52 protein-coding genes, 2 tRNA genes and 2 pseudogenes (2 of these 56 running past the window's edge) are annotated in these 57,671 nt (G+C 37.4%); 11 read left to right on the top strand and 45 right to left on the bottom strand.

The annotated features are described in order from the left end of the window. Window positions 1-265, top strand: partial view of a hypothetical protein gene (locus V3564_RS03065; protein WP_455481346.1) — the 3' portion only. The gene continues 62 nt to the left of window position 1, outside the view; 265 of the gene's 327 nt are visible here — the last part of the coding sequence; its start codon lies off the left edge, out of view; the stop codon is at window positions 263-265. Between the two features lie 469 nt (window positions 266-734). Further along, on the top strand, window positions 735-1,259 hold the full coding sequence (gene sodC, locus V3564_RS03060; RefSeq protein WP_455481345.1) for a superoxide dismutase [Cu-Zn] SodC: 525 nt from the start codon (window positions 735-737) through the stop codon (window positions 1,257-1,259). A gap of 683 nt (window positions 1,260-1,942) precedes the next feature. On the opposite strand, the gene V3564_RS03055 is transcribed toward sodC, so the two are convergent. From V3564_RS03055 to V3564_RS03030, 6 genes are all read right to left on the bottom strand, one after another. Continuing rightward, window positions 1,943-2,344 carry an SUF system Fe-S cluster assembly protein gene (locus tag V3564_RS03055; protein WP_455481344.1) on the bottom strand — a complete coding sequence of 134 codons (402 nt, stop codon included), beginning with the start codon at window positions 2,342-2,344 and terminating at the stop codon, window positions 1,943-1,945. Continuing rightward, window positions 2,337-3,581, bottom strand: a complete 1,245-nt coding sequence (locus tag V3564_RS03050) for a cysteine desulfurase (RefSeq protein ID WP_455481343.1) — start codon at window positions 3,579-3,581, stop codon at window positions 2,337-2,339. Before V3564_RS03050 ends, V3564_RS03055 begins: the two co-directional genes overlap by 8 nt. A gap of 8 nt (window positions 3,582-3,589) precedes the next feature. Beyond that, the gene (gene sufD, locus V3564_RS03045) at window positions 3,590-4,852 is read right to left on the bottom strand and encodes a Fe-S cluster assembly protein SufD (RefSeq protein ID WP_455481342.1); all 1,263 of its coding nucleotides are present in this window, start codon (window positions 4,850-4,852) and stop codon (window positions 3,590-3,592) included. A gap of 11 nt (window positions 4,853-4,863) precedes the next feature. Further along, on the bottom strand, window positions 4,864-5,619 hold the full coding sequence (gene sufC, locus V3564_RS03040; RefSeq protein ID WP_455481341.1) for a Fe-S cluster assembly ATPase SufC: 756 nt from the start codon (window positions 5,617-5,619) through the stop codon (window positions 4,864-4,866). A 53-nt stretch (window positions 5,620-5,672) separates the two neighbouring features. Then, window positions 5,673-7,184: a Fe-S cluster assembly protein SufB gene (gene sufB, locus V3564_RS03035; protein WP_455481340.1), complete on the bottom strand. Its 1,512-nt coding sequence runs from the start codon at window positions 7,182-7,184 to the stop codon at window positions 5,673-5,675. Between the two features lie 168 nt (window positions 7,185-7,352). Further along, window positions 7,353-8,498 (bottom strand): cysteine desulfurase family protein, encoded by a 1,146-nt coding sequence (locus V3564_RS03030; protein WP_455481339.1) that lies wholly within the window; start codon window positions 8,496-8,498, stop codon window positions 7,353-7,355. 160 nt (window positions 8,499-8,658) lie between these two features. Here V3564_RS03030 and V3564_RS03025 point away from each other — a divergent pair, with 160 nt between their 5' ends. From V3564_RS03025 to V3564_RS03015, 3 genes are all read left to right on the top strand, one after another. Further along, the gene (locus V3564_RS03025; protein WP_455481338.1) at window positions 8,659-9,339 is read left to right on the top strand and encodes an alpha/beta hydrolase; all 681 of its coding nucleotides are present in this window, start codon (window positions 8,659-8,661) and stop codon (window positions 9,337-9,339) included. Window positions 9,340-9,638: 299 nt separating this feature from the next. Continuing rightward, window positions 9,639-10,892 carry a tyrosine--tRNA ligase gene (gene tyrS / locus V3564_RS03020; protein WP_455481337.1) on the top strand — a complete coding sequence of 418 codons (1,254 nt, stop codon included), beginning with the start codon at window positions 9,639-9,641 and terminating at the stop codon, window positions 10,890-10,892. Between the two features lie 219 nt (window positions 10,893-11,111). Next, window positions 11,112-11,594 carry a peroxiredoxin gene (locus V3564_RS03015; protein ID WP_455481336.1) on the top strand — a complete coding sequence of 161 codons (483 nt, stop codon included), beginning with the start codon at window positions 11,112-11,114 and terminating at the stop codon, window positions 11,592-11,594. Between the two features lie 125 nt (window positions 11,595-11,719). On the opposite strand, the gene prfB is transcribed toward V3564_RS03015, so the two are convergent. From prfB to V3564_RS03000, 3 genes are all read right to left on the bottom strand, one after another. Beyond that, a protein-coding gene (prfB, locus tag V3564_RS03010; protein WP_455481335.1) for a peptide chain release factor 2 occupies window positions 11,720-12,848 on the bottom strand; the annotation gives its coding sequence in 2 pieces (ribosomal slippage) (window positions 11,720-12,778 and window positions 12,780-12,848; 1,128 coding nt in all). 182 nt (window positions 12,849-13,030) lie between these two features. Beyond that, entirely contained in the window at window positions 13,031-15,496 is a 2,466-nt protein-coding gene (locus V3564_RS03005) for a penicillin-binding protein 1A (RefSeq protein ID WP_455481334.1), read from the bottom strand. Window positions 15,497-15,652: 156 nt separating this feature from the next. Beyond that, window positions 15,653-16,876, bottom strand: coding sequence for an N-acetylmuramoyl-L-alanine amidase (locus tag V3564_RS03000; protein ID WP_455481333.1), 1,224 nt, complete (start codon window positions 16,874-16,876; stop codon window positions 15,653-15,655). Window positions 16,877-17,479: 603 nt separating this feature from the next. Here V3564_RS03000 and V3564_RS02995 point away from each other — a divergent pair. Then, window positions 17,480-20,089 carry an Rne/Rng family ribonuclease gene (locus V3564_RS02995; protein WP_455481332.1) on the top strand — a complete coding sequence of 870 codons (2,610 nt, stop codon included), beginning with the start codon at window positions 17,480-17,482 and terminating at the stop codon, window positions 20,087-20,089. A gap of 74 nt (window positions 20,090-20,163) precedes the next feature. On the opposite strand, the gene V3564_RS02990 is transcribed toward V3564_RS02995, so the two are convergent. After that, window positions 20,164-20,775 carry an invasion associated locus B family protein gene (locus tag V3564_RS02990; protein ID WP_455481331.1) on the bottom strand — a complete coding sequence of 204 codons (612 nt, stop codon included), beginning with the start codon at window positions 20,773-20,775 and terminating at the stop codon, window positions 20,164-20,166. Window positions 20,776-21,096: 321 nt separating this feature from the next. Between V3564_RS02990 and V3564_RS02985 the strand changes: the two genes are divergently transcribed. Continuing rightward, on the top strand, window positions 21,097-22,908 hold the full coding sequence (locus tag V3564_RS02985) for an extracellular solute-binding protein (protein ID WP_455481330.1): 1,812 nt from the start codon (window positions 21,097-21,099) through the stop codon (window positions 22,906-22,908). Between the two features lie 837 nt (window positions 22,909-23,745). Here the strand turns inward: V3564_RS02985 and mfd are convergent. From mfd to V3564_RS02875, 22 genes are all read right to left on the bottom strand, one after another. After that, window positions 23,746-27,246, bottom strand: a complete 3,501-nt coding sequence (gene mfd / locus V3564_RS02980) for a transcription-repair coupling factor (RefSeq protein ID WP_455481329.1) — start codon at window positions 27,244-27,246, stop codon at window positions 23,746-23,748. 5 nt (window positions 27,247-27,251) lie between these two features. Next, window positions 27,252-27,542 (bottom strand): FAD assembly factor SdhE, encoded by a 291-nt coding sequence (locus V3564_RS02975; protein ID WP_455481328.1) that lies wholly within the window; start codon window positions 27,540-27,542, stop codon window positions 27,252-27,254. A 70-nt stretch (window positions 27,543-27,612) separates the two neighbouring features. After that, window positions 27,613-28,293 (bottom strand): ABC transporter ATP-binding protein, encoded by a 681-nt coding sequence (locus tag V3564_RS02970; protein ID WP_455481327.1) that lies wholly within the window; start codon window positions 28,291-28,293, stop codon window positions 27,613-27,615. Beyond that, window positions 28,293-29,561 carry a lipoprotein-releasing ABC transporter permease subunit gene (locus tag V3564_RS02965; RefSeq protein ID WP_455481326.1) on the bottom strand — a complete coding sequence of 423 codons (1,269 nt, stop codon included), beginning with the start codon at window positions 29,559-29,561 and terminating at the stop codon, window positions 28,293-28,295. Before V3564_RS02965 ends, V3564_RS02970 begins: the two co-directional genes overlap by 1 nt. An 8-nt stretch (window positions 29,562-29,569) precedes the next feature. Beyond that, the gene (proS, locus tag V3564_RS02960) at window positions 29,570-30,898 is read right to left on the bottom strand and encodes a proline--tRNA ligase (protein ID WP_455481325.1); all 1,329 of its coding nucleotides are present in this window, start codon (window positions 30,896-30,898) and stop codon (window positions 29,570-29,572) included. 213 nt (window positions 30,899-31,111) lie between these two features. After that, window positions 31,112-32,788 carry a ribonuclease J gene (locus tag V3564_RS02955; protein ID WP_455481324.1) on the bottom strand — a complete coding sequence of 559 codons (1,677 nt, stop codon included), beginning with the start codon at window positions 32,786-32,788 and terminating at the stop codon, window positions 31,112-31,114. Window positions 32,789-32,841: 53 nt separating this feature from the next. Continuing rightward, window positions 32,842-33,651 carry a biotin--[acetyl-CoA-carboxylase] ligase gene (locus V3564_RS02950; RefSeq protein ID WP_455481446.1) on the bottom strand — a complete coding sequence of 270 codons (810 nt, stop codon included), beginning with the start codon at window positions 33,649-33,651 and terminating at the stop codon, window positions 32,842-32,844. After that, entirely contained in the window at window positions 33,651-35,105 is a 1,455-nt protein-coding gene (gene nuoN / locus V3564_RS02945) for an NADH-quinone oxidoreductase subunit NuoN (RefSeq protein WP_455481323.1), read from the bottom strand. The genes V3564_RS02950 and nuoN overlap by 1 nt, the downstream gene beginning before the upstream one ends. A gap of 17 nt (window positions 35,106-35,122) precedes the next feature. Further along, window positions 35,123-36,592 (bottom strand): NADH-quinone oxidoreductase subunit M, encoded by a 1,470-nt coding sequence (locus V3564_RS02940; protein WP_455481445.1) that lies wholly within the window; start codon window positions 36,590-36,592, stop codon window positions 35,123-35,125. Continuing rightward, window positions 36,592-38,556 carry an NADH-quinone oxidoreductase subunit L gene (nuoL, locus tag V3564_RS02935; RefSeq protein WP_455481444.1) on the bottom strand — a complete coding sequence of 655 codons (1,965 nt, stop codon included), beginning with the start codon at window positions 38,554-38,556 and terminating at the stop codon, window positions 36,592-36,594. Before nuoL ends, V3564_RS02940 begins: the two co-directional genes overlap by 1 nt. Window positions 38,557-38,562: 6 nt before the next feature. Continuing rightward, a complete protein-coding gene (gene nuoK / locus V3564_RS02930) occupies window positions 38,563-38,871 on the bottom strand; it encodes an NADH-quinone oxidoreductase subunit NuoK (RefSeq protein ID WP_455481322.1) in 309 nt (102 codons plus the stop codon). A 9-nt stretch (window positions 38,872-38,880) separates the two neighbouring features. After that, complete coding sequence (locus V3564_RS02925; RefSeq protein ID WP_455481321.1) at window positions 38,881-39,501, bottom strand: NADH-quinone oxidoreductase subunit J; 621 nt, start codon at window positions 39,499-39,501, stop codon at window positions 38,881-38,883. Between the two features lie 94 nt (window positions 39,502-39,595). Further along, window positions 39,596-40,087, bottom strand: a complete 492-nt coding sequence (nuoI, locus tag V3564_RS02920) for an NADH-quinone oxidoreductase subunit NuoI (RefSeq protein ID WP_455481320.1) — start codon at window positions 40,085-40,087, stop codon at window positions 39,596-39,598. A gap of 14 nt (window positions 40,088-40,101) precedes the next feature. Then, entirely contained in the window at window positions 40,102-41,148 is a 1,047-nt protein-coding gene (nuoH, locus tag V3564_RS02915) for an NADH-quinone oxidoreductase subunit NuoH (protein WP_455481319.1), read from the bottom strand. Between the two features lie 23 nt (window positions 41,149-41,171). After that, window positions 41,172-43,241 carry an NADH-quinone oxidoreductase subunit NuoG gene (nuoG, locus tag V3564_RS02910; protein WP_455481318.1) on the bottom strand — a complete coding sequence of 690 codons (2,070 nt, stop codon included), beginning with the start codon at window positions 43,239-43,241 and terminating at the stop codon, window positions 41,172-41,174. A 62-nt stretch (window positions 43,242-43,303) separates the two neighbouring features. Beyond that, complete coding sequence (gene nuoF, locus V3564_RS02905; RefSeq protein WP_455481317.1) at window positions 43,304-44,611, bottom strand: NADH-quinone oxidoreductase subunit NuoF; 1,308 nt, start codon at window positions 44,609-44,611, stop codon at window positions 43,304-43,306. 138 nt (window positions 44,612-44,749) lie between these two features. Then, window positions 44,750-45,421, bottom strand: coding sequence for an NADH-quinone oxidoreductase subunit NuoE (nuoE, locus tag V3564_RS02900; RefSeq protein ID WP_455481316.1), 672 nt, complete (start codon window positions 45,419-45,421; stop codon window positions 44,750-44,752). Further along, a complete protein-coding gene (locus V3564_RS02895; protein ID WP_455481315.1) occupies window positions 45,421-46,611 on the bottom strand; it encodes an NADH-quinone oxidoreductase subunit D in 1,191 nt (396 codons plus the stop codon). Before V3564_RS02895 ends, nuoE begins: the two co-directional genes overlap by 1 nt. A 124-nt stretch (window positions 46,612-46,735) precedes the next feature. Beyond that, window positions 46,736-47,344 carry an NADH-quinone oxidoreductase subunit C gene (locus V3564_RS02890; protein ID WP_455481314.1) on the bottom strand — a complete coding sequence of 203 codons (609 nt, stop codon included), beginning with the start codon at window positions 47,342-47,344 and terminating at the stop codon, window positions 46,736-46,738. Between the two features lie 14 nt (window positions 47,345-47,358). Further along, window positions 47,359-47,940, bottom strand: coding sequence for a NuoB/complex I 20 kDa subunit family protein (locus V3564_RS02885; protein ID WP_455481313.1), 582 nt, complete (start codon window positions 47,938-47,940; stop codon window positions 47,359-47,361). Next, window positions 47,931-48,296, bottom strand: a complete 366-nt coding sequence (locus V3564_RS02880; RefSeq protein WP_455481312.1) for an NADH-quinone oxidoreductase subunit A — start codon at window positions 48,294-48,296, stop codon at window positions 47,931-47,933. Before V3564_RS02880 ends, V3564_RS02885 begins: the two co-directional genes overlap by 10 nt. 308 nt (window positions 48,297-48,604) lie before the next feature. Next, a tRNA-Asp gene (locus tag V3564_RS02875) sits at window positions 48,605-48,681 on the bottom strand. Between the two features lie 175 nt (window positions 48,682-48,856). On the opposite strand from V3564_RS02875, the gene V3564_RS02870 reads away from it, so the two are divergent. Next, window positions 48,857-48,932: transfer RNA gene (locus V3564_RS02870), tRNA-Val, on the top strand. 100 nt (window positions 48,933-49,032) lie between these two features. On the opposite strand, the pseudogene V3564_RS02865 reads toward V3564_RS02870, so the two are convergent. Then, window positions 49,033-49,325 (bottom strand): annotated as a pseudogene (locus tag V3564_RS02865) (helix-turn-helix domain-containing protein). 407 nt (window positions 49,326-49,732) lie between these two features. On the opposite strand from V3564_RS02865, the gene V3564_RS02860 reads away from it, so the two are divergent. After that, a complete protein-coding gene (locus tag V3564_RS02860) occupies window positions 49,733-50,665 on the top strand; it encodes a YopJ/AvrA family T3SS effector serine/threonine acetyltransferase (protein ID WP_455481311.1) in 933 nt (310 codons plus the stop codon). Window positions 50,666-50,803: 138 nt separating this feature from the next. Here V3564_RS02860 and V3564_RS02855 read toward each other — a convergent pair whose 3' ends face one another. The 3 genes from V3564_RS02855 to V3564_RS02845 all read right to left on the bottom strand — a co-directional run bounded on the left by V3564_RS02855 (window position 50,804) and on the right by V3564_RS02845 (window position 52,037). After that, window positions 50,804-51,022 carry a hypothetical protein gene (locus V3564_RS02855; RefSeq protein WP_455481310.1) on the bottom strand — a complete coding sequence of 73 codons (219 nt, stop codon included), beginning with the start codon at window positions 51,020-51,022 and terminating at the stop codon, window positions 50,804-50,806. A gap of 128 nt (window positions 51,023-51,150) precedes the next feature. After that, complete coding sequence (locus V3564_RS02850) at window positions 51,151-51,378, bottom strand: hypothetical protein (protein WP_455481443.1); 228 nt, start codon at window positions 51,376-51,378, stop codon at window positions 51,151-51,153. Continuing rightward, window positions 51,375-52,037, bottom strand: a complete 663-nt coding sequence (locus V3564_RS02845) for a lysozyme (RefSeq protein ID WP_455481309.1) — start codon at window positions 52,035-52,037, stop codon at window positions 51,375-51,377. Before V3564_RS02845 ends, V3564_RS02850 begins: the two co-directional genes overlap by 4 nt. A 212-nt stretch (window positions 52,038-52,249) precedes the next feature. Between V3564_RS02845 and V3564_RS02840 the strand changes: the two genes are divergently transcribed. Both V3564_RS02840 and V3564_RS02835 read left to right on the top strand, forming a co-directional pair. Then, on the top strand, window positions 52,250-52,552 hold the full coding sequence (locus tag V3564_RS02840; RefSeq protein WP_455481442.1) for a type II toxin-antitoxin system RelE/ParE family toxin: 303 nt from the start codon (window positions 52,250-52,252) through the stop codon (window positions 52,550-52,552). Next, entirely contained in the window at window positions 52,539-52,829 is a 291-nt protein-coding gene (locus V3564_RS02835) for an addiction module antidote protein (RefSeq protein ID WP_455481308.1), read from the top strand. The genes V3564_RS02840 and V3564_RS02835 overlap by 14 nt, the downstream gene beginning before the upstream one ends. Window positions 52,830-52,906: 77 nt before the next feature. On the opposite strand, the gene V3564_RS02830 is transcribed toward V3564_RS02835, so the two are convergent. From V3564_RS02830 to V3564_RS02790, 9 genes and pseudogenes are all read right to left on the bottom strand, one after another. Beyond that, complete coding sequence (locus V3564_RS02830) at window positions 52,907-53,182, bottom strand: hypothetical protein (protein WP_455481307.1); 276 nt, start codon at window positions 53,180-53,182, stop codon at window positions 52,907-52,909. Further along, window positions 53,179-53,919, bottom strand: a complete 741-nt coding sequence (locus V3564_RS02825; protein WP_455481306.1) for a phage antirepressor KilAC domain-containing protein — start codon at window positions 53,917-53,919, stop codon at window positions 53,179-53,181. The genes V3564_RS02830 and V3564_RS02825 overlap by 4 nt, the downstream gene beginning before the upstream one ends. 16 nt (window positions 53,920-53,935) lie before the next feature. Next, window positions 53,936-54,616: an antA/AntB antirepressor family protein gene (locus V3564_RS02820; RefSeq protein WP_455481305.1), complete on the bottom strand. Its 681-nt coding sequence runs from the start codon at window positions 54,614-54,616 to the stop codon at window positions 53,936-53,938. A gap of 16 nt (window positions 54,617-54,632) precedes the next feature. Further along, window positions 54,633-54,956: a hypothetical protein gene (locus tag V3564_RS02815; protein WP_455481304.1), complete on the bottom strand. Its 324-nt coding sequence runs from the start codon at window positions 54,954-54,956 to the stop codon at window positions 54,633-54,635. A gap of 58 nt (window positions 54,957-55,014) precedes the next feature. Further along, window positions 55,015-55,323, bottom strand: coding sequence for a HigA family addiction module antitoxin (locus tag V3564_RS02810; protein ID WP_455481303.1), 309 nt, complete (start codon window positions 55,321-55,323; stop codon window positions 55,015-55,017). Window positions 55,324-55,333: 10 nt separating this feature from the next. Further along, the gene (locus V3564_RS02805; protein ID WP_455480074.1) at window positions 55,334-55,612 is read right to left on the bottom strand and encodes a type II toxin-antitoxin system RelE/ParE family toxin; all 279 of its coding nucleotides are present in this window, start codon (window positions 55,610-55,612) and stop codon (window positions 55,334-55,336) included. Window positions 55,613-55,778: 166 nt separating this feature from the next. Continuing rightward, window positions 55,779-57,090, bottom strand: a pseudogene (locus V3564_RS02800) (phage late control D family protein). Then, entirely contained in the window at window positions 57,087-57,311 is a 225-nt protein-coding gene (locus V3564_RS02795; protein WP_455481302.1) for a tail protein X, read from the bottom strand. The pseudogene V3564_RS02800 and the gene V3564_RS02795 overlap by 4 nt, the downstream one beginning before the upstream one ends. After that, window positions 57,308-57,671, bottom strand: partial view of a phage tail protein gene (locus V3564_RS02790; protein ID WP_455481301.1) — the 3' portion only. It continues 17 nt past the right edge of the window; 364 of the gene's 381 nt are visible here — the last part of the coding sequence; its start codon lies off the right edge, out of view; the stop codon is at window positions 57,308-57,310. The genes V3564_RS02795 and V3564_RS02790 overlap by 4 nt, the downstream gene beginning before the upstream one ends.

Below are 57,671 nucleotides of genomic sequence, written 5' to 3'. Positions count from 1 at the left end.
GAGAACTTTTTTCAAAAAAATCTGTCATTCTATTAAAGAACCCGCTTTCATTGGGAGTTTAAATGGCAGTGTATCAGGAGCAATCGCGGCAATTCTTGCAGCTTATGGTCATATTGCTCTGCCGGGATTTGGTCCAATTATCGCAATGGGTATAGGTATAGCACTTTTCATAGGAATGATAATTGGTGCAATGATAGGATCAATAATAGGTATTTTTGTCGGTACACTTTGTGTTTTTATAGGAGATTTATACACATCACAATAATTATTGCTCTTCTAAATTTTGTCATGAATAGAAAGTTGGCGTCTATTATGGATGTTATGGATGAAGTACTGGCTAAATTATAAAAGTTCTTTATCTAAATTTTCACTACATCTTTTAAGAATCTGCTTTTTTAAAAGCATCTCTTGAAGAAGAGTAGTAGAAATATAAGTATATCTGTAAAAAAGCCGTATATTTAAGAGATAAGGGAGATCGTTCTAGATATGCCTCATCCTTCTAGATATGTTTAAATGTGTATAAAAAGAGTTATTTTTATCTTATAGATTTTTTCTGTTAATCATACTTTTCTAGGAAAGTATGATTTAGAAAATTTGAGGAAAACATAAAATTACGTGGAACATAAAAAACGTTTTGTGCTATATTTGGTATTGCTTTTTATATAATTAATTTTCAGAAAAAATTTTTTAAAAGTCCATAAAAATTATTTAAAGTTAATACAAAAAGGTGCTGTATGAATAAATTTTTCTTTCACTTCTTAGCTTTACTAACGTTTTCAACTGATGTTATGGCATTGGCAAATTCTATGCAGATAAATATTTATGAGCTAAAAAATAACAACACAAAAAAGCCTATTGGTACAATTGAAATTAAAGAAAATAAATATGGTTTGATTTTTACACCAAATTTATCCACCTTACCAGAAGGCTTGCACGGTTTTCATGTACATGTAAATCCTTCATGTGACGCGAAAAATGGTGTAATTGGTGGTGCCGCAGGTGGACATTATGACCCAGAGCATACTAATAAACACCTTGGACCTTATAATATTAATGGTCACTTTGGTGATTTACCTGCACTTTATGTCGATGATAAAGGGCGGTCAACAATGAGCATTCTCGCCCCACGAATTAAAAAACTTTCAGAGATAAAAGGACATTCATTAATAATTCATTTAGGAGGAGATAATCAATCAGATAAACCATTACCATTTGGTGGAGGTGGTGCGCGTTTGGCATGTGGTATTATTGAAGAATAAACCCATCATAAGTTAATTTAAAAGCTGTTAACATAGCTGCTTAACCCCTATCCGTTTGGAAGTATCATTCTGTACTCAGAAGGCATAATGATCCCATAAATATTTCTTCAAAGTTGCTCTTTTCACGGGTGAATTTCCAAATTTCCAAGAGCAACGTAGGTTGTTATCAGAATTTTTATAGCGCACATCCACATCAGCTGAAAGAAGGAAGAAAATGAGTTTGCAAAACAGTTTTATCTTTGACATAAGCCATCAAAAATCATGGTTATCTGAAAGGCACTTTGCATAATTTTATAGAGCATATTTTTCTAAATGATATTGTTCAAATTTTTTTTGGCAAAAAACTTCTTCTATTATTACTTTAAAAAAATATTCTTGCCCATCTTCATAATGTTCGAAAACATTGCCTGTATTATAAAAATGGATTGATACAGATACATTTTCGCACTTATATTCTTATTCAAGTATTTTGAACACGGAGAAAATTACCACCAGAATGAGCTTATTATCAAAATACCCTAAGAAGATATTTTAATGAAGCGTATAAAATATGAAGCTTAAGTTTTAGATGTTTCTCTTTTCTAGTTTAGGTGAATTCTAATTTTTTTTATTATGATTCATGTAATCATCTTTAAATAAAAGTTCTTACGAAAAGTAAACAATGCATTCATGATGCAATGCTTCTAGTACCATCCTACAGCAATTTGCGCTTCTTCTGACATGCAGTCAGGTGTCCATGGTGGATCAAAAGTCATGGTAACCTCAACGTGCAAAACACCTTCAACTGCACCTACGGCATTTTCTACCCACTTCGGCATTTCACCTGCAACGGGACACCCTGGTGCTGTAAGAGTCATTTCAATTTTTACCGAACGATCATCTTCAATATCAATACGATAAATCAATCCTAGCTCATAAATATCAGCAGGAATCTCCGGATCATAAACTGTTTTGAGAGCCGCAATAATATCATTCGTCATACGATCAATTTCATCTGATGGAATTGCTGAAATGTAAGATTTTTTATTTTCGCTTACAGTTTCAACAGATTCTGTAGAATAATTCTCTTCAATTGATTTAGCCATTAAAAAATGTCCTTGCTTTTTCTAATGCTTCCACTAGTTGATCAATATCTTCATGATTATTATACATGGCTAACGATGCACGACAAACAGATGTTAAACCAAAATGTTGTAATAAAGGTTGTGCACAATGCGTTCCTGCACGTATAGCAACACCCTGCCGATCAATAAACATAGCGATATCATGTGCGTGGATGCCTTCCATCTCAAAAGAAATAATAGCATCTTTATGAGGAGAACGGCCATAAATACGCAATGATTTAACCGTTTCAAGCCTTTCATGTGCATAGGATAAAAGCGATATTTCATGTGCATGAATAGCATTTCTATCTTTTTTCTCCAAATAATCAATAGCAGCAGCTAATCCAATAGCTTCAGCGATGGGAGGAGTACCTGCTTCAAAGCGGTAGGGGGGAGCATTATAAAAAACCTTATCAATAGTTACATCCTCAATCATTTCCCCTCCCCCCTGAAAAGGGTGCATTTCTTCTAGCCTACGTTCTTTACCATAGAGAACACCTATACCTGTTGGGCCATAAAGCTTATGACCCGTAAAGACATACCAGTCACAATCAAGGTCTTGCACATCAGCTGTTAAATGTACTGCTCCTTGAGAACCATCAACAAGAACAGGAATGGCATTTTGATGTGATAGCTTAATCACTTCTTTAACAGAAGGCACAGTTCCCAACACATTGGACATATGAGTAATAGCAACAAGCTTCGTTTTATCACTTAAAGCATTTTTAAAATCTTCAATATGTAAAATACCATTCTCATCAACTGGGACGAAAACGAGTTTAACGTCTTTGCGTTCACGAATAAAATGCCAAGGAATAATATTTGAGTGATGCTCCATAATAGTAAGAACAATTTCATCACCTTTATTCAATTTGAACATTCCCCAACCGTAAGCAACAGTATTAATAGCTTCTGTCGCACTTTTGGTAAAAACAATCTCTCTCGCTGTTTGAGCATTTAAAAAAGCTCGAACTGTTTCGCGAGCACTTTCATAAGATTGTGTGGCCGCATTCGATAAAAAATGCATCCCTCGATGTACATTTGCATAACGACATTGATAGAAATTATCCATCGCATTAAGTACATATTGAGGTTTTTGAGAAGATGCAGCACTGTCAAGATAAGCCAACCGTTTACCATAAACATTACAGTGTAAAATAGGGAAATCACAGCGAATTTCCTCTACATTATAACTCAATGTTTGTACGTCACTTTCCATTTTTTGCCTTAAACATTTTTTTCTAACCATTTGCAAATGATATTTTTCAAAACAGTTTGGATACTATCTTGCTTGATGTCATCAATTAACTCAGAAATAAATCCTTTAATTAAAAGTGCATAAGCAGTTTTAAAAGGGATACCACGCGCCATTAGATAAAAAAGATAATCATGATTAATATTGGCAACTGTCGCACCATGACCACATGCAACATCATCAGCAAAAATTTCTAGTTCAGGCTTTGCATCAAATTCCGCATCATCTGAAAGAATAAGGCTGTTACAGGCCATACGCGCATCTGTTTTTTGAGCTTTTTTAGCAACACGTATTATTCCTTGAAAAACACCAACTGCCTTATCCGTGACCACATTGCGTACAATTTCAGTTGAAGTTGATTTTTCTTCAACGTGACGAACAGTCATCGTAAGATCGTTATGCGTCTGTCCCGATAATAAATTTATGACTCGTAATTGAAAGTTAGATTCTTCTCCCTGTAATTCAACATCAATTTCCTGACGGTTAAGTTGACTACCTATATTAATTACATAAAGTGATAATTTTGCTCCTTGGCCAAGAACAGCACACAATCTGCTAAACTGGGTAGAATTAAAACCACGATTCCGAACAATGACCCATGTAACATCACTATAAGCGGCGACATCTAATGAAAATATTGAACTGACAAAGGTATCTTTATCATTGCCAATCTGGTGTTCAATAAAAACTGCTTGACTGTTTTTATTAATTTTTATGTCTGAAAAAGTATGGGATTGCCCACCCATTTGAATATTTTGTAACTCAATAGGAACATTTAATTTCGTATTTTCAGGAATATAAAAAAGCCAACCATCCGTAACAAAAGCTGTATTTAATTGTCCAATAAAATCTTCATCAGAAATGATTTGATCTATCTTTACAGAATTTTCTTTTAATTCATCTGCAAGACGTTTTGCCGTAATATTTTTCACGTTTGGCTGTGTAGATGTTTTTCCATTTATGATAGAAAAAACAGCGCTCTCTGAAAGCAATGTGTCAACAAATTGTCCATCACTTACTTCTGAAAAACTACTAACAGACTTCAGTAATGTGCGCAGATTAGTATAGTGCCAACTTTCGATTTTACGTGAAGGAAGTCGTGTAGTTTGAAACAATTCGATAGCTTTTTCACGGACTGCCTGCACATTTTTATCGCCAGGTAAATCGCTTATACATAAATTGAAATTATTGATAATATCTTTTTCAACTGTTAACAACTTTTGCTGTGGGTTCATATTCAATGACCTCAAGCCGCTTCACTGATAAGATCAGCATATCCATTTTGTTCCAAATAAAGTGCTAATGATTTATCACCACTTTTAATAATACGTCCTTTATAAAGAACATGTACCGTATCAGGAATAATATAATTAAGCAGGCGTTGATAATGAGTAATAACCAAAAATAAACGCTTTGAATCCCGAAGTTTATTAACACCATCTGCAACAATTTTCAGTGCATCAATATCTAAACCTGAATCCGTTTCATCTAAAATGCAAAGTTTGGGTTCAAGAAGCGCCATTTGTAAAATTTCAGCTCGTTTTTTTTCTCCACCTGAAAAACCCACATTTAAAGGACGTTTTAGCATATCCATATCTATTTCGAGTTTTGAAGAAATTTCTTTAACACATTTTATAAATTCAGGAATTTTAAGCTCTTCCTCACCACGAGCTTTGCGTTGAGAATTCATTGCAACTTTTAAAAACTCCATCGTCGCCACTCCAGGTATTTCCATTGGATATTGAAATGCAAGAAAAACACCATGTGCAGCACGTTCTGCTGGATCCATTCCTAAAAGCGACTGTCCATCATAAAGAATATCACCCTCTATCACTTCATAATCATCACGACCAGCAAGCAAATAAGACAAAGTTGATTTTCCGGCTCCATTTTGTCCCATGATAGCAGCAACTTCACCATCTTGAACAGTCAAGTTTAAACCGCGAATAACTTCTGTATCGGTCCCAGCAATGCGGGCACGCAAATTTTTTATCTCTAACATAATTTAATCCTGTTCTGGCCGTTTTGCATCAAATGCACTATTTACCTAAACAATTACCCCACACTACCTTCAAGGCTGATACCGATGAGCTTTTGTGCCTCAACAGCAAATTCCATTGGAAGTTTTTGAATAACCTCTTTTACAAAACCATTTACAATTAATGCAACAGCTTCTTCTTCAGGAACTCCTCGCTGCATAACATAAAAAAGCTGATCATCAGAAATTTTTGATGTTGTCGCTTCATGTTCAAATTGAGCTGTCGCATTTTTTGCCTCAATATAAGGTACTGTATGAGCACCACAATCATTACCAATTAACAAACTATCACATTGCGTAAAATTACGTGCATTCTGTGCCTTTCGGTGTGCTGTAACTTGTCCCCGATAAGTGTTATTTGAAAAACCAGCAGAAATGCCTTTGGAAACAATACGACTTGATGTATTTTTCCCCAAATGAATCATTTTTGTACCGGAATCGATTTGTTGATGACCATTTGCAACAGCAATAGAATAAAATTCCCCACGCGAGTTATCACCACGAAGTAAGCAAGATGGATATTTCCAAGTAATCGCAGAACCAGTTTCGATCTGTGTCCACGAAATTTTAGAATTATCACCCCTGCAATCTCCGCGCTTCGTCACAAAATTATAAATACCACCCTTACCATCTTTATCGCCAGGATACCAATTTTGTACTGTAGAATATTTAATTTCTGCATTTTTAAGTGCAACAAGCTCAACAACAGCAGCATGAAGTTGGTTTTCATCACGTTGAGGTGCCGTACACCCTTCAAGATAAGAAACATAGGAATTTTCATCTGCAATAATCAATGTTCGCTCAAATTGACCTGTATTGCGTTCATTAATCCGAAAATAGGTTGAAAGCTCCATAGGACAACGAACCCCTTTAGGAATATAAACAAATGAACCATCTGTAAAAACAGCTGCATTTAAGGCAGCATAATAATTATCACCCGCAGGTACAACCGTTCCTAAATATTGCTTAATAAGAGCAGGATGTTCGATAATTGCTTCTGAAATAGAGCAAAAAATAACACCAGAACGTGCCAACTCTTTTTTAAATGTTGTCACGACAGAAACAGAATCAAAAACAGCATCAACAGCCACTTGCCCTGATGCATAAATACTGTCATCAAAGGTAGAGGATTCAGACTGTTTTCTTACTCCTGCCAAAATTTCTTGTTCTTTGAGAGGAATGCCGAGTTTTTCATAGGTTGCTAATAACTCAGGATCCACTTCATCCAAAGATTTTGGTCCTGTATGATTTTTAGGAGCAGCATAATAATGAAGCTCTTGGAAATCAATTTTGGGATATTTAATGCGTGCCCAATCAGGCTCTTCCATTGTTAACCAACGGTGGAAAGCTTGTAAACGCCACGTCAGCATCCATTCAGGCTCATGTTTTTTAGCAGAAATAAACCTGATAATGTCTTCATCTAAACCTTTTGGAGCTTTATCCGTTTTAATTTTTGTTTCAAAGCCATATTTATACTGGTCAACATCTATTTCACGTACTTGGCGTATTGTTTCTTGCACTGCCGGCATAAATCTTCTCCATTTTTTGGCATCAAGAGCCGGTGATTAAAAATCTTGTTTTTTCATAAGACTGAAACGAGAAATTCATTCTCTAGGCTATATGCAAAGTGGAAAAATTTCAATCAAGCTTATTTTATTTTTAAAATAATTCTAATTTATAAGTGTTAAACGTAAATTCTACATTTTTCTATTACTGATAATTTGGGAAAAAAACAATAAAAAATCATCAATATCTTTAGAAGTCGTACACCGTCCTATTGAAATACGAATTGCTCCATTTGGAACATGGTACCCCATTGCTTTCAAAACTTTGCTTTGTTTTACTTTTCCCGAAGAACAAGCAGAACCTGTTGATACAGAAAATCCTGCCAAATCAAAAGCAATTTGCATAGTTTCAGCTTTTATATTGCGTACAGTGAAATAAGTTGTGTTTGGCAAACGCCGAGCTCTCTTGCCAAAAATCTGAACATCACTACAAATTTTCTGTATTCCATCCTCTAATTTATTGCGTAAACACGTTAAGTCTTTTATCTCTTCTTGGCTAAAACAATCAGCCATCGCTGCTCCAAAAGCCGCAATAAGTGGCAATGCTTCTGTTCCTCCACGAAAACCTTTTTCTTGCCCCCCTCCAACAATAAGAGGATATGGCATCAGAAGGTTGCTACATGAAACAAAAGCACCAATCCCTTTAGGTCCACCAATTTTATGCGCAGACAGTATAAAAAAATCCCCCCCTATTTGATTAATATCAACAAAATTCTTGTCTACATATTGTGTCAAATCAACAATAAGAATACCTCCAGAATCCCGAACGATAGCAGCTATTTCTTTTATTTGTTGAATAACACCAGTTTCACCATTTGCAGCTTGAATAGCAACAAGAGGGAGACCTTTTGTTGTATCGTGAACAGCTAAGAGAGAGACTAATTCATTTTGTTGAATGAGACCATCTTGATTAACAGCAACTGTGCTGATGAATTCTTTAGAAAAACGTCCCCCTTCTGCAACAGATGGATGTTCAGTGGCTCCAATGTAAAGGTGAGAAAATTGAACTTTAGAGCTTCCCATATTATAAAAGGGTGTTAATAAAGTCATTGCTGCTTCACTCGCACCAGACGTAAATACGATATGGTCTGGATGTGTGTTGAGCTTTTCAGCAACTTGTCGACGCGCCTTTTGCAATAACGCTTTAGCAGCACGTCCTTCTGCGTGAACGGATGATGGATTACCAAATATTTCCAAAGATTCCAGTAATGCTCTCCGCGCAATTTCCTTGAGCGGTGTTGTTGCATTATGATCAAAGTATCGACGTTTTACAACCATTTGACATCGCAATCATTAATCTTATGAATTGATTACAAAAATAGCGTAATTTTCTTGAAAAATGCATTTAAAAAAGAATATCTAGTGATTAAGTAATAGATTCTACGGTAAAAGTCGCCCAAGGTCAATGAGGGCCTTTATAGCATTTAAGGAGCATGCAATGCCAGAAATTATTTTTAATGGTCCCGCAGGTCGGCTTGAAGGGCGTTATCAGCCTTCACAACAGAGAAATGCACCAATTGCAATTATTTTGCATCCTCATCCTCAATTTGGTGGCACAATGAATAATAAAATTGTTTATGATCTCTTCTACATGTTCCAACAACGTGGTTTTACTACATTACGTTTTAATTTTCGCGGTATTGGTCGCAGTCAAGGCGAATTTGATTATGGAGTAGGAGAACTTTCAGATGCTGCAGCTGCACTCGATTGGGTGCAAACACAGCACCCTGATTCTAAAAATTGCTGGGTAGCTGGATATTCATTTGGTGCTTGGATTGGTATGCAGCTTTTAATGCGCCGACCGGAAATTGAAGGCTTTATATCTGTTGCTCCTCAACCTAATGTTTATGACTTTTCATTCCTTGCTCCTTGCCCCTCCTCTGGGCTTATAATTCACGGCGATATCGATAAAGTTGCTCCCCAAAAAGATGTCCAACTGCTTGTAGATAAGCTAAAAACACAAAAAGGAATCACCATTACACAAGAAATACTGGAAGGTGCTAATCACTTTTTTAGCGGATACAACAAAGAGCTTATTGAACGATGTGCGCAATATTTGGATAATCATATTACAGATGAATTCCTTTCTCCTCCACCTAAAATACTTTCACTTACTTAGAAAAGTTAGAAATTTATAAGAAATAAAAAAAATCATTCTGATAAAAAAGAGGCAGCTTATTTTTTACGCTGTTTCTCCAGCTTTCTTTAAACCTACTGCATTTTAAGGATAAAAAATAAGTTCCTTCTTTATCACAATGAGAAGCTTTTCCTCTTACAGTACACGAACAAAATAGCATTTACGTTATTTTTCACTGCCAATATTTCTTGTTCTCTTGTGAGATACGTATTACTTGTGCTAGAGATAACGCATTAAAAATCCGCTATATAAACAAATGCAATATTAGTCAGGAAATAAATGTGCTTGCCTTTAAATCTGATTTTTTACACATTATGAGCGAACGGGGCTTTGTCCACCAAATTTCGGATGAAAAAGGCTTAGATGATCTTTTTTCAAAAGAAACTGTAAGCGCCTATATTGGATTTGACCCTACAGCATCGAGTCTGCATGCTGGAAGTCTTCTTCAAATTATGATGCTTTATTGGTTACAAAAAACTGGTCATCGCCCTATTGCTTTGATGGGTGGAGGAACAGGATTGATCGGTGACCCTTCCTTCAAAGATGAAGCACGACGTCTTCTGACACAAGATGATATTGCTGCAAACATCGCGGGTATTAAAAAGGTATTCTCTAACTATTTAACATTTGGTGATAAAAAAAACGATGCATGCCTTGTCAATAATGCTGAATGGTTATGCAATTTAAATTACTTAGAATTTTTGCGTGATATAGGAAAACATTTTTCTATAAACCGTATGTTGTCATTTGATTCTGTCAGACTCAGACTTGAGCGTGAACATTCTTTGTCATTTTTAGAGTTTAATTATATGATCCTACAAGCTTATGATTTTGTCGAACTTTATAAGCGTTATGGGTTACGTATGCAAATGGGTGGCTCTGATCAATGGGGCAATATTATCAATGGAATTGAATTAGGGCATCGCTTAGGAACACCACAGCTGTACGCATTAACTTCACCATTGCTAACAACTTCCTCCGGTGCCAAAATGGGTAAATCATTGAATGGAGCTATATGGCTTAATGCAGATATGCTTTCACCTTATCAATTTTGGCAGTATTGGCGTAACACAGAAGATGCTGATGTTACACGTTTTTTAAAACTTTATACCACATTACCAATGGATGAGATTCATAAACTTTCTGCATTGAAAGGGACTGAAATTAACGAAGCAAAGAAAATTCTTGCAACAGAGATTACAGCAATGTTGCATGGACGCAATCTTGCAGATGCAGCAACAGAAACCGCTCGTAAAACTTTTGAAGAAAAAGCACTCGGTGAAAGTCTTCCAACTATTGAAATTAATGCTACAGAATTAAAAACGGGTACTGGATTGCTGACACTTTTAGTACAAGCAGGACTAGCTAAATCTAACAGTGAAGCACGCCGGCATGTTCAAGGCGGAGGCGTACGTGTAAATGATCAAATCATTGAGGATGAAATGCGTCTTATTATTGAAGAAGATATCAACGCAGAAGGAGTAATTAAACTTTCCTTCGGTAAGAAAAAACACGTTTTGATGAAACCATTGTAATTTATTTAAAGTTCTTTGCTCTCATCATATAATTTTTGATATTCTTTTTCTGCATAATGCTTATGTTTTCTACACTGCCCTCATTTTCTCAATTCAATCTTTATGGTACAATGAACTCTGTTAAAAACTATTCAAATAATGTACTCTAGAGAGCTGAATAGTTACTTCTTCTATGTATCAATGCTTTACACTTACCACACAGAAAAGAGAGAAAAAACAATGACAAGACGGATGAAAGGCACTCTTGCTCCTGATTTTGATTTGCCACGCGATGGTGGAGGTAAATTATGTCTTTCCGATCTTCGAGGAAAAGCTGTTGTTTTATATTTTTATCCGAAGGATGACACTAGTGGATGCACGAGTGAAGCTATTGATTTCACGCGCTTGAAACCAAAATTTGATGAAATCGGGGTTATTATTATTGGAATATCTCCAGACAGTGTTAAAAAACATGATAAATTTAAAATAAAACACGAGCTTGATATCACCCTCGTTTCCGATGAAGAAAAAACGACTCTTGAAGCATACGGTGTTTGGATTGAAAAAAGCATGTATGGGCGCAAATATATGGGTGTTGAACGAAGCACTTTTCTGATTGATGTAACTGGGAAAATAGTAGAAGAATGGCGTAAAGTTAGCGTACCTGGACATGCCGAAAAGGTATTAGCTGCTGCTGCACTTTTAAATCATAATGATTTATAAACTTTGTTATTCAAGAGCCTATAAGACACGAAAATTACTCCCCTATTTATTTTAGTAGATCTGGGCACGAGTTTGAAATTAACGAATTAAGAAATATACCTGCAAAACCCTAATATTGTATCTGATTAATCAGTATCTTCACTTTCTTGGCCTTTTCCGTAAATGCGTTGAGAAAGTGCTGCCTCTATAAACGAATCTAAATTGCCATTCAATACGGACTGTGGATCAGTATTTTCAACACCTGTGCGTAAATCTTTAACAAGTTGATAGGGTTGAAGAACATAAGATCTAATTTGGTGTCCCCATCCAATTTCTTTTTTAGAAGCTTCAACAGCATTTGTTTCTTCTTCTCTCTTTTTCAGCTCTTCTTCATAAAGCCGAGCGCGCAACATAGACCACGCAGTTGCTCGATTTTTATGTTGAGAACGCTCTGTTTGACATTGAACAACAATACCTGTTTTTATATGCGTAATGCGAACTGCAGAATCTGTCGTATTAACATGTTGCCCTCCAGCTCCTGATGCACGATATGTATCAATACGAACATCTGACTCTGAAACATCAACTTCAATATTATCGTCAATGACTGGGTAAACCCAGATGCTTGCGAAGGAAGTATGGCGCTTTGCATTAGAATCATACGGTGAAATCCGTACCAAACGATGAACGCCCGATTCTGTCTTTAGCATACCATAAGCATTATGCCCTTTTACGAGAATAGTCGCTGATTTTATTCCTGCTTCTTCTCCATCATGAGTTTCCAATACTTCGACCCTCATTTTATGCAGCTCAGCCCAGCGCGTATACATGCGTAACAGCATAGAAGCCCAATCTTGGCTTTCTGTCCCTCCTGCACCAGCATGAACTTCCAGATAAGTATCATTTGAATCTGCTTCTCCTGAAAGAAGCACATCAATTTGCCTTTTATCTATCTCATTCTTAAGATCACGTATTGAATTTTCTGCATAAGTGATAATTTCGATATCACTTTCTTCTTCACCCATCGCGATTAATTCAATACACTCTTCAAGTGTTTTTGTAAATGATTGAATATTATTGATTGAATCCTCAAGATGCTGACGCTCACGCATCATATCTTGCGCTTGTTGAGCATTATCCCAAAGTGTTGGATCTTCTGCTTTTTGATTGAGATATTCGAGACGTTTTAGTGATTGCTCCCAGTCAAAGATGCCCCCTTAGCAACTTAATTGCCTTCTGAATTTCATCAACCAATGTCTCTATTTCTGCACGCATAACTTAACACCTTCATCTATAACTTTTTACACTTTTCTTAACAACAATCTTAAGCACTTCATGCCAACATAACAGCATGTAGCATAATTACAAACTCACAAAACTTATTTCTTCAACCACGTCATCAAAATGGGTGAATGTTTTCCATGTCCATTTGTTATGTCAAAGAGGATTGTTATTATTTAGTATAATCCATCAGCACCACTCTCAAGAGCCTTATTGACCTGTGGAGAAGTCGTTTCTGAAGGAACACCTTCCTGAAAAGAGTTTGTACTACCAATTACCTGATATATATCGGCAGGCCCAGTCCCTGGCTTAAATGCTTCTATAATGACATCACGATCCCCTGCTTCAGCAAGCATGCCCGTTCTACGATTAATCGGCATTAAAATCATACCCTTTGGCATTTTAAACGGTACATCTGGCTTCCCTTTCAAAGCAGCTGCCATAAATTCACCAAAAATAGGCGCGGCTAATGAACTTCCTGTTCCGCTGTACCCTAACGGTGCTGGTTGATCATAACCAATAAAAATACCAACGACAAGATCAGGAGTAAATCCCATAAACCACACATCTTTAGAATCATTAGTGGTTCCTGTTTTAGCGGCAATATGTCGATTGAGAAAACGTAAACGTGCAGCTGTACCGCGCTGAAAAACTCCTTCCATCATTGATGTAATCTGATAAGCTGTCATAGGATCGAGAACTTGATCCCGTTCATCAATCAATGCGGGTTCACTTTGATTATCCCATGACTCAGCGTTACAATTCTCACAGATACGGTTATCATGACGATAAATCGTTCTTCCATAACGATCTTGAACTCTGTCTATCAGAGAAGGGTTAATAGAACGCCCTCCATTAGCAATAACTGAATAAGCCGTAACCATTCGTAAAACTGTTGTTTCGGCAGCTCCTAAGGCCATGGGAAGGTACGGTTGCAATTTATCTACAACACCAAAACGCTCTGCATATTCAGCTACAAGAGGCATTCCCATATCATGGGCAAGCCGTATCGTCATAAGATTGCGGGAATACTCAATGCCATAACGCAGCGTTGAAGGCCCTGCAAATGTACCACCATAATTTTTAGGTTGCCAAACCTCACCATTATATTGACGAATTTCGATGGGGCCATCTAAAACAACTGACGCTGGTGTATATCCAGTGTCGAGTGCTGCTGCATACACAAAAGGCTTAAAAGCAGAACCAGGCTGACGATAAGCTTGTGTTGCACGGTTAAATTCAGATGATGCAAAAGAAAATCCCCCTACCATCGCAAGAACACGCCCTGTACGAGGCTCCATAGCAACAAGCGCACCTTCAACCTTTGGGATTTGTTGTAAACGATAAATGCGGTCTGTATTTGGTACTTTTTCAACAAAAACAACATCTCCAACTTGCAAGAGATGAGATAAACTCTGAATAACTTTTTGATGTCCATTTTTTTTCACAATATTTAGTGCCCACTTTGAATCGGCTTCAGACAAAACAGCAATTTCTCGTTTATTTGATAATAAACCTGAAGCTTCACGCTGTGGCTGTAAACCAATCTCTACTTTATTAGCGTTAGCAGAAAGCACAACTGCTAAACGCCATTCAGGAACATCACTTAACCCTGTGATGTTTGCAAGCTCTCTACCCCAATCATCTTTCTTATCAATATGTTCATAAACTCCACGCCATCCTTGTGAATGATCAAATTTAATTAATCCATTGCGTAAAGCACGTTGAGCAAAAAGTTGTAAATGCGGATCAAGTGTTGTACGAATTGAAAGCCCACCTTCGTAAAGTGTTTTTGCTCCGTAGCGATTCATTAAACGGCGACGTACTTCTTCAGTAAAATAGTCAGCAGCAAAAACATAGCTATCGCTACCGCGTATTGTCGCGCCTAAAGGTTTTGCTTTAGCTTTTTCAGCTTCTTCACGTGTTACATATCCATTTGCAACCATTCGATCTATAACCCAATTGCGCCGACTAATAGCACGTTGTGTATTTTTGAATGGATCGTAATTTGCTGGACCTTTTGGAAGAGCAGCTAAATAGGCGCACTGCTCTAAAGTAAGATCATTGACGGATTTATTGAAATAAGTCAAAGCTGCTGCTGCGATGCCGTAAGTACCACGGCCAAGATAAATTTCGTTAAGATACAGTTCAAGAATATGATCTTTTGAATAGGTCTTCTCAATACGCATCGCCAGAATAGCTTCCTTCAACTTACGTTTTAATGTTGCCTCTGAATTTAAAAGGAAGTTTTTAGCGACTTGTTGTGTAATGGTTGACGCCCCTTCTGGACGTTTTCCAGAACCAATATTACGGATATTATTGATCAAAGCTCTAGAAAGCCCTTCGGGATCTAAACCAAAATGGTGATAAAAATTTTTGTCTTCAGCAGAAATAAAAGCTTCTTTAAGAGTCTTTGGTATTGACTGAATCGGTAAGTAAAGACGATGTTTTGTTGCAAACTCTGCCATAAGGCTACCATCAGCAGCATGGACACGAGTCATCACAGGTGGTTCATAGAGCGAAAGAACTTCATAATCAGGAAGCGCACTTGTCTGCTCCTTTGCTGTCGCTCCCAGGGTCACGGTTACTAAAAACCCAATCGTAACAACAAAACTAAGAAGATATCTAAAAAAAATTATCATAAAACGGCTATCGCTTCCTTCAAGAACTGTTCAAAGAGAAGATACGCTACCTCACCCGCCCCAAGCAGATATTGCCACTAGATTAAGCAAAGAAAAACTACTCTCCCTTTACGATTATACCAGAAGTTCGCATTGATACTCTATTTTTTAACAAATTTAAAGAGGTTGCGTAATTTTCTGCCTATAATCAGCAAATTGACGAATAGAATGAGCAATAGAAGTAGCCATTTGTTTTCTCCATTTAGGATTGTTTAATAATTTTTCATCTTCTTTATTTGATAAATAGCCTATCTCTATCAAGACAGAGGGTATATCTGATGCTCTTAAAACTTGAAAATTAGCATATCTATGAGGATTGTTTATCAGATTGATATTACTTTTTGATAAGTTTGAAACAACGCTATTAGCAAAATTCACCGAGAATGCATGCGTTTCACGGCGGGTAAGATCAAACAAAATATCAATGACTTCAAGCGATTCTTCTGCAGGCAAACCATCAAGCAAATCAACTTTATTTTCATTTTCAGCTAAAGATTTTGCAATTGCATCAGATGCCTTATCCGATAAGGTATATACTGTAGCGCCACGAAGAGAATGTATATTAATGGTATCCGCATGAATGGATATAAAAAGATCAGCACCAAAATCTTGCGCTTTTTTAACCCTTTCACTTAATCTTAAAAAGATATTAGAGTCGCGTGTTAAAGCAACAGTGATATGAGAATCTTTTTTTAATTCATCCCGCAGTACACGTGCAAAAGCTAGTGTTACATCTTTTTCCAAAATTCCAGTAATACCTCGCGCACCACCGTCAATTCCACCATGACCAGGATCAAGGACAACACGAAAATTATGTGCCGGAACTCGTTGTACTTTTGTATTGAGAGTATCTTTTTGTTGTTTTTCAAATAGTTCATAAAATTTTTCTTGTGTACTTTTACTGATATCAATCAACAGCTGCCATAAACCATTATCTAATTTTTGTACTATACTTTTTTCAACAACAAAAGCAATTTTGCTCGTCAAAATAATACGTGAAGTCCGTATATCAGAGAAACCATAATACACATCAGATAACATGCTTGATAATATATTTTGTTTCTTTAAAGATATATTTTGCGCTGAAAATGTAGGTAAATTAATAACCAAACGCGCAGGCTTATCCAAAATCTGCAAACGAACATCTGGTTTAGCATCAAAAACTGCGATAATACGCGTGTGTGCACTATCGCCAATAGTTCGTAAATTGACAAGTTGCAGGGCATCTTCAGCATGGATATTTGTTTGGAATATTAAAAAAAACAATAAACAACACGGGATGTACAAAAAAACATTCCAAAAGGTAACTTTCAGCTTTTTGGTAAAAAAACCTCTTATCATAAGCGAAATACTCTACATTCTACATTAGCAATAACTGATCTCAACTGTATAAAAGAAATGCATCAAATTTACTCCATATTTTTCAATAAATATTGAATCTTTCAGTTTTAAACACTCAAAAAAACTAAATTAAGGCGATGAAGGCATTATAATGCTATATATTTAATTGTTACTTGCCAAAACCATGATATCAACATAAAAGAACATTTACGTTTCCTAGCCGGTAGTGGCTATCTAAATTATCTTTAGTCTATATTAAGTTGTCTTTAAAAAAATTTATTGCATGTTACACATTTAGGCTTTTTATGGATGAAAATTCTTTATGTCATAAAAGTTAGGATTACGTTATTTAAGATTCGCTGGTTCGGATATCTGAACTATTTTAGAGATTGTTTCGCCGGAGACTTACAAAAATTATGAGTCGTACAAAACAGATGGAAATGATGATTAGAAATAGTGTAAGTGCAATCATGCATCTGCACGTAGTATCACGCCCTGTTTTTCTGGTGCTTCCCTTTTATGGCAGACAGGCCTTTATGTTTGCGAATACTCATACTATTCGTTTGAATAAAGTTGCGCATGTCGCCTTCAGGATTTTAACTCATGTCAAACAAAATGCTTATAGATGCCTCCCATCCGGAGGAAACACGTGTTGTTGTTGTTCACGGCAACAAAATTGAAGAACTTGATTTTGAATCAGAACATAAAAAGCAGCTTAAGGGGAATATTTATCTAGCACGGATTACGCGTGTAGAGCCGTCGCTCCAGGCAGCTTTTGTTGAATATGGTGGTAACCGCCATGGTTTTTTGACGTTTTCTGAAATTCATCCCGATTATTATCAAATTCCTATTGCTGATCGTCTCGCTCTTCTTGAAGAAGAGGAAAAAGCTGCTGTGGGAGAAAATTATGCAGATGCTCTTACTGAAGAAACAAACAAAAATAAAAAACGCTCTAGAAAAACAAAAAAAGATGAGCGTAACAGTATCATGGCAGCGGATGTTGAAAATGATATCACCTCCGAAGCGATAACAGTTGATGATGCAGAAGAAACATTTGACGAAAGTGTTTCTCATGATGATATTGAAATGGTTGGTGCAGAGGATGTACGTGAAGAACTCCCTACCTATCAGCGAAAACAAGGACGTCAGTATAAAATTCAAGAAGTGATTAAACGACGTCAAATTTTGTTGGTACAGGTTATCAAGGAAGAACGTGGTAATAAAGGCGCTGCACTCACAACATATTTATCACTAGCAGGTCGTTATTCTGTTTTAATGCCCAACACAGCGCGTGGTGGTGGTATTTCACGAAAAATCACGAATGTACAAGATCGCAAGCGTCTTAGAGAAATTGTAAAAGAATTAGCTGTTCCAAAGGGTATGGGAGTTATCTTACGAACTGCTGGAGCAAATAGAACAAAAGCTGAAATTAAACGCGATTATGAATATCTCACGCGACTATGGGATACCGTTCGCACTTTGACACTCAAATCTACAGCACCGTGTCTTGTCCATGAAGAAAGCAATCTTATAAAGCGCTCTATACGAGATCTTTACAATAAGAATATCAATGAAATTCTTGTTTCTGGTGAGCAAGGATACCGTGAAGCAAAAGACTTCATGCGTATGCTCATGCCAAGCCATGCAAAAGTTGTGCAACCCTACCGCGATCCTATTTCTCTTTTTGCACGCAATAATATCGAAATTCAACTTGATAAAATGTTGCATCCACAAGTTTCTTTAAAATCTGGTGGTTATCTTGTTATTAATCAAACAGAAGCGCTTGTTGCTATTGATGTAAACTCTGGCCGCTCCACCAAAGAACTTTCTGTTGAAAAAACAGCATTACAAACAAACCTTGAAGCAGCAGAAGAAATAACGCGTCAATTACGCTTACGTGATCTTGCTGGTTTGATTGTGATTGATTTCATTGACATGCTTGAAGAGCGCAATGTGAGACTGGTCGAAAAAAAGTTGAAGGATTGCTTAAAAAGCGATCGTGCCCGTATTCAAGTTGGTCACATCTCGCACTTCGGCCTTTTGGAAATGAGCCGTCAACGTATTCGCGTATCGGTCTTAGAAAGCACAACACAACCTTGCCCGCATTGTGCTGGAACAGGAAATGTGCGCTCTGAATCATCAATTGCTTTACATGTCATGCGCTCAATTGAAGAATATCTCCTTCATAATCCACAACATAACATTATTGTGCGCACACCCGTAACAACAGCGCTTTATGTGTTAAACCACAAACGCAATATTCTTGTTAATCTAGAAGCACGCTTTAAACTGAATATTAGTATTGAGGCAGATGATAGCATTGGAACGCAACATCTTATTATTTCTAAGGGTACAATAGCAGAGGACGTTTCTCAATCTACATTGGCCTTTGAAGATGACAGTAAAGAAGAAATCGAAGATACTACCTTAATAAACAACAAATCTATTGAGGATAAAATACCCGTAGAAACGAACCAAAAACGTCGGCGTAAAAATCGTCAAGGAGAGATTAATGATAATCCTCTTCCTACTGTTCATAAAAAAGATGATACGTTAAATGATAATTCTCATCATCGAGTCCGTCGTCGGGGACGTCGTGGTGGTCGACGTAATCAAGATAGTAGTTTTTATCAACTTCGTATTCCTCACGCAGAACCAGTAGGAGATTTTGCGAAGCAACCCTTGGAAAAAATTAAAACATCACATAACAAACGCCGTATTCCAATTTCTAAGTCTGCTCAATTGGAAAAAGAAAAAAACGATACACAATACCTGGGTATACAAAAAGATAAAACTGTAGTTGATACGACTGCTAAACTTAAAAAGCGTAAAACACGTTCTTCAAAAGCGATGCAAGATCAGCCAACCCCTGAGAACAATCGGAATGTAGCAACATTAGAAGTTCTTGAAGAAATGTCTACAGCCGACTCGATACATAAAGTTAAAATAAAAAAAGTGGACAAATCTACTCATGAGATAGAGGAAAAAACTCCTGAAAATCGCAAAAAATCAACACGTAAAACACGCAAAAAATCACTCTCTAAAGAATCAATATCAGAGCAGAAAACTGTATTAGAGGAATCTGTCGAACAAACTTCTTCCAAAGCTGAGGAGAAAGCTAACCATTCCGTTGTTGTAACATCAACGCCTGATGATGCTCCAAAAACTAGGCGTATTGGTTGGTGGAAACGCAAAACTCTTTTAAAAAGTTAAGCATAAAAAAAACCGCCACAAAATATTTGTGGTGGTTTATAAAATACAGAGAATAAACTCCCAAAAATGTATTCTTACTTTTGTTTGGCTTTTTCTTGCTCAGCACGCATACGATCTTCAATCTCTTTTTGTTTTGATTGAATAGCTTGCTGCAACTTTATTTGCTCTTGTTGAAAATCTTTTTCTTCCATACCAGGACCTGTGTATGCAGCTGTGAATCCATTAAGAGAAAATTCAATAGGATTAGCTGAACCACGAAAATTAATTGTGGTCACAACCATTTTCAAACCACTTTTCATAGCAGAAATGAGCTTATCATCTAAAACATCATTGGCAATACAACTCGGCCCATTACAAATAATGTAAGGAATTTTTTTAGAAAAATTATCTCCTATTTGAATATGAACGCCTTCTGGTAAAAAACGACCTGTAGGCACTTGAATACCTATACGTCTTTCATTTTGTTTTCCTTTTATTTCAACGAGATTAAAAGCCGTTAAAGGCTGTCCAGTATTTGATAGAACAGTGTTCATTGTATTACAAACATCAACATCATGCTGCTTACTGCAAACCTTATACCAACCTTGAGATAAACCTTGTGCATCCGCAGAGGTATGGAGTGCAAAAAAAAGAGCAAAAGCTCCAGCTAATATTGAAACAACAGAATAGACATTTTTATGCGACATGATTAAATTAATCCTTTCAACGCGCTTTTGCAATAACCCAAAAATTAGGAATATTAAATATAATTTCAATCAAGTGTATTAAATTAAACCAATGAAATAACATCCTCTTGTATACTTCTTACTTCAATATAAAGAGAAAAGTCAAATTGGGAGAAAAAAAGCTGAAAATAGCCAATTAAGCTCTTATGCATTCATACACATTATCCCCTTATTGTGCTGTTGGTCTTTTATCAAATTTATCCATAAAATGCCTTAGTACAGTGGAATAAGGTAAAATTATATAATCGAATCAATATTATAATATAGTTAAAGTAAACTCCTATGTTATTCTACAGCTCTCATTACTTTAAAATTTTTTTTACATTTATAATTCTTCTTTTAAACGACGGAGCTCTAGCAACAGGCATTGCAATGCATGGAACTCCCAAATTGTCAGATAAATTTGAAAACTTTCCTTATGCATCTCCTGATGCAAATAAAAAAGGTAAAGTTACTTATGGTGTTGTTGGAACATTTGATGGATTAAACCCATTTGTAATCCGCGGTTTTAGAACAACTGCAAGGGGACTTTTCTCTGATGAACAATTTTCTGGTCTCGTGTACGAAACGATGATGGTACGCTCTCGTGATGAAGCTTTTACACTTTATGGTCTCGTAGCAGAAAAAGTTGAATTAAACAATGAACGCACTGAAATCACATTTTTTATTAACCCAAAGGCACGCTTTTCAGATGGAAAGCCTATAACAGTTGAAGATGTTTTATTCACAATAAAACTTCTTAAAGATAAAGGAAGACCTCCTTTTGACCGCTACATGAAGCGTATAGAATCTTTTGAAAAACTCGGAGACCATGGTATTAAAATACGCTTTCCGCACTCAAAAGATCGCGAATTTCCACTCCTTTTGGCAAGCGTAATGCCTATATTACCAAAACACGCTGTTAATATTGATGATTTTGAAAAAAACGGATTGAATAAAATTCCAGGGAGTGGTCCCTATATCATTGGGCATGTTGATCCAGGTGAACGAATTATCTACAAACGCAATCCTCATTACTGGGGTCAAAATCTTCCTGTTAATAAAGGATTAAATAATTTTGATACCATCCAAATCGAATATTTTCGTAATGATACGGCGCGCTTTGAAGCTTTTAAAAAAGGCATAATTGATGTCTTTATTGAAACAAATCCAAATCGTTGGCAACATTCCTATAATTTCCCAGCTGTTCGTGAAGGGCATATTATTAAAGAAAGTTTTTCAAAGGGAACTCCCGCTGATTTCATGGGGTTTGCTTTTAATACACGTCGCAATGTTTTTAAAGATAAAAGAGTAAGACAAGCTTTATCGATACTTTTCGATTTTGAATGGATTAATCGTCATCTTTTTAATAATATCTATACTAGAACAGAAGGTTATTGGGATGGATCTATTCTTTCAGCTGTTGGAAGACAAGCGAGTGAAAAAGAAAAAGCACTTTTAGCACCCTATCCTGATGCAGTTCTTCCGGAAGTAATGGATGGAAACTGGCGTATTTCCAAAACAGATGGATCGGGTATGGATCGATCAACTGCAAAAAAAGCTTGGAAACTCCTAAAAGAAGCAGGCTTTACCAAAAAAAACAACAGAGTTATTGACCCCAATGGTTTACCTTTTCACTTTGAAATTATGACTCAATCACTTGAAGAAGAAAAGATCGCACTTGCATTTCAAAGCACTTTGTTACGCCTTGGCATTCATGCTGAAATAAGAACTGTTGATGATAGTCAATATCAAAATCGTTTAGGAATATTTGATTATGATATGATTGTAGGAAAATTAAGAAACTCTCTCTCCCCAGGAAATGAACAAATAAATCGCTGGAGTTCGGCTTCTCAAAATCTGAAAGGAAGTTTTAATTTTGCTGGAGCAGCTGATCCTTCTATAGATGCGATGATAACAGCAATACTCGACGCTCACTCAGATGTTGATTTTATTGCAGCTGTTCGGGCTTTGGATAGAATTCTTATTTCTGGAAGTTACTATATACCACTCTATCATTTACCTGAACAATGGATCGCTCGTTGGTCATACATTAAACACCCCACTTATACATCGCTCTATGGGTATCGCCTTCCAGCTTGGTGGCGTGAATAAAAGATAAACATAAAATTGATCTTTATTCAATTTTTTCTCTTACTTACACAATGAGTTGAATGAAAAATTACATTCGAATCCGTATAAAAATGACATCTATTATTGAGTTATTATTGTACGAATTATAACATAAAAAGTATAAAGAGAATAAAAAAGAAAAAGATTTACATTACCAACGTAACTTTTATGCTGTGTTACAATATCTTATTATGAAATAATTAAACATTTTTCTGCACTGTGAAGATATTACCATAAGAATAAATATAACTATTTCGTGTTGAGCCACGTTATAATACGAAAAAGCGTGCGACTTATAGTATCTTTTCTCTTATTTGGAAGCATTATATTATGTACCTCCTTGATAGTTCTACAAAATACAGGGACATTTCTCACGTTTGAAAGAAATGCACGTTACCATAAACCTTTATATCATTAACTACCTCTTTTTCTTAAAATCAGAAATAGCTAACTCTGTTTAAAAAATTCAGCATGAGCATGTTGTATTCCACATATTAAATTATCAACAAAAAAGTTATAGTTAGCAATTTTTGTAATACAAAAATCATGTTATTTTATTTTTGCTTTTGTTCTTTAGAGAATTTGCAAAAAGCTATTATATGTTAATGTATTATCTCGATGTGGACGCACTATTTAATTTTTTCTTTATTATAGAAATACGTATTATAATAATAAGTTCTAAATAAAGATATAAAAATAACTTTTCTTCATAAACCTTAAAATTTGTCTTTATATAAACAAAATAAGGCAATAAATAAGTATTTTCATAGAATAACTCTATAAAAATGAGCGATAGTTTTGAAACAATAGAGAAAGTTTCTAAATAGAATGTTGCTCTGCCATTTCTACAAGTTGTGTCATAATAGTTGCCACTCCAACTAACCTTTTATCCACTGTAGCCCAATCACGAATAAGAGCGATACTTTGGTCTGGTCGAATTTTTGCCATTACGCCTTGTTTTCCAACCCATTGAACAAGAGCAATACTATTTGCAAAATAATTATTGCGAAATTGTATAACAACACCCTTCGGTCCAGTATCTAATTTTTCTACATGAGCTTTTCGACATAATGTTTTGATATAAAATACTTTAAGAAGATGTTGAACTTCAAGGGGTAAAGGACCAAATCGATCAATTAACTCAGCGGCAAATTCATCAATTTGCTCTAAATCATCAAGTTCTGTTAACCGACGATAAAGTCCCATACGTAATGATAGATCAGGCACGAAACTTTCTGGTATCATCACTGTTGTACCAAGTGAAATTTGAGGAGACCATTGTTTATCCTCATTTTTTTCGCCATCTTTTAACTCGGTAATGGCTTCTTCAAGCATTTTTTGATAGAGCTCAAATCCAACTTCTTTGATATGTCCTGATTGCTCTTCACCTAAAAAATTTCCTGAACCGCGAATATCCATGTCATGACTTGCTAATTGAAAACCAGCACCCAATGTATCAAGAGACTGCAAAACTTTAAGACGACGATCAGCAGTAGAAGTTAGAATTTTGCCAGAAGGAAATGTGAAAAGTGCGTAAGCACGTTGTTTTGAGCGCCCTACCCTACCACGTAACTGGTAGAGAGCAGAAAGACCAAACATTTCAGCGCGATGCACGATTAATGTATTGGCTGTTGGAATATCAAGACCTGATTCAATAATAGTTGTTGATAGCAGAACATCATATTGCCCATCATAAAATGCATTCATAATATCATCAAGTTGTCCAGCCGGCATTTGCCCATGAGCTATAATGAATTTAAGTTCGGGGACATGTGTTTTGAGATATTCTTCCACAAAAACAAGATCAGAAATACGAGGACAAACATAAAAACTTTGTCCACCACGGTAATGTTCTCGAAGCAATATTTCGCGTATAACAAGTGAATCAAACGGTGAAATAAAAGTACGTACCGCCATTCTATCAAGAGGCGGAGTCGTTATCAATGAAAGTTCACGTACCCCTGATAAAGCAAGTCCTAAAGTTCGTGGTATGGGAGTAGCTGAAAGTGTGAGAACATGAATATCACTTTTAAGTTCTTTTAAACGCTCTTTATGTTTTACGCCAAAATGCTGTTCCTCATCAATGATAAGAAGCCCTAACCGCAAAAAATTAACCGCATCGCTTAATAATGCATGCGTTCCAATCACAATATCAATCGTACCATCTGAAATACCCTTTTTGACTTGCGCCAGTTCTTTAGCTTTCACAAGCCTTGAAGCATGAGCAATTTTAACGGGTAATCCCTGAAAACGGGACATAAAAGTTTTATAATGTTGCCGTGAGAGCAAAGTTGTCGGCACAACAACAGCAACTTGATATCCATTTAATGCTGCAACAAAAGCACTTCGAATAGCAACTTCTGTTTTTCCAAAGCCAACATCGCCACATATTAAGCGATCCATCGGCTTGCCTGATGCTAAATCATCTAAAACTGCATCAATTGCATCTATTTGATCTTCCGTCTCTTCATAAGGAAAGCATGCAACAAATTCATCAAATGGTCCAATTGGTGGAACCAAAGCAGGCGCAGAACGTGTAGCACGCTCTGCAGCTATACGGATCAACTGACCAGCCATTTCCAATAAATGTTTTTTAAGTCGTATTTTACGTGCTTGCCAAGAAACACCACCTAACTTGTCTAACGTTACATCTGTTCCTTCCGTTCCATAACGTGAAAGAAGCTCGATATTTTCAATAGGTAGAAAGAGCCGGTCGCCTCCAGCATATTTAACTTCAAGACAATCTCGTAAAATTCCAGTTGTTGTAATGGTTTTAAGACCAACAAACTGTCCAATACCATGATCAATATGCACAACGATATCGCCAGAATTTAAAGCTGCAATTTCAGAAATAAAATTTGCATTGCGTTTACGCCGTTTTGGTGACCTTATTAATCGATCACCAAGGATATCTTGCTCTGTTATGATAGCAAAATCCTCAATCTCAAAACCGTGTTCTATCATTATAACAGCTGCTGACACACGATCATGTGATGTTTCTCTGACAGTTTGTAATGATTTTGCAACATCTATTTTTTTCAATCCGTGCTCATCAAGAACCTGCACCAAACGATTGAGAGACCCTTCACTCCAACAAGCTAAAAGCACTTTCTTGCCAGCAGCGCGCAATGAAGAAATATGATGAACGACACTTGAGAAAACATTTTTCTCTTGCGCATTACGCTCTTTTACAAAATCGTATCCCAGTTTAACATTCGCATGAACAATAGTTTGTCCAAAAGTTTGTGGAACATTAAAAGGCGTAAAATCAATATGTTTTCCAGATTGTTGCGCAATTTCTAAAACACGCTCTGGTGTTAAATAAAGAAGGCTAGGCTCTATCGGATGATAAGAAGTAGAACTTTCTTTATCATTTTCGCGCTCTTTGCGAGCATTATAATAATCTTCAATGAGGCGATAGCGCTCTATGAGAACTTCTTCTACGAGATGCTCAAAAACAATAGGTAAATTGCCGCAATGATCAAAAAAAGTGTCAAGTTTCTCATAAAAAAATGGTAACCAATGTTCCATACCAGCAAAACGTCGCCCTTGAGAAAGAGCTTCATAAAGCATGTTATTTTTTTGTGATACACCGAATGTACGGATATAGTTGCTTTTAAAGCGGCTAATAAGCTCAGGTGTAAGAACAACTTCACTCATCGAATGTAAAAAAAATTCAGTTCTTTTATTTGTTGTTCTTTGTGTTTCTGAATCAAATACACGGATGGTTTCTAGGGTATCCCCAAAAAAATCAAGTCGTAAAGGTTCAATATCAACGGGAGAAAAAATATCAAGAATTCCCCCCCTCACAGCAAATTCTCCAACATCACGGACAACCGTAACACGCTCAAAACCATTAGATTCTAGAAATTGAATTAAATGCTCCATACGAGTACGCTGGCCAACACGTGCGTGAATTACCTGCGTCTCAATCATTTCGCGAGGGGGAAGTTTTTGCATAATTGCATTTACTGTTGTTAATATAACTGCAGCGCGTGGACTCTTACGTAAATTTTCTATATGTGCCAAAGCTGATAGTCGATGTGCCATAACAGCAATCCCAGGTGACACACGATCATAGGGTAAACAATCCCATGCAGGAAATTGAAGTACAGGCAAATTTGGTTCAATAAAATTTAAAACTTGCTGTAAATGAGCAATTTTTGTTCCATCACGCACAACATAAATCAATGGTTTATCTTGTGCAATTTCTGAACTCAATTTAGCAAGCGTAAAGGCTTCAAATCCACCAGTAACTCCATTAAAGATCATGTGAGCAGAAGTGTTTTGTGGAATGACAATTTTTTTTAATATAGGCATCGAAATTAATTTAAATGTATGCAAATGTGATAGTTTACAATGTCACGAAAAAGTGGACTATCAACTTCAGAGGGTAGTGAAACTTCTCCTGTAACCCACGTCAATAAATCACGATCATCAAAAGACATAATATATTCAAATTCAGAAATCGTTTTATCACTCATCCCAGTGATATGGGCATCCACATAGTGTCCAAAAATTAAATCCATTTCACGAATACCGCGATGCCATGCACGAAAAACCAATCGGCGGCGACGAGCATCTAGTTGATTTTTGTCAACGACAAAAACTGTCATAAAAGTCTCCTTAATAGGTAAAAATATATAAATACTGTTTTTAATTTATAAAATAAATTTTGCCATTTACTTAGGGAAGTTCAATAATCTTTTTTTCTTTAAGCGTAATTCGACGATGCATTTGTTTGGCCAAAGCGTAATTATGTGTAGCAATAAGAGCAGAAAGACCAGCTTGATGAACAAGCGCAGATAAAGCTTGAAATACATAAGCTGAAGTTACAGGATCAAGGTTTCCTGTAGGCTCATCAGCCAAAAGAATCGAAGGACCGTTCGCTACTGCGCGTGCAATAGCAACACGTTGTTGTTCGCCACCAGATAACTCTGATGGACGATGGTTGGCGCGATGAGAAACACGCAGATATTTCAGCAACTTAAGTGCACGATTTTCTGCTATAGATTTTTTTAATCCTGCTATCATTTGTGGTATCATGACATTTTCTAAAGCTGTAAATTCTGGAAGCAAGTGATGAAATTGATAGACAAAACCGATATCATTTCGTCTGATAGCCGTTCGCTCATTATCAGAGCGCTTCGCACAAGAAATACCCCGTAACATCACATCACCAGCCGTTGGTTTTTCCAATAATCCAGCAATGTGAAGGAGTGTTGATTTTCCGGCACCAGATGGTGCTATAAGTGCTACAAGTTCCCCACGATTAAGGATAAAATTCGCTTTATCTAAAATAATGAGAGGTTGATTACTCTCAAAAAAATGTCGCTCAATCTCTACAAGCTCTAAAACAGCCGTCATTATTCATACCTCAAAGCTTGTACAGGATCCAGCTTAGCAGCGCGCCATGCTGGAATGAGTGCAGCGAGGAATGATAAAGATAAAGCCATTACAGCAACCAAGACTGTCTGTCTCCACTCAATTTGCGCGGGTAGTTTTGTTAAAAAATAAAGTTGAGGATTAAAAACATCAACATTAAATAACCAAGATATAAAATCCTGAATATGATTGATATTCGCGATCACTATTACACCAAAAATTAAACCAAATATTGTTCCAATAAATCCAATCATCATACCAGTAACGATAAATATACGCATAATTGCACTTTGTTGTGCACCCATCGTACGTAAAATTGCAATATCATGGCTTTTATCTTTTACAAGCATAATTAATCCTGAAATAATATTCAAAGCAGCAACAAGAATAATAAGAGAAAGAATGAAAAACATAACATTCCGTTCAATTTGTAAGGCTGAAAAAAAAGCCTGATTGCGTTCACGCCAATCCATTAAATAGGTTTGTTGATCAACAACTTTCTCTACAACTGGTTTTATTTGATCAACAGCATCAGGATGATCTAAAAATAACTCTAAAGACTGCACCTTATCTCCAAAATTAAAAAACATTTGCGCTTCATGAAGAGGCATAAAAACAAATATTGAATCATATTCAGACATACCAACTTCAAAAATAGCCATCACTTTATAAGCCTTAACACGTGGTGTAACTCCAAAAGGAGTCGCGTCACCATCTGGGGTAATGATACGAAGATCGCTTCCAACGGTCAGCCCTAATTTTGTTGCCAAACCACTTCCAATTGCGACACCTTCCTCTTTATCAAATTGAGCAAGCGAACCTAACTTAATATTTTGGGATATTGTTTTAAGCTTCTCTAAATCTTGTTTGCGCATACCACGCACTAACGCACCAGAACCTCCTTCAAATTCACCTTGAACAAGCGCTTGACCTTCAATAACAGGCAAAGAAAATTTTACACCGTTCACAGATTCTAAAGAAGAAATAAGAGTATTATAATCGGAAAACCCAGAATTAACTGCCTGAACAATAAGGTGTCCATTCATACCAAGAATACGATTGAGAAGTTCTGTACGAAAACCATTCATCACTGCCATAACAACAACGAGAGCAAACACCCCTAACATAATTCCAATGAGAGAAATGACTGAAATAACAGATGCAACGACATGTTTTTTATTGGGAATCATATAACGAAAAGCGATCATTCGCTCATAAGATGAAAACCATTTACTGTTCAACCTTTTCATAGCATTGCCTATAAAACTACAGAAAATTGTTTGAGTACATCTTCAACCGTTAGAGATTTTTTTACACCCGTTCTTCGATCTTTAATTTCAACTTCATTTTGCACAATACTTTTAGGCCCAACAATTATTTGTATTGGCAAGCCAATTAAATCCATCGTTGCAAATTTTGATCCAGGACGCTCATCTCTGTCATCTAATAATGGATCAAAACCAGCATGTATTAATCCCTGATAGAGAGTTTCACACGCATGCGTACATTTTTCATCATCTGGTTTCATATTGATAATACCAAAATCGAACGGTGCCATAGACCTTGGCCAAATAATACCATTTTCATCATGAGAAGCTTCAATAACTGCCGCGACAAGACGCGAAGGTCCAATACCATAAGATCCCATAGAGACCACATGTTCTTTTCCATCTCGCCCCATAACTTTTGCTCCCATTGGAGCAGAGTATTTAGTGCCAAAGTGGAAAATATGCCCCACTTCAATGCCACGAGCTGAAAGACGATTCTGATCAGCAACTTTAGCCCATTCTTCCTCGTTATGCATTTCTTCCGTTGCTGCATAAAAGGATGTCCACTGTTTAACAATATCAGCTAAAAGAGCTTTATCACTAAAATCAATTGAACTATGTGGAACAGTAAGCTCAAGAAATTGCCTATCACAGAATATAGCACTCTCTCCCGTTTCAGCCAAAATAATAAATTCATGGCTGAGCTCACCACCAATCGGGCCTGTATCAGCACGCATGGGAATTGCTTTTAAACCAAGGCGGGAAAAAGTGCGTAAATAAGCAATAAACATACGATTGTAAGATGTTTGAGAGCCTTCGAAATCAAAATCAAAAGAATAAGCATCTTTCATTAAAAATTCTCGAGAGCGCATCACACCAAAACGCGGACGGATTTCATCACGAAATTTCCATTGAATATGGTACAAATTGAGCGGAAGATCTTTATAAGAACGAATATAGGAACGGAAAATATCTGTTACCATCTCTTCGTTTGTAGGACCATAAAGTAAATCACGCTTTTGACGATCTTTAATGCGAAGCATTTCCAAGCCATAATCATCATAACGATCACTTTCACGCCAAAGATCTGCAGATTGAATTGTAGGCATTAATATTTCTATAGCACCTGCTCGTTCTTGCTCCTCACGAATAATCTTACAAACCTTATCAAGAACTTTTTTCCCCAAGGGAAGCCAAGAATAAATCCCTGATGTTTGTTGGCGAATCATACCTGCACGTAACATAAATCGGTGAGAAACAATCTCTGCTTCCTTAGGATTCTCTTTTAAAATAGGAAGAAAATATTGAGAAAGACGCATTAAAATAATTAACTCCTAACCAAACATATTATATCGGAACGGTTTAAGTTCATCTATAGCTACCTTTTGAAAGCCTGCAAATACAACGATCATATTGTTGAAAAATTCATGTGTTCTGCTTCTTATTGGGTTTATTTGTGGTGGTAAAGTGGTCTGACAGTTCTCTTCTCTCTTTCTTTCATACAAAAAAACAATGTGTAATACTGAAATACTCTATTTTGATCGGTGTAAAAAAACTGTACAGACAGGCTTTTTTCGCCAAACCTCGTTAACGGATGCTCTCACTGCACGCCGTATTGCTTCCCGAATAAGTTCATTATTTTTTCGTTTAACGCGTGGAATATTATAAAGAGTATTTTCTATAACATCTAAAAGAATATCCTTCAAATTTTCTCCTTTTCCATTACTTTCAGGTAGCCCGAATGTAGTTAAATAAACATCACCACATAACTCATGCTTGCTATTCATATGGAGAGAAATAGCAATATAACCAGCGTAACTTAATTTTCGACGCTCACGAATCCCCAATTCATCCTCAGCCCCAATAAGGCATCCGTCTTTATAGATGCGACCGACAGGAACTTGATCAGTAACTTCTACAGGCTCTGGAGCAAGACGTAGTATACAACCATTTCTAACATCAGTGACAGTTTTTATACCTGCTTGGCGCGCTAAAGCCGCTTGAGCAGTAAGATGCATTGCCTCACCATGTACAGGGACAAGTATCTGTGGTTTTACCCAATCATACATCTGTAAAAGTTCTGAACGACGAGGATGACCTGAAACATGAACAAGTGCGTCCTCATTCGTAATAACTTTAATTCCTAAATCAATAAAACGATTTTGTATCTCAATAATAGCTTTTTCGTTTCCTGGAATACTTCGGGACGAATAAATAACGGTATCACCAGCAGAAAGTGCAATATTTCTCATTTCATTGCGTGACAGTTTGGCTAAAGCAGCACATGGCTCACCTTGGCTACCCGTCACAATTAAAATAATATCTTTTCGTGGGATGTAACCATAATCATCTTCTGTAACAAATGGCGCTAAATCATTCATATAACCAAGCTCTTGCGCAACCATAATACTCCGCTTAAGAGAGCGCCCAACAACAAGAACCTGACGTCCAACAGATTCGGCTGCAAGACAAATTGAACGTATCCGCCCAACATTAGATGAAAAAGTAGCTATTGCAACTCGACCTTCAGCTTTCGAAATAATTGCAGAGAGACTTTTTTGGACTTGCTGTTCTGATTGTGATATACTATCTTGACACGCATTCGTAGAATCACACAGCAATGCTAAAATACCTTTATTGCCTAAAGCGCGAAAACGTTTTTCATCCGTTACAGCTCCAAGTGAAGGTGTATGATCAATTTTCCAATCACCAGTGTGAATTACGGTACCTAAAGATGTTGTAATTGCCAAAGACACAGATTCTGGAATAGAATGGTTCACGGCTATAGCTTCAACTGCAAAAGAACCAACTTGAAAGCAATCACCAGCTTGAAAAATATTGGGTGAAACTTTATGAGATTCAAAATCTGATTGTCTTTTACTCTCCAATAATCCTGCCGTGAAAGGTGTACAGTAAAGCGGAACTTTAAGTTTTGGCCATAAATCAAGAACAGCACCATAATGATCTTCATGGGCATGTGTTAAAACAAGACCACGTACGTTATGTTTTTCATTCTCTAGAAAACGAATATCAGGTAAAATAAGATCTGCCCCTGGTAATTCAGAACCAGCAAAACTAACTCCCATATCTACAAGTAGCCATTCACGAAGATTTTGTGAACCAAATCCATAAGCAGCCAGATTCATTCCTATTTCACCTACTCCTCCTAAAGGTAAAAAAACAAATTCATTCTTATTGGCTGCAACCATAAACATCTCCTAAATTATTAAGATAATCTAATGGTGAAATAAAGTTCTATAAATTAATAACGACCTGCATTAACAGAAGAAGACAAACCAAAATGAACATCTCCAGCTGTTATAATAGCTTTCTGACCATTTTTTTGTTTTATGATGCAGTTAAAATCATTATCAAGACCATCAAAAACACCCTCAATGAGTTTTTTATTATTAATTGTTTTAACATGCTGTCCAAGATGAGCGGAATATAAAAGCCATTTTTCGCGGATTATATCACACCCTCTTGTTTGTTTCCAAAGAAGGTAATTTTTAGAAAAACACTCTGTCAAAACTGTAAATAACTGTTCTGTTTCAATATGCAAACCAATATTCTTTAAGCTTGAAGTGGGATACGGCGCATCTTCATAATGATATTTTACATTTATTCCAATACCAATAACCAATGCATACTGTTGTGATGACAACTTAAAAATCTCGAGCAAAACTCCAGAGCTTTTAGCACCCCCTAGCAAAATATCATTTGGCCATTTTAAGCTAACAACACTATTCTCTTTCTTTTCATCTTTTATAAACTGCTTTACTGCTTCTACCACGCTTACTCCAGCAACAAAACCAAGCTGAGCAGCAGTCTGATGAACAATATTATCAATTAATAAAAGACTAGAATAAAGGTTTCCTTTCGGACTAGACCACACCCTACCTCTTCTCGCTCTTCCCTTTGATTGTTCATGTGCAACAACCCAGAGATAACCTCGATGACCAGCCTGCGCTTTTCGTTGTGCAACGAGATTTGTCGAATCAACACTTTCGTGCGATTCAACAGCGTATCCTTGTTTTCGTGCAAAATCCGATAAGATATAAACCATATTTATTAAAACAATGCGGCGGCTGCTTTTTCTGCTAACTCAGTGAACCACATTCCAAAAAACGTATAAAATAAAATGAATAATGCAGAAAGGCCGAGGCAAAACTGAAGTTCATTCGATAAAACAACAAAATGCGCTTTTGCATCATCAAACCACATAATTTTAATGACTCGCAAATAATAAAAAGCCCCAACAACAGATGCTATCATCCCAACTACAGCAAGTGGAGTAAGTCCAGCATGAACGGCAGCAGAAAATGTATACCATTTTCCAAAAAAACCAGCCATGGGCGGTATACTTGCCAAAGAGAAAAGCTGTATTGTCATCACAACAGCCATAAACGGATTAGTCTTTATTAACCCTGAAAGATCATAAATATTTTCAACATGTCCACTGCTAGATCGCATTCCAAGAATAAAAGCAAATGAACCAAGCGTCATGCCAAGATAAATAGTCATATAAAGAATAACACTTTTTATCCCAAGCATATCGCCAGCAGCTAAACCGACAAGAGCATATCCCATATGACTGATTGATGAATAAGCCATTAAACGCTTAATATTGCTCTGGCCAATTGCAGCGAATGCGCCAAGTATCATTGATGTAATTGCCATGAACACCAAAATTTGCTGCCATGCAGGCATAGAGGCATCAGAACTACTTAATGGAATAAAAGCCATAACAATAACACGAATAATTAATGCCATTGCTGCAACTTTAGGAGCACCAGCAAAAAACGCTGTAATAGGCGTTGGGGCCCCTTCATAAACATCAGGAGTCCACATATGAAACGGAACCGCAGAAATTTTGAAAGCCAAACCAGCTAAAATAAAAACAATTCCAAAAATAACCCCCAATTGTAAACTTTCACCTTTCAAAACAATAGCAATTTCGCGAAAACCAATTTGACCAGTAAAACCATAAAGCAAAGAAATACCATACAACAACAATCCTGAAGACAATGCCCCTAAAACAAAATATTTTATACCTGCTTCAGAAGATTTTACATTGTCACGATTGATCGCAGCCAGAACATATAAAGCTAAGGATTGTAATTCTAACCCCATATAAAGTGATAGCATATTACCCGCTGAAATCATCAGCATCATGCCAAGGGTTGCTAAAAGAACGAGCACCGGAAATTCAAATATATCGAACTTTTGAGAAGAAGCAAAACCAACAGACATAATAAGAGCAAAAAGTGCACCAATGAGCGTTAAAATTTTCATATAACGACCGAAAGAGTCTATAATGAGCGCATTTGTTTGAAATAAGCCACTTTTCGGAAAAACAATTATAATAACAATGGTTGCAACAAGAAGAGCAATGGCCAAACCAGTCACAGTTAAAGAGGCGCGTGCATTGGAATAAACTCCAATTAAAAGCAACAGAACCCCTCCCAGTGCTATTAAAATCTCTGGAAAAATTAACACTAATTGAGCTATTATTTCAGTTGGCATGAGCATTCTTTTCTTATCTAGTGCAGTCTATTGATGAGGGCTTCTACAGAAAACGCTGTTGTTTTAAGAATAGGCGTTGGATAGATGCCAAAAAATATTGTAAGAACAACCATCGGATAAAGGATGAATTTTTCTCTTGAAGAAAAATCAACAAGTACTTTTAAATTTTCTTTATCCAAGGAACCAAAAATCACACGCCGATAAAGATAAAGTGCATAGGCAGCTGATAAAATAACGCCAGTTGTAGCAAAAATAACAACCAATTTATTCACTTGGAAAACACCTATTAAGGTTAAAAACTCACCTATAAATCCTGAGCTCCCAGGTAAACCGATATTTGCCATAGTAAAAATTAAGAAAACGGTGGCATATTTAGGCATATTGTTCACTAGTCCGCCAAAAGCTGAAATTTCACGTGTATGCAAGCGATCATAGATAACCCCAACACAGAGAAATAAAGCTGCTGAAACAATTCCATGTGATAGCATCTGATAAATAGCACCCTGGATACTCTGTTCATTCGCAGCAAAAATACCCATTGTCACATATCCCATATGTGCTATTGAGGAATAAGCAATGAGTTTTTTTATGTCACTTTGAACAAGTGCAACCAACGATGTATAAATAATAGCTATAAGCGATAACGCAAAAACTACAGGAGCAAAATCAGCCGAGGCGATTGGAAGCATTGGTAAAGAAAAACGAAGGAAACCATAACCACCTAACTTGAGTAAAACACCGGCTAAGATAACAGAACCAGCCGTTGGTGCCTCCACGTGAGCATCAGGTAACCACGTATGAACTGGCCACATCGGCATTTTAACTGCAAAAGAAGCAAAAAAAGCAAGCCATAACCACATTTGCATATGTGCAGGAAACTGATAATTTAGTAAAGTTGGTATATCAAGTGTTCCAGCCTCCCAGTACATAGCCATAAGAGCAATCAACATAAACACCGAACCAAGCAAAGTATATAAGAAAAACTTTATACTTGCGTAAACACGACGCGCTCCACCCCAAACACCTATAATAATAAACATTGGAATGAGACTGCCTTCAAAAAAAACATAAAACAATATTGCATCAAGAGCACAAAAGACTCCAATAACTGCAACTTCAAGAAGAAGAAAAGCAATCATATAAGCTTTTAAGCTATATTTAATATTTTCCCAACTGGCTAAAATACAGAAAGGTAAAAGAAACGCCGAGAGAACAACAAAAAGAATAGAAATACCATCTACCCCCATATGATAGCTAATGCCACCTCCTAACCAATTGTATCTCTCAACCATTTGAAAATGGCTGTCTGTATAATCAAAACCCATCCAAATAATTAAGGAAATAATAAAAACAAACACAGTCGTGAAAAATGCTACATTGCGTATATTATGTCGTGCTGCCTCGCTATTGTCTTTGATAAATAAAATCAGAAGCACACCAATAAGCGGCAAAAATGTAACCGTAGAAAGAATAGGCCAATCAGTCATCAGTTTACGCCCCCGATCATCATCCATGTGACCAACAATGCAATGCCTATAAGCATCGCAAATGCGTAGTGATAAAGATAGCCTGTCTGCATCCGAACAGCTTTATTTGTAATGTCAATAACACGCGCTGCAATACCATTCGGACCAAGACCATCAATAATCTTACCATCTCCCACTTTCCAAAGAAAGAGAGCAATTCCAAAAGCAGAACGAACAAATAAAAAGTGGTATAGTTGATCAAAGTACCACTTTTGGTACAGAAATTTATACATCCCAGGCATGACTCCAGCTACTTTTTTTGGAATAGAAGGAAAAGAAATATAGAATAAATAGGCTAACATAAATCCAAAAACCATCGCTATAAATGGCGACCATTTTACCCAACTGGATACACCGTGGGCATCATGAAGAATGTGATTATAGTTGCTTGTAAATAATGCTCCCTTCCAAAAGACATCATACAAATCACCAAAAAAATAAGGTTTAAAAACAATACCAGCCAACACCGCCCCAATAGATAAAATAAACAGTGGAAGCAACATAACCGGAGGAGATTCATGAACATGATGCATAACATCAACAGTCGCTCGTGGTTTACCGTAAAATGTCATAAACATAAGCCGCCATGAGTAAAAACTTGTTAATAAAGCAGCAAAAACAAGAAGATAGAAAGCATATCCTGAAGCAATATTATGTGATACAAAAGCGGATTCTATAATCGCATCCTTGGAGAAAAAGCCAGCAGTTCCAAAAAGTGTTCCTGGAATTCCAACACCTGTTAATGCAATAGTTCCTATCATCATCATCCAATAAGTTACCTTTATATGCTTGCGTAATCCACCCATTTTTCGCATATCTTGCTCATCAGATACGGCATGAATTACAGAGCCCGCACCAAGAAATAATAAGGCTTTAAAAAAAGCATGCGTAAAAAGATGAAAAACAGCTGCTCCATAAGCTCCAACACCTAATGCAACAAACATATAACCAAGTTGCGAACATGTAGAATAGGCAATAACACGCTTAATATCATTCTGGACCAATCCCACAGTCGCTGCAAAAAACGCAGTTGTTGCTCCAACAATAATAATCACTGTCAAAGCAGTCGAAGAAAGTTCAAAAATTGGTGACATACGCGCAATCATAAATACACCCGCAGTTACCATTGTTGCTGCATGAATAAGCGCGGATACAGGTGTCGGCCCTTCCATTGCATCAGGAAGCCATGTATGCAAAAGAAACTGCGCTGACTTTCCCATTGCACCAATAAATAACAAAAGACATGCAACAGTAATTGCCTTTTGTCCATCAAGCTGCCAACCTAAAAACGTAATATTTTTTATGAAACTGTTGTCTGCAGCTTTTGCAAAAATAGAAGAAAAATCAACTGACCGGAATAAAACAAAAACACTAAAGATTCCTAAGAGAAAACCAAAATCTCCGACACGATTAACCACGAAAGCTTTCATTGCAGCTTTATTAGCAGAATCTCGCTGAAACCAAAAACCAATCAATAAATAAGAAGCAAGCCCAACACCTTCCCACCCAAAAAACATCTGAATCAAGTTGTTGGATGTCACCAACATAAGCATCATAAATGTAAATAAGGAAAGATAAGAAAAAAAACGGGATCTTGAAGGATCATGATGCATATAACCAATTGAATAAATATGCACTAATGCCGAAACAGTATTCACAACAACAAGCATGACAGCTGTTAACGTATCAACATGTAAAGCCCAATTAAAGGTCAAACCACCGACAGCAAGCCAATGTAATATCAATATATCAACCACTGGAGCATGACCAAGCGCAATATTAAAAAAGGCTACCCACGACAATACGGCAACAATTACCATAAAGCTACATGTCACCAATTCATTAGTGCGGTCTCCTATGGTTTTTCCACCTATAGAAGCAATTAAAAAGCCTAAAAGCGGAAGAAAGACAATTGTATAATACATCACTGATCAGCCTTTCATCACATTAACATCTTCAACCGCAATAGAGCCACGATTACGGAAGAAAACTACAAGAATTGCTAGACCAATTGCAGCTTCAGCAGCTGCCACCGTTAAGATAAATAAAGCAAATATCTGACCAACGAGATCATGAAGAAATGCTGAAAATGCAACAAAATTGAGATTGACTGAAAGTAACATAAGCTCGATGGACATAAGAATAATAATCACATTTTTTCTGTTGAGAAAAATTCCAGAAATACCGATTGTAAACATCAAACCAGAAACAATGAGATAATGAGTAATATCGATGTGCATAGCTCCCCCTTAAATGCCTTTTCCTGATTCAACATGTTTGATTTCAATTGCATTTTCCACTGTCCGAGAAACTTGCACTGCAATAGATTGTCGCTTTACACCCGACTTATGACGAAGTGTCAAAACAATCGCACCAATCATTGCAATCAATAAAATTATTCCAGCAATTTGAAAATAGAAAACATAATCTGTATAAATAATATCGCCTAATGCTTGAGTATTTGTTCGCTGTACTAAATCCGGCATTGGTTGCGTAATATGTGTTCTCAGAGCTGAAGAAAAACGACTACTAATAAAAACAACAATCAATTCTATAGCAACAACACCTCCAACAAGAACTCCAATAGGAGCATACCGAAGTGCACCACTTTTTAACTCTGCAAAATCAACATCAAGCATCATAACCACAAATAAAAACAAAACCGCTACAGCACCAACATAAACAACAAGCAGAATGAGCCCTAAAAACTCTGCTCCCGCAAGCAAAAATAAAGCTGCAGCATTAAAAAACGCCAATATTAAAAACAAAACTGAATGCACAGGATTGCGTGCTATAATAACAATAACCGCACTCGCAAGCATAATAAAGGCAAATAAATAGAAAAATGCCGCCGCTAGACCCGTTAGCATAGGCTTCTCCTCAATTAATAAAACTTGGTATAAAACTTTACACCCTATTACAATTTATCGAAAAAAATATTCGACTACTCATTTAATGATACACTTAGCGATAAGGTGCATCCATCAATATATTTCGAGAAATTTCTCGTTCCCAACGATCTCCATTCATTAAAAGCTTTTCTTTATCATAATAAAGTTCTTCACGACTCTCTGTTGCAAACTCAAAATTTGGACCTTCTACAATAGCTTCAACTGGACAAGCTTCTTGACAAAATCCACAGTAAATACACTTAACCATATCTATATCATAACGAACAGTTCTACGTGTACCGTCGTTACGCCGCGGTCCTGCTTCAATTGTAATAGCTTGTGCAGGGCAAATCGCTTCACATAATTTACAGGCAATACACCGCTCTTCACCATTGGGATAACGGCGTAGCGCATGTTCGCCACGGAAACGTTCAGAAACAAAACCCTTCTCATAAGGATAATTAATCGTAGGTTTTGGTGAAAAAAACTGACGCATTGCTAAGAAAAAAGCACTCACAAATTCCAATAGAAGGAGTGACTTTGCTGCCTGAATAAGACCTGACACCGTGAAACCTCCTTTTAAACGAAACCAGTATACTTTAAAAAAGCAGCGGTTATCACAACCATTGCCAATGAAATAGGAAGAAAAACCTTCCAACCAAGCCGCATCAATTGATCATAGCGATAACGTGGAACAAATGCTTTGACCATAGCAAACCAAAAAAATACAAAACAAACTTTTAGAACAAACCAAATAATACCAGGAATCCAATTAAGCCACAAAACATCTAAGGGAGGCAGCCAACCACCTAAAAATAAAATAGTTGTTAATGCGCACATTAAAACAATAGCAACATATTCACCAAGAAAAAAAAGCATATAAGGTGTTGAAGAATATTCAACCATGTGGCCAGCAACAAGTTCAGATTCTGCTTCAACTAAGTCAAAAGGCGGACGATTTGTCTCTGCAAGTGCAGAAATAAAAAATATAATAAACATTGGGAAAAGAATGAGCCAATTCCAATCAAAAAAACTGCCAAAAGGAAGACCAAGCATCGTACCAATCCCATGACTTTGTCTATTGACAATGGTTGTGAGATCCAATGAACCACTTACTAAAATAACGGTTACAAGCACAAACCCAATTGAAACCTCATAAGAAACCATCTGCGCAGCTGAACGAAGAGCCCCTAAAAAAGGATATTTTGAATTTGACGCCCATCCACCCATAATGACACCATAAACTTCAAGTGATGAAATTGCTAAAATATATAGCAAACCAACATTAATTTTTGCAACTTCCCACCCCTCATTGACTGGGATAACAGCCCAAGTTGATAAAGCAAGTGTGGCAGAAATAAAAGGTGCCAAAAGGAAAACACCTTTATTAGCAGCAGCAGGAATAATAGGTTCCTTAACAATAAATTTAATCAAATCTGCAAAAGACTGCAACAACCCCCACGGACCAACAACATTCGGACCACGTCGCAATTGTACAGCCGCCCAAATTTTTCTATCTGCGTAAAGAAGGTAAGCAACTAAAATCAGAAGCACAACCAACAAGAGAAGTGTTTTTCCAACTATAACGAGTAGTGGCAATAACCAGGTTATAAAGAAATCATGCATAACTATTCCTTTTTCCTTTGCCCTTACTCTACAACTTGTGGAGCACGACTCTTTGCGAGAGATGAACATTCAGCCATAACTGCAGAAGCACGTGCTATCGGATTTGTCAAATAAAAGTCTTTAATCATAGAAGTAAATGTTTGTGTCTCTAGAGAAACCACTTGTGAACCAAGCGCTTTAAGATCATCTATACAGGAAGGCGCTATATTATCAATGGAACAAAGATGTGGATAATCATTAAATAAACTCTGTCTTAATTGAGAAAGTGAATTGAAAGGAAGCTTCCGTCCTAAAACATCAGATAAAGCACGCAAAATAGCCCAATCCTCCTTTGCTTCACCTGGAGCAAAACCAGCTCGATTCGTCATTTGAACACGCCCCTCTGTATTTACATAAATTCCTGATTTTTCAGTATAAGCTGATGCCGGCAAAATCACATCAGCAGCATGCGCACCATTATCACCATGACTACCAATATAAACTGTAAAAGCCTTCTTACTGGCTAATTCAACTTCATCAGCACCAAGCAAAAATAAAACTTCACAGACGTTAACAATATTTTCAGCCCCAAACTTAGAAATAAAGCCAATATCCAATCCTCCAACGGTCGAAGCAGCACTGTGAAGAATGCCAAAACCATTCCATTTTTCACTAAGGGCTCCAACACTATTCGCTAATTTTGCAAGATTTCTTAAAACAGACAAACCTTTTTGGCCTGAAACAGCCCCCTCTCCGATAAGAATAAGTGGCTTCTCAGCTTCTTTCAACACATTAAAAAACGCATCCTTTCCATGAATGAGCATACTCAATGCATCAGTACCATTTCCAATATAAGAATAGGGATAACGTAAATCGACCTTCTCTCCAATTAACGCAATAGGAAATTGCCCCATCCTTTGGCGTTTCAAAATACGCGCATTCAAAACAGCAGCCTCATAACGCGGATTAGATCCTACAATGAGCAATGCATCAGCCTGTTCAATACCTGCAATTGTTGGATTAAAAATATAACTCGAACGCCCAAATTCAGGAGATAAAGCCATCCCTCTTTGACGGCAATCGAATACCTTTGAACCCAATGAAATCAGTAATGCTTTAAGCGCATACATCTCCTCAACAGACGCAAGATCCCCAGCAATCGCTCCAATTTTTTCTGGCAAAGTTTTAGAGACAACCGTTTTAATCTTTGCAAAAGCTTCCATCCAACTTGCAGGTTGCAATTTCCCATCTTTGCGCACATACGGCTTATCGAGTCGCTGAGTACGTAATCCATCCCAAATAAAACGCGTCTTATCAGAAATCCATTCCTCATTTACATCTTCATTCGTACGTGGCATAATCCGCATAACTTCACGACCACGACTATCAATACGGATAGCACTGCCAAGCGCATCCATCACATCAATAGATTCTGTTTTAACCAATTCCCATGGACGTGCATGGAATGCATAAGGCTTTGAAGTTAAAGCTCCTACTGGACAAAGGTCAATAACATTTCCCTGCAACTCAGATGTCATTGCTTTTTCAAGATATGTTGTAATTTCAGCATCTTCACCACGACCTATCAAACCAAGTTCAGAAATACCTGCTACTTCGGTCGTAAAACGAACACAACGTGTGCAATGAATGCACCGCGTCATAACAGTTTTGACCAGTGGTCCAAGATATTTATCTTCTACAGCACGCTTATTTTCTGTATAACGAGAACAATCACGCCCATAAAACATGGCCTGATCTTGAAGATCGCACTCCCCTCCTTGATCGCACACAGGGCAATCCAAAGGATGATTGATAAGAAGGAATTCCATAACACCTTCACGTGCCTTTTTAACCATTGCTGTGTTAGTAAAAATTTCCGGTACTTCACCATTGGGGCCTAACCGCAAATCGCGAACTCCCATAGCACAAGAAGCCTGAGGTTTTAGAGGAGCACCTTTAACCTCAACCAAGCACATGCGACAATTTCCAGCAATTGATAAAGATTCATGAAAACAAAAACGCGGCACCTCAGCGCCAGCGGCCTCAGCAGCCTGAAGCAAGGTGTAGTAATCAGGGACTTCAATCTCTTTACCATCAACTTTGATATTTATCATCACTCATCCAGCCTATAGAAAACCTATCTAAACTCGCATTCCGTTATTTTTAACAAAACCTTCTAATCCACTTTCTCAAAAGCAATATTTTTACTTTGGACTCTATTTCGCGTATAATCGTCAATTCTGCGCTCAATTTCTGGACGAAAATTACGTATCAACCCCTGTATAGGCCATGCTGCAGCATCACCAAGTGCACAAATAGTATGTCCTTCCACCTGTTTAGAAACTTCAAACAAAAGATCAATTTCGCGTTTTTGCGCTCTTCCTTCAACCATACGTCCTAAAAGACGCATCATCCAACCAGTACCTTCACGACACGGTGTACACTGACCACAACTTTCATGCTTAAAAAAAGCTGCTATACGCCAAATTGCCTTAATAATATCAGTCGATTTATCCATGACAATTAACCCACCTGTGCCAAAAGAAGACCCGACATCTCGCATCCCATCAAAGTCCATGACTGCATCAATCATATCTTCACCGCGAACAACTGGGCAAGAAGCTCCACCTGGAATAACAGCCAAAAGATTACCCCATCCGCCACGAATCCCTCCCGCATGTTTTTCAATCAATTCACGGAAAGAAACACCGAGAGCTTCTTCAAATGTACAAGGTGCATTAACATGGCCAGAAACCATAAATAGTTTTGTTCCAACATTATTTGCGCGTCCAATCGATGAAAACCAAGAAGCACCCCGACGCAAAATCGTTGGAACAACAGCAATAGACTCTACATTATTTACTGTTGTTGGACAGCCATAAATTCCCATATTCGCAGGAAATGGTGGTTTAAGCCGAGGTTGCCCTTTTTTCCCCTCGAGACTTTCAAGAAGAGCTGTTTCTTCACCACAAATATAGGCACCAGCACCATGGTGAATAATAATATCGCAAGCATGTCCATATTTAGTTTTTTTACCAAGCAGACCCGCATCATAACATTCATCAACTGCAGCCTGAAGAGCTTCACGCTCACGAATATATTCACCACGAACATAAATAAAAGCAACATTTGCTCCCATGGCATAAGTAGCAATGACACATCCTTCAATCAAAGTGTGGGGATCATGCCGTAAAATATCGCGATCCTTACATGTTCCAGGTTCTGATTCGTCTGCATTAACAACCAAGTAATGGGGCCGCCCATCACTTTGTTTTGGCATAAAAGACCACTTCATCCCAGTAGGAAAACCAGCACCACCACGACCACGTAAACCTGATGCTTTTACCTCATCAATAATCCAATCACGACCTTTTTCGATAATTGCCTTAGTGCCATCCCAATGCCCACGCAGCATCGCAGACTTTAATGACTTATCTTTCAAACCATAAATATTGGTGAAAATGCGATCCTTATCCGTCAGCATATCCCACTCTTTTCTCCTACCCGTAGCATTCTTAGTATTTCCTCAAACGCAATTCTTAAATACTTTTTAAAACTCTTTATTTTTAATCAGAGGCGCCACGATGGACAAAGTAATAAACATTCTCTCAAAAAATATTTATTACGCTCCCATTTCCTTACGACCCTTCTTCTTTGAAGAGTTGAGTAATTTCTTTTTTTCATTATCATCCATGAGAGAAGTTAACCCACTAATCGGTTCTGATGATTGACGACTACTTTGCGGACCCACTGCTATTTCAGAACCCCTACCAGCTTCAAATGCATCAATAATTTCTTCAAGACGCTCAGCTGTAAGATCTTCATAAGTGTCTTTAAAAATCATAACCATTGGAGCATTCACACAAGCACCAAGGCATTCCACTTCTTCCCATGATAATGTCCCATTCTTATTGGGAACAAAAGGTTCATGATGGATCTTTTTTTGACAAACTTTAATCAGTTCATCAGAACCACGCAACATACAAGGGGTCGTGCCACAAACCTGAATATGCGCTTTTGTTCCAACGGGTTTGAGTTGAAACTGAGTATAAAAAGTTGCAATTTCTAAAACACGAATGTAAGCCATAGAAAGAATCTGAGCAACGTGCTCAATTGCAGCACGCGTCACCCAACCATCCTGTTCTTGAGCACGCATCAATAATGGAATTACAGCGGACTGTTCACGCCCCACAGGATATTTTTCTATAGTATTTTGCACCCATATCTGATTTTCCTTTGTAAAAGAAAATTCTTTTGGCTGGCAGACATTATCTGCAAGACGGCGTACAGACATCAGCGATCAACCTCCCCAAAAACAATATCAATCGAGCCCAAAATTGCTGTAGCATCCGCTAACATATGACCTCGAGTTAAAAAATCCATGGCCTGAAGATGAGCAAAGCCAGGAGCACGTAACTTAACGCGATAAGGCTTATTACTCCCATCAGAAATAAGATAAACTCCAAACTCACCTTTTGGAGCTTCCACAGCAACATATACCTCACCAGGCGGAGTATGAAAACCCTCCGTATAAAGTTTAAAATGATGAATAAGCGCTTCCATTGAACTTTTCATTTCACTGCGTTTTGGTGGAACAATTTTGCGATCTAAACTCGAAACTGGCCCACTTTTTTCAGTGCTAAGCAAGCGATCAACGCATTGACGCATAATCTTTGCCGACTGACGCATTTCCTCCATACGAATAAGGTAGCGATCATAGCAGTCACTATTCTTACCCACAGGAATATCAAACTCCATTTCATCGTAACATTCATAGGGTTGACTTTTACGTAAATCCCAAGGCACCCCAGCTCCACGGATCATAACTCCAGAGAAACCACGCGCCCAAGCTTCATCAATACTCACCACGCCAATATTCACATTACGCTGCTTAAAAATTCGATTTGGCGTCACAAGTGCATCAAGTTTACCAAGAGCAACAAGAAACGAATCAATAAAATTGCCTATATCCTCTATTAAAGATTCAGGCAAATCTTGATGCACACCACCAGGGCGAAAATAATTTGCATGAAGACGTGCCCCACACGCACGTTCATAAAAAATCATTAATCGCTCACGTTGCTCAAACCCCCAAAGCGGAGGAGTTAAAGCACCAACATCCATTGCTTGCGTAGTTACATTAAGTAAATGATTAAGAATACGCCCAATTTCAGAAAACAAAACGCGTATCAACTGCCCTCGCTTTGGAACTTCAACACCCAACATTTTTTCAATAGCGAGTACAAAAGCATGCTCTTGGTTCATAGGAGCAACATAATCCAAACGATCCAGATAAGGGCCCGCTTGAAGATAAGTTTTTGTTTCCATTAACTTTTCTGTACCGCGGTGCAACAACCCAATATGTGGATCTACACGCTCAACAACTTCACCATCCAACTCCAGAACCATGCGCAAAACCCCATGCGCAGCTGGATGCTGCGGACCAAAATTGATATTAAAGTTTCGAACATTGACCTCAGCCACAACTAACCCCTTGTTTTTTAATAAACTTCATATAAAACACTAATATAATTATCTATCACACTGAAAATAATCAACTATTTAAGAAGCTTATCATTCCAACGCTACACCTTAATCAGCTCAAATATCATTTTTTATCTTCTACTTCTTTATCACAAGGTAAAACATATTGAGCCCCTTCCCAAGGAGAAAGAAAATCAAAATTGCGCATTTCCTGTCGTAAAACAACAGGCTCATAAACAACCCTCTTCACTTCATTATCATAACGGCACTCAACAAATCCCGTCACAGGAAAATCTTTGCGCAAAGGATGTCCTTCGAATCCATAATCGGTTAAGATCCGCCTTAAATCTGGATGACCCGAAAATAAAATCCCATACATGTCATACGCCTCACGCTCATACCACTCTGCTCCAGGATAAATCGCACAAGCAGAAGCAACGGGAGTATTTTCATCAGTATGCACCTTAACACGTAATCGCAAATTATGGCGAGGAGATAACAAGTGATAAGAGACATCAAAACGTTTGTCGCGAGAAGGATAGTCAACACCACTAATATCCGTAATATTAATAAACAGGCAACGAGAATCATCACGAACAAACATCAAAACATCCGTAATCGCATCAAGATGTGATACAATGGTCAATTCATCAAAGGCAAGAACAGTCTCTTCAAGCTTATCCCCTAATCTATTTTTTAAATAGGCAGCAAGCTCGACCAAAGATTCACTCATAACAACAAAGCTCCCTATCGTTCTATTGATCCGGTACGACGGATTTTTTTCTGCAACAACAATATGCCGTATAGCAATGCTTCCGCTGTAGGAGGACATCCTGGAACATATATATCCACAGGCACAATGCGATCACACCCACGCACCACAGAGTAAGAGTAATGGTAATATCCACCGCCATTTGCACATGACCCCATAGAAATCACATAACGCGGTTCAGGCATCTGATCATAGACTTTTCTTAAAGCAGGTGCCATTTTATTTGTTAAAGTACCAGCGACTACCATCACATCTGACTGACGGGGAGACGCGCGTGGCGCATACCCAAAACGCTCATTATCATAATGAGGCATAGAGCACTGCATCATTTCAACAGCACAACAAGCCAAACCGAAACTCATCCACATTAAAGAACCGGTACGTGCCCAAGTGATCAAAGCATCTGCTGAAGTAACCAAAAAACCCTTGTCCGACAATTCAGAGTTAATATTATTAAAAAAACCATCGTCAGAACCTATCAACTTACCTGTATTTGGGTCAATAATTCCTTTTGCTCTTGGGGCAACAACCGTTGAATTGCTAGATATTAGTCCCATTCAAGAGCTCCTTTTTTCCATTCATATACGAAACCGACAGTCAAAAGTGCTAAAAATACAAGCATTGACCAAAAACCGAACATACCTATAGAGCCGAATGAAACTGCCCAAGGAAAAAGAAAAGCAACTTCAAGATCAAAAATAATAAATAAAATCGAAACCAAATAAAAACGAATATCAAACTTCATACGCGCATCATCAAAGGAATTAAATCCACATTCATAAGCTGATAATTTTTCAGGGTCTGGGGCACGATAAGCTACGATGTAAGGCATAACCAAAAGAGCCCCAGCAATAACCGCCGAAATAATGATAAAAATCAAAACCGGTAAATAAGAACCCAATAAATGAGTCATAATCCTCTTCCATCTTAATGAAATGACCTGAATTAACGCAATCACTCTAACATTGTTAAATCAAACAGATAAATAATAATAACCGCTCTATTAATTTTTCTCGCACTGATTCAAGGGAATGTCAAATGATGCTTTTAATATTGGCATAGGTAACGCAGAGCAAAGAAAGACGCAAGCCCTATTCTCATAAACCACGCAAAGAGGAAGAAAATCTACATTCTGAAAAATATCCTAAAGCCAATGCCCCATACTCTACAAATAAGATATTTGCGCTCAAAAAATAGAAGTCCCATGAAAAAATCACGAAATGGCGCGAGTGACGGGGCTCGAACCCGCGACCTCCGGCGTGACAGGCCAGCACTCTAACCAACTGAGCTACACCCGCGCACTTCTTTCGAACCAATTCATTATTGGCATAATCGGTCGTGTAAGGGGTTCATTCGTTTATGTCAAGCGGGCTTATGCATTTTTTAAAAAAAATCATCAAAGACTATCTTTATTCTTGCGTTTAGAAAAATTTTTCCTTAAGGAGTGGGTATTCAATTGCTAATCATTGCATTGGGCGATTAGCTCAGCTGGTAGAGCGCCTCGTTTACACCGAGGATGTCGGGAGTTCGAGTCTCTCATCGCCCACCATTCGCTTTTTTATTGCGCATAGCTTATTGATTTTATTTGTTTTTTAAAAAGTGAGGGATAAGCAGATAAAAGTAAGGGAATAGGATTTTCAAATGTGCCTCTATAAAGCACATCTTTTCTCGCCAAGTTTTTCTATTAACGCCTTAAATTTTTTTAGGTCATGTTGCGAAAAACGATTATAGTTTCTAACGAACATACCGGCAACTTCACGACTCAATGAATCAGATAGAGTTCAATGATTTTTTCCACCATACGAGCTGGTGCAGACTTTTTTCCAATTTCCACAGAAGATAAAAATGCTGAAGATACGCCTAATTTTTGAGCCATGTCGAAAAGACGTTCGGAGCGATCAATGCGAAGCTTACGTAAAATTTTACCAAATGATGTGAGCATCTAAACACCTTTTCTTTTATCTCATAAAAACTATAATAAGAATTTCTTAATAAGAAATACTACATTTTATGTATATTTTCATTTTTTTTACTAAATTAGTATAATATATTATAAATATAATTTCTATTATTATAATTCTATATGATTTATTACTATAAATCATATAGAATTATTGTATTTTTAATTTTTTGAAAACCACTGCTTTAGATGCATAAAAATATTGTCTAGTGCATCCATGAGGCGTGCAAATTCAAGAATGAATAAAAAGATAATGAACACGATCCATTTCATAAAACGAGACATCACTTTCAAACTTTGGTAGGTAGTGAATCATTTCTTTAGACATTATTTGACCAAAATGTAAATCAATTATATCCAGCATTGATTACTAGCTGGAGGTTAATACTATGAAACCGCGTGATTTTAAGGTTGTCGCCTCTTCTTCACAAACGCAAGAAAGCGATGTTGCAAACGAGCCACCGGAAGGTGCCCGCGCAAATTTAGAAAAAGACACTTCTTCAGAAGAAGATAGAGAATTCAGTCCTGAAAAGCTAAAAGATATTATTGCAAATTTAGAGAAAGATATTGCCAGTGGTGGTTGGATATATACTAGTTACGCACGTATAGACCTCAAAATGATGCCTACCTTGGTAGGGCAAGCAAACAAGAAATATCCGGGCATAAATCTTCAGTTAACAAATGGCTCTGATCATCTTACTTTCCTCATGAAAAAAGCAATCGATTATAAAGTTCAATCTTCTAGATTTATAATTCACTCAGAAGATGTGGGAGCTCATTTTGCGGTCATTGACCATAGAGCTCTTGGCAACAAAAATTCCTTCATATTCTTTGAACCGACAAAATTCGATAGCGAAGTACAAGAAACGCTAAGAATGGAAACGTTAATGGCTGTTAAATCTCGCGGATTGCCTAATTGCCATTTTTCCATGGTGGAGATGGATATTCAGCGAAGCATGTCTGAGTGTGGAATATTTAGTTTAGCTCTTGCTAAAAAACTTTATACTGAATCTGATCGATTAAAAAAAATGCACGAGGATAATGTTAAAGGCGTATTATGCGAACCAGGTATACCTCTACCTTGTGATAAATTAGATAAGTATCTTCCTGTTACTCTTTACAAACATACGCAAGGAAGGATACGTCTCGAAAAATATGTAGAATCAAATCCAAGCGCTATAAGTGAAAAAGTTAACAAAAAAGATGAAACTATCATTGAAAGGTACGACAAAAATTTAGTGACAACCGAAGAAAATAAGACTGTCTCTGTTTCGTCACATAGAAAGAGAATTCGTGAATATAAATCTGTTCTCACTTTGTGAGGCAATTTTAGTTATTTAAATAAATACTTTATCATTACTATCATGTTTGCTTTTAGTAATATGAAATGCAAAATTATTGCATAATATGAATGTTATATATTTTATAATAAAAATAAAAAGATTTTTTGATCTTTATTTTTAATTTTTTAAAAACCACTGCTTTAAGTGCGTAAAGATATTGTCTATCGCTTCTATGAGACGCGAAAATTCAAGAATAAATAAAAAGACAATCAATGCGATCCATTTCATAAAACGAGACATCATTTTCACACTTTGGTAGATAACAATCATTTCTTGAAGCATTTCTTTTTCTGCATTGGTTAGCTCTGTCACTTTTTCAGTTTTTCTTCTGGCCATACTTCCACCCACACAAACGTTCACCTTGCTGGTTATGCTTTAAAATGTCTCTTGCTAAAGTTGAGCTAATTGCCGTAACATCTTGCTTACTCAAGTAAATGGGCATCCAACCAACACAAGAGACATGTTCATTTGTCACGCACCCAGTGAGAAAGCTCAATACGCACATCAGTATCACTTTTCTTGTTAATCTCATTTTCCACCTCAAGTCGTATTGTTGCTGCTTCTAAAGCTTTCTTTGTTTGCTTTTGCTGCTCAGAGTTTTTTCCAAAGTAAAAAGCTTTTGCTATGGACATAAAAAAAGCAGCCAAAGCTGCCATAATGAACATGAAGTTTTTCCTCATCCACCACCTCATAAGCATTGCTCACCAAAGCGTTTGGCTACAAACATAACACCGATACAGGCTGCTACAATCATAATGGCTGCCAATGCCCATTGAACTGGACCATTGCCCGCTAACAAGCCTCCAAATCCTGAAAAAGAACTAATGATTGGTGCAAGAATTTCTGCTTTGAAAGAACCTGTTGGCTCTTTTATTTCTACCGCCTGATAATTTGAACAAACATAAGAGCCTTTTGCCCATAACCCTGCTTCTGCTGCACGGCGGTTTACAAGCCCTTGCAAACGCTTTCCTCCTGCTTGCGTCCATCTCTGTAATTCAAATGGCACTGCTTCATAATCCCCTTTATTAAGCTTTCTGAGCAATGTCGAATTGCAAAACGCTTTTATTCCTACATTATAGCAAAAGGATACTAACGCTGCGAATTGCTCATCGGTTAAAGAGACAGCGACTGCTTGCTCAACAGCCTTCTCAAATTGTTTTAAGTCCTGAAATAAAATCTCTTCTGCTGTTCTTTCAATGATGTTCATGTTTTTATGAACAAAAGGCTTTCCAGCGTTACTTGTATGACCATAACCTATTGTCCATATACCGGTAGCATCTTGATAAGATTGTAATCGCAATCCTTCCCATTGTTTAATGAGAGCAAACCCTTCTTTGGATATTTTTCGCATCTTTTTCCCTCCATAAAAAAAGCCCCGCAAAACGCGGAGCTGATTGAAATAATAAAAATAAACTTATTGCATATTTAAAAACAGAATAGAAAAGTAGTTTTTAAAAGGTTTAAATTAGTGTTGAGATAGAATTAGCTAAAGTACGTTTGACTTTTTCATTGGAACAAAAGAAGATATTTGACATTGCAACATTTGTATCTTATAAGTTACAAATGTTTACAGTGTATACAACAAAATATTTTACAAAATGGCTGGATTCTTTGAAAAATGAAATTGTACAAGCGCATATCGTTAAAAGAATTGCAAGAATAGAAACAGGGTTTCTTGGTGATGTAAAATTTTTCCGTGGGATTGGTGAGTTAAAAATAAATCACGGACCAGGGTATAGAATCTATTTCATAAAACAAGATAAACAAATCATTTTACTATTAAATGCAGGTGATAAGTCTACACAACAAAAAGATATAGAAAAAGCTCTTCAACTAGTAAAGGAAATGAAACATGGAAATCACTAAATTTGATACAAGTGAATATTTCAAAACACCTAAGACACAAGAAATTCTTTTACAAGATGCTCTTGAAAGCAAAGACAGTAAGTATCTAGCACATGCTCTTGGTATAATAGCGAAAAATCAAGGAATGAGCAAAGTTGCTCAAAATACAGGGTTATCAAGAGAGGCTCTTTACCGTTCTTTAAGTGATAAAGGTGACCCACGGCTTTCTACTTTTCTTAGTGTTTTGAGTGCTTTAAATTTACAAATTAGTCTAACACCTACCAAAAACAATTGTTAAAAACAGACAGGTTTAGAAGAAGCATCTTAATCACCCTCCCACCTTGAAGATGGGAAGATGTGAATTGAATTATAAGATTAAGCCACTTTCTTAAGTGGGTTTTCTAAACTTGGATCATAAGCTCTTAGCAAAGAATCGATACCACGAGGAAACTCTGAATCTCCAAAGTCTGTAAGAACCGCTAAAAGCTTAAGGATATGCGCATCTTTCTTGATCTTTGAAACCAAAGCTTTTTCTACTACACTCATGGTATTAACCAAAGCATTGCATTCTTCTTCTCCAACACCATCACGATTGCAAAGCTTAAATAAAACCATCCACAAATCACACAAAGAGTCGATATCAGTATTCATTGTACACCCCCATGGATTTCTTCTCTCAAGTATGCCAAGCCTTTTGCTGTAACACGCGCCTGAACAGAAACTTTCTCGCTGCCATCATCTCTTCTAAACACATTCGTTGCGCAATCCATAAGCCCCTGTTGTATCTTATCCTGATAGGGTACAAATTCAGATGTACCCACGCGCTTATATATCCAACGTTTTTGCTTCATGTAGCCAAATAGATCTTTCGGACGTATTTCAAGCATCTTAGCGGTGTCTGTGATGCACATAGTGCCCTCAGCACGAGTTAAGTGGTCATAAGCTATAACCTTATGGGCTTGTTGTTCAATTAATGCTTCTTTATTTTGCAACTCCTCCTGCATATGGGTGATAACGCCAAGTATCGTGCGTGGATCCGAATAATCAATCTGTGGTGCTGATACTTGCTTCTCCAATTCTTGCCACCGGTCAACTATCTTGGCTCGTAGTGTAGTGCTGTAACCAGATACAAGGATTAAACATTCACGCTTGGGAAGGTGGTAGCAGGGACGATTTTCTCCTTTTGCATCAATATAAGTGCCGCTAAAATCAACCAGCCCAAATTTGGTCTCGTTGCCATTAGAATATAATTCTTCAAGCATTTGTTTAATGTCACGCATGACATGTTTATGTTGCTTGCCGCATAATTCTGCAATCTCACGGCTAGACATAGTCTGAACCGCTGCACCATTAATAGTGCTTTCCGTGATTTTTATAAGAGCGTTCATGATGAACTCCTATCGATTAGAGGTTTTTGATTAACACTCCAGAGGAGTGCCGGGTGCTCAAAAACACGGTCGATAGTCCGTCGTTATGCTTTCCCCATAAAGGGTATTGTATAGCATAACCACACCCGACAAAGCCATTGTACACATGCAGTGTATAATGAGTCAAAGCTTTTAATGTGCGGAGAAGAGATTGTTTCGGCAATCTATCCGCTATCGATTTAAGGTGTTTTTGAGGCACCTGATTCGAAAATAAGCACAGTGATTTTATTTTGTCAACGAATAAAATTGCTTTCTGTTCTATCTGTCCTTGTAGATGTGTTAAAAATCCGAGCATCGCCTCAGGACTTGAGTAGTCAATCTGCGGTGCGGATACTTGCTTCGCACGTCGCTCGCACTCGATAAAATACTGACGTGCTTGCTTGCCTTTTTCGTTACGCTCTACCATGGCAAGCTCTTTTGCCATGTCGAGTGTGAGGTGATATTCTATACTTGGACGACCACCTGAGGGTTTCGGTAAATTTTTACCGAAACTGACAAAGTCCTGATTTTCTGAGAAAGCATATTCCTCAATACGATTTTTTATCCAATTTCTAAATTCAGATTTGACTTCCAAAAACGCGTGCAATTCACGTGCATTTACTGTCTGAACAGTTTCCTGATCGATTGTTTGTTCTGATATTGGTATAAGAGTGTTCATGATGAACTCCTATCGATTAGAGGTTTTTCATTGACACTCGAGAAGAGTGCCGGGTGCTGAAAAACACGGTCGATAGTCCGTCGTTATGCTTTCCCCATAAAGGGTATTGTATAGCATAACCACACCCGACAAAGCCATTGTACACATGCAGTGTATAATGAGTCAAAGCTTTTAATGTGCGGAGAAGAGATTGTTTCGGCAATCTATCCGCTATCGATTTAAGGTGTTTTTCAAGCACCTGAATCGACAATAGACATATTTCAACCATATTGTCAACGAATAAAATTGCTTTCTGCTCGTTTTTATCTTTTAAATGCGTTAAGACAGCAATGTCATACATTCACTCTTTCTGCAATCTTGATAAAAAATAGTATCATCAGCTCTAGTAGCACTTAAAATTAAAGAATGTGGAATGTCGGAATTTTGCTAACATCTATTTCACGCTCAGCATGCCAAGCATCATAAGCTGCTTGCATGCGCAACCACACAGCAGCACCATCCCCAAACATTTTTCCTAAGCATGCTGAAAGAGAGGGAGAGACAGGTTTTTTGGCACATAGAATATCGTAAAGATGTTGGCGTGATATACCAAGCATTTGTGCAATTTCTGATTTTGTTTTGCCGGTTTCAGGAATGATCTCTGCCAGTAAATCACCTGGATGAGAAGGGCAACGGTTTTTATCTCTTTGTGCAGAAATATCATTCATAACTGTATCCTTAGTGATATTGTTCAAGATCAACACGATAAGCATGGCATGTATTAAATTCAAAGGTAATACACCATGGTCCATTAACATGAACAGTATAACGGGTGGGTGAATATCCAATCAAAGCATGAAAATTAAATCCTGGTAGATTCATATCTTCTAGTCTTTCAGAAACATCTAAACGATCGAGACGAACAATGATGCGTTTTACAAGTCTCTTATCAATCTTGGATGATTTTCCTGTTTTGAATAATTCAGCCAATTCTTTGCTTTTAAATGTTTTAATCATTCCTTCATATAATGTAGAAAATGATAAGTGTCAACAGATAGCTTACATTAAATGGCAGCGATCAATGGTTACTCCCAACCGTAAACAGCGAGCCTTATCCCCATGAAGATGAGCATTTTAAAATGCATTTTGCTTCTGCAATGAGAGCTTTGTAGCTTCCGTTCTCTCACACATCTCTCTCATCCATATGGATAACGTCCTCACCTTCATCATATGACGCGTAAGGTGGAGCGTTGGGATCGATAATGTCATCTTTGTCTGGTGTTGTATTGGCAACGTTTCCCGCAGCATCTTCCTGTGCTTCGTCAAAGAGTTCGCATTCTATTTTTGTGGTATACCCGCCTATCTTATCAAATTTGTGCTTAACGCTTTTGATGCGCCATTCTGCTGGGATATAAGGTCGAAGTGGCGGTTCTTGAACAAGCTTTGCTTCTGCTTGGATTAAGGGATTACCACCCATGCTACACGAAAAGGATGATTTTCCACGCAATGATTTATTACGATAAGCAGCAATTGCTGCAACAGCTTCTGATTGATTATGATAGGTGTATTTTAATTCATGAAAGGGCGCATTCCCAACTTTGACCTCTTTTTTTTTCACCACTGCGTAAATCATGATAAGCAGCAAGAACACCACCCTTTTTCTCTTCTTCTTGTCCAGATATTTGTTCTGTTTCTTTTAGATTCGGTGATGTAGGGTTTTCTTTTGTATCTCCTTCATCCATATGGATAAAGTTTGCATCTTCCCCAATCTCTTCTGGTGCTCGTGCAGCAGAAGCAGCTTTTTGATCGTCACCCACATCCGTTCCCAAGCCATTGGCTGCCCCTGCTTCATCACGCGCGCTATACTTAAAATCCCAAGAGCTACACATTTGTTCATTGATAGAAACGATAGGAAGTGGCTCACCTGTTATCGCTTTGCCAAACCCGCGCTTGGCAAGCACGAGTTTCCCATCAACAGGCTTTGCAACAGCGTCATATTCCGCGGCAAGGCGTGCAGCAAAAGCCATGTCACTTTCCGCCTTTTGGTCACTGTGACGCACAACAATCTTTGCCAAAGTAGGATCAACTTTTGCTGTATAGCCGTTGCGCTGTGCTATTTCCTGGATAATGCTGCCTAATGTTTGTTGGTGATAGGATTGACTTTTAGGTGTTCTATAAGAGGTATTCATTGAAGCTGCGCGCCCTGTAATACTCAAGCTTTGTGGTGGGCTGCTGACAGATATTTCATCAATCAAGTACGTGCCCATGTCACGCACAACTCCCCCTTCATAACCGATAGTGATAAAAACAACTGTCCCAATTAAAGGGATATCTAGAAAGCTGTTATCACTGTCACGTGCACGATCATCAAGCTCTATGGTGATACGGTCACTTTTCTCTTCTGCCTCATCGGTAATTTCAATCGACAAAACATAATTCATTAAAGAGCTTGTAATGTCTTTGCCATTTGCCATCACTCTGCAAAAAGGCTTCATTCTTCACTGCCCCAAATTCTAATCACTGGTGTTGCTTTTGGATAAGGCAAGGAAGGCAAAACAATTGTGATACCTGCTTTTAAGATTGCTCCATAATCTGCAAGACCACAGTTAGCAGCATAAACACGTTCAACAGCAAGTGCTTGCTGGCCTTTGGGATAATATTGCCAGCAAATAGCATCAACCATATCGCCATCTTTGGTTACGTAAAGATCACTCATTGGTCATCACCATATTCTTTTAATCTCACAGTAAATTCCTGTTTTTGAGGTGTGCCATTTTGATGAAAAAAGCTCTGCTTTTCCTCAACGGAAAGAATGACAAATTTTCCTAAAATTCTCCCCTGTCCCGTAACAAGGATATGCGCACCATCATGCGCCATTCGCCGCAAGTGTTCTATCTGTCTAGCCCCACCTTTAAAGTCTGGATATACTACCCCTGTTAGAGAAAGTTCTGCATTAGCAACAGCAGGTAATTGAAGGGCGGCTTTTCTCCCCAAGCGCCCCTGCTCTACCCATGGAACATCGTACAACAGATCAAGTTTTTGATAAGCTGCTGTTTCAACAGAAAAAATAAAGTGT

This window comes from Bartonella sp. B12(2025), assembly GCF_053795135.1.
The sequence above is the reverse complement of the archived record's forward strand: the minus strand, read 5'-3'. Positions and strand labels throughout refer to the sequence as shown.

What these genes read in the sequence shown, in the direction of transcription:
- sodC (WP_455481345.1), top strand. Translation starts at nt 735, where the DNA reads ATGAATAAATTTTTCTTTCACTTCTTAGCTTTACTAACGTTTTCAACT.
- V3564_RS03055 (WP_455481344.1), bottom strand. Translation starts at nt 2,344, where the DNA reads ATGGCTAAATCAATTGAAGAGAATTATTCTACAGAATCTGTTGAAACT.
- V3564_RS03050 (WP_455481343.1), bottom strand. Translation starts at nt 3,581, where the DNA reads ATGGAAAGTGACGTACAAACATTGAGTTATAATGTAGAGGAAATTCGC.
- sufD (WP_455481342.1), bottom strand. Translation starts at nt 4,852, where the DNA reads ATGAACCCACAGCAAAAGTTGTTAACAGTTGAAAAAGATATTATCAAT.
- sufC (WP_455481341.1), bottom strand. Translation starts at nt 5,619, where the DNA reads ATGTTAGAGATAAAAAATTTGCGTGCCCGCATTGCTGGGACCGATACA.
- sufB (WP_455481340.1), bottom strand. Translation starts at nt 7,184, where the DNA reads ATGCCGGCAGTGCAAGAAACAATACGCCAAGTACGTGAAATAGATGTT.
- V3564_RS03030 (WP_455481339.1), bottom strand. Translation starts at nt 8,498, where the DNA reads ATGGTTGTAAAACGTCGATACTTTGATCATAATGCAACAACACCGCTC.
- V3564_RS03025 (WP_455481338.1), top strand. Translation starts at nt 8,659, where the DNA reads ATGCCAGAAATTATTTTTAATGGTCCCGCAGGTCGGCTTGAAGGGCGT.
- V3564_RS03015 (WP_455481336.1), top strand. Translation starts at nt 11,112, where the DNA reads ATGACAAGACGGATGAAAGGCACTCTTGCTCCTGATTTTGATTTGCCA.
- V3564_RS03005 (WP_455481334.1), bottom strand. Translation starts at nt 15,496, where the DNA reads ATGATAATTTTTTTTAGATATCTTCTTAGTTTTGTTGTTACGATTGGG.
- V3564_RS03000 (WP_455481333.1), bottom strand. Translation starts at nt 16,876, where the DNA reads ATGATAAGAGGTTTTTTTACCAAAAAGCTGAAAGTTACCTTTTGGAAT.
- V3564_RS02995 (WP_455481332.1), top strand. Translation starts at nt 17,480, where the DNA reads ATGTCAAACAAAATGCTTATAGATGCCTCCCATCCGGAGGAAACACGT.
- V3564_RS02990 (WP_455481331.1), bottom strand. Translation starts at nt 20,775, where the DNA reads ATGTCGCATAAAAATGTCTATTCTGTTGTTTCAATATTAGCTGGAGCT.
- V3564_RS02985 (WP_455481330.1), top strand. Translation starts at nt 21,097, where the DNA reads ATGTTATTCTACAGCTCTCATTACTTTAAAATTTTTTTTACATTTATA.
- mfd (WP_455481329.1), bottom strand. Translation starts at nt 27,246, where the DNA reads ATGCCTATATTAAAAAAAATTGTCATTCCACAAAACACTTCTGCTCAC.
- V3564_RS02975 (WP_455481328.1), bottom strand. Translation starts at nt 27,542, where the DNA reads ATGACAGTTTTTGTCGTTGACAAAAATCAACTAGATGCTCGTCGCCGC.
- V3564_RS02970 (WP_455481327.1), bottom strand. Translation starts at nt 28,293, where the DNA reads ATGACGGCTGTTTTAGAGCTTGTAGAGATTGAGCGACATTTTTTTGAG.
- V3564_RS02965 (WP_455481326.1), bottom strand. Translation starts at nt 29,561, where the DNA reads ATGAAAAGGTTGAACAGTAAATGGTTTTCATCTTATGAGCGAATGATC.
- proS (WP_455481325.1), bottom strand. Translation starts at nt 30,898, where the DNA reads ATGCGTCTTTCTCAATATTTTCTTCCTATTTTAAAAGAGAATCCTAAG.
- V3564_RS02955 (WP_455481324.1), bottom strand. Translation starts at nt 32,788, where the DNA reads ATGGTTGCAGCCAATAAGAATGAATTTGTTTTTTTACCTTTAGGAGGA.
- nuoN (WP_455481323.1), bottom strand. Translation starts at nt 35,105, where the DNA reads ATGCCAACTGAAATAATAGCTCAATTAGTGTTAATTTTTCCAGAGATT.
- V3564_RS02940 (WP_455481445.1), bottom strand. Translation starts at nt 36,592, where the DNA reads ATGACTGATTGGCCTATTCTTTCTACGGTTACATTTTTGCCGCTTATT.
- nuoL (WP_455481444.1), bottom strand. Translation starts at nt 38,556, where the DNA reads ATGTATTATACAATTGTCTTTCTTCCGCTTTTAGGCTTTTTAATTGCT.
- nuoK (WP_455481322.1), bottom strand. Translation starts at nt 38,871, where the DNA reads ATGCACATCGATATTACTCATTATCTCATTGTTTCTGGTTTGATGTTT.
- V3564_RS02925 (WP_455481321.1), bottom strand. Translation starts at nt 39,501, where the DNA reads ATGCTAACGGGTCTAGCGGCGGCATTTTTCTATTTATTTGCCTTTATT.
- nuoH (WP_455481319.1), bottom strand. Translation starts at nt 41,148, where the DNA reads ATGCATGATTTCTTTATAACCTGGTTATTGCCACTACTCGTTATAGTT.
- nuoG (WP_455481318.1), bottom strand. Translation starts at nt 43,241, where the DNA reads ATGATAAATATCAAAGTTGATGGTAAAGAGATTGAAGTCCCTGATTAC.
- nuoF (WP_455481317.1), bottom strand. Translation starts at nt 44,611, where the DNA reads ATGCTGACGGATAAGGATCGCATTTTCACCAATATTTATGGTTTGAAA.
- nuoE (WP_455481316.1), bottom strand. Translation starts at nt 45,421, where the DNA reads ATGTCTGTACGCCGTCTTGCAGATAATGTCTGCCAGCCAAAAGAATTT.
- V3564_RS02890 (WP_455481314.1), bottom strand. Translation starts at nt 47,344, where the DNA reads ATGAGTGAATCTTTGGTCGAGCTTGCTGCCTATTTAAAAAATAGATTA.
- V3564_RS02885 (WP_455481313.1), bottom strand. Translation starts at nt 47,940, where the DNA reads ATGGGACTAATATCTAGCAATTCAACGGTTGTTGCCCCAAGAGCAAAA.
- V3564_RS02880 (WP_455481312.1), bottom strand. Translation starts at nt 48,296, where the DNA reads ATGACTCATTTATTGGGTTCTTATTTACCGGTTTTGATTTTTATCATT.
- V3564_RS02860 (WP_455481311.1), top strand. Translation starts at nt 49,733, where the DNA reads ATGAAACCGCGTGATTTTAAGGTTGTCGCCTCTTCTTCACAAACGCAA.
- V3564_RS02855 (WP_455481310.1), bottom strand. Translation starts at nt 51,022, where the DNA reads ATGGCCAGAAGAAAAACTGAAAAAGTGACAGAGCTAACCAATGCAGAA.
- V3564_RS02850 (WP_455481443.1), bottom strand. Translation starts at nt 51,378, where the DNA reads ATGAGGTGGTGGATGAGGAAAAACTTCATGTTCATTATGGCAGCTTTG.
- V3564_RS02845 (WP_455481309.1), bottom strand. Translation starts at nt 52,037, where the DNA reads ATGCGAAAAATATCCAAAGAAGGGTTTGCTCTCATTAAACAATGGGAA.
- V3564_RS02840 (WP_455481442.1), top strand. Translation starts at nt 52,250, where the DNA reads ATGTTTACAGTGTATACAACAAAATATTTTACAAAATGGCTGGATTCT.
- V3564_RS02835 (WP_455481308.1), top strand. Translation starts at nt 52,539, where the DNA reads ATGGAAATCACTAAATTTGATACAAGTGAATATTTCAAAACACCTAAG.
- V3564_RS02830 (WP_455481307.1), bottom strand. Translation starts at nt 53,182, where the DNA reads ATGAATACTGATATCGACTCTTTGTGTGATTTGTGGATGGTTTTATTT.
- V3564_RS02825 (WP_455481306.1), bottom strand. Translation starts at nt 53,919, where the DNA reads ATGAACGCTCTTATAAAAATCACGGAAAGCACTATTAATGGTGCAGCG.
- V3564_RS02820 (WP_455481305.1), bottom strand. Translation starts at nt 54,616, where the DNA reads ATGAACACTCTTATACCAATATCAGAACAAACAATCGATCAGGAAACT.
- V3564_RS02815 (WP_455481304.1), bottom strand. Translation starts at nt 54,956, where the DNA reads ATGTATGACATTGCTGTCTTAACGCATTTAAAAGATAAAAACGAGCAG.
- V3564_RS02810 (WP_455481303.1), bottom strand. Translation starts at nt 55,323, where the DNA reads ATGAATGATATTTCTGCACAAAGAGATAAAAACCGTTGCCCTTCTCAT.
- V3564_RS02805 (WP_455480074.1), bottom strand. Translation starts at nt 55,612, where the DNA reads ATGATTAAAACATTTAAAAGCAAAGAATTGGCTGAATTATTCAAAACA.
- V3564_RS02795 (WP_455481302.1), bottom strand. Translation starts at nt 57,311, where the DNA reads ATGAGTGATCTTTACGTAACCAAAGATGGCGATATGGTTGATGCTATT.